At 45.7% G+C, this 57,671-nt stretch carries 38 protein-coding genes and 1 tRNA gene (2 of these 39 cut by a window edge); 15 read left to right on the plus strand and 24 right to left on the minus strand.

The features are described 5' to 3' along the window. Positions 1 to 486, plus strand: partial view of a formylglycine-generating enzyme family protein gene (locus AC23N5_RS25945; RefSeq protein ID WP_487757772.1) — the final stretch only. 528 nt of this gene lie to the left of the window's left edge; only the last 486 of its 1,014 coding nucleotides appear in the window; its start codon lies off the left edge, out of view; the stop codon is at positions 484 to 486. 11 nt (positions 487 to 497) lie between these two features. Here AC23N5_RS25945 and AC23N5_RS25950 read toward each other — a convergent pair whose 3' ends face one another. Beyond that, complete coding sequence (locus AC23N5_RS25950) at positions 498 to 1,601, minus strand: glycosyltransferase (protein WP_487757773.1); 1,104 nt, start codon at positions 1,599 to 1,601, stop codon at positions 498 to 500. A gap of 159 nt (positions 1,602 to 1,760) precedes the next feature. Between AC23N5_RS25950 and AC23N5_RS25955 the strand changes: the two genes are divergently transcribed. Beyond that, positions 1,761 to 3,482: an alpha-amylase family protein gene (locus AC23N5_RS25955; RefSeq protein WP_487757809.1), complete on the plus strand. Its 1,722-nt coding sequence runs from the start codon at positions 1,761 to 1,763 to the stop codon at positions 3,480 to 3,482. Positions 3,483 to 3,544: 62 nt separating this feature from the next. On the opposite strand, the gene treF is transcribed toward AC23N5_RS25955, so the two are convergent. Next, the gene (gene treF / locus AC23N5_RS25960) at positions 3,545 to 5,056 is read right to left on the minus strand and encodes an alpha,alpha-trehalase TreF (RefSeq protein ID WP_487757774.1); all 1,512 of its coding nucleotides are present in this window, start codon (positions 5,054 to 5,056) and stop codon (positions 3,545 to 3,547) included. Between the two features lie 74 nt (positions 5,057 to 5,130). Then, positions 5,131 to 6,390, minus strand: a complete 1,260-nt coding sequence (locus AC23N5_RS25965) for an MFS transporter (RefSeq protein ID WP_183978662.1) — start codon at positions 6,388 to 6,390, stop codon at positions 5,131 to 5,133. 250 nt (positions 6,391 to 6,640) lie between these two features. On the opposite strand from AC23N5_RS25965, the gene AC23N5_RS25970 reads away from it, so the two are divergent. Next, on the plus strand, positions 6,641 to 7,492 hold the full coding sequence (locus AC23N5_RS25970; RefSeq protein WP_487757775.1) for a helix-turn-helix domain-containing protein: 852 nt from the start codon (positions 6,641 to 6,643) through the stop codon (positions 7,490 to 7,492). 108 nt (positions 7,493 to 7,600) lie between these two features. Next, the gene (gene amaB / locus AC23N5_RS25975; RefSeq protein ID WP_487757776.1) at positions 7,601 to 9,127 is read left to right on the plus strand and encodes an L-piperidine-6-carboxylate dehydrogenase; all 1,527 of its coding nucleotides are present in this window, start codon (positions 7,601 to 7,603) and stop codon (positions 9,125 to 9,127) included. A 216-nt stretch (positions 9,128 to 9,343) separates the two neighbouring features. On the opposite strand, the gene AC23N5_RS25980 is transcribed toward amaB, so the two are convergent. The 3 genes from AC23N5_RS25980 to AC23N5_RS25990 all read right to left on the minus strand — a co-directional run bounded on the left by AC23N5_RS25980 (position 9,344) and on the right by AC23N5_RS25990 (position 11,100). Beyond that, positions 9,344 to 9,601, minus strand: coding sequence for a Txe/YoeB family addiction module toxin (locus AC23N5_RS25980; protein ID WP_487757777.1), 258 nt, complete (start codon positions 9,599 to 9,601; stop codon positions 9,344 to 9,346). Next, positions 9,598 to 9,852, minus strand: coding sequence for a type II toxin-antitoxin system Phd/YefM family antitoxin (locus tag AC23N5_RS25985; protein ID WP_183978654.1), 255 nt, complete (start codon positions 9,850 to 9,852; stop codon positions 9,598 to 9,600). Before AC23N5_RS25985 ends, AC23N5_RS25980 begins: the two co-directional genes overlap by 4 nt. Positions 9,853 to 10,398: 546 nt before the next feature. Next, complete coding sequence (locus tag AC23N5_RS25990) at positions 10,399 to 11,100, minus strand: hypothetical protein (protein WP_487757778.1); 702 nt, start codon at positions 11,098 to 11,100, stop codon at positions 10,399 to 10,401. A 312-nt stretch (positions 11,101 to 11,412) separates the two neighbouring features. On the opposite strand from AC23N5_RS25990, the gene AC23N5_RS25995 reads away from it, so the two are divergent. From AC23N5_RS25995 to AC23N5_RS26010, 4 genes are all read left to right on the plus strand, one after another. Then, on the plus strand, positions 11,413 to 13,338 hold the full coding sequence (locus tag AC23N5_RS25995; protein ID WP_487757779.1) for a PfkB family carbohydrate kinase: 1,926 nt from the start codon (positions 11,413 to 11,415) through the stop codon (positions 13,336 to 13,338). 58 nt (positions 13,339 to 13,396) lie between these two features. Next, complete coding sequence (locus AC23N5_RS26000; RefSeq protein ID WP_487757780.1) at positions 13,397 to 15,766, plus strand: GH92 family glycosyl hydrolase; 2,370 nt, start codon at positions 13,397 to 13,399, stop codon at positions 15,764 to 15,766. 92 nt (positions 15,767 to 15,858) lie between these two features. Next, positions 15,859 to 16,914, plus strand: coding sequence for a polysaccharide deacetylase family protein (locus tag AC23N5_RS26005; protein WP_487757781.1), 1,056 nt, complete (start codon positions 15,859 to 15,861; stop codon positions 16,912 to 16,914). Between the two features lie 80 nt (positions 16,915 to 16,994). Beyond that, a complete protein-coding gene (locus AC23N5_RS26010; protein WP_487757782.1) occupies positions 16,995 to 18,173 on the plus strand; it encodes a sialidase family protein in 1,179 nt (392 codons plus the stop codon). Positions 18,174 to 18,231: 58 nt separating this feature from the next. On the opposite strand, the gene AC23N5_RS26015 is transcribed toward AC23N5_RS26010, so the two are convergent. From AC23N5_RS26015 to AC23N5_RS26025, 3 genes are all read right to left on the minus strand, one after another. Then, on the minus strand, positions 18,232 to 19,125 hold the full coding sequence (locus tag AC23N5_RS26015) for an NAD-dependent epimerase/dehydratase family protein (RefSeq protein ID WP_183978642.1): 894 nt from the start codon (positions 19,123 to 19,125) through the stop codon (positions 18,232 to 18,234). A 154-nt stretch (positions 19,126 to 19,279) separates the two neighbouring features. Continuing rightward, positions 19,280 to 20,104: an SGNH/GDSL hydrolase family protein gene (locus AC23N5_RS26020; RefSeq protein ID WP_487757783.1), complete on the minus strand. Its 825-nt coding sequence runs from the start codon at positions 20,102 to 20,104 to the stop codon at positions 19,280 to 19,282. Positions 20,105 to 20,240: 136 nt separating this feature from the next. Then, positions 20,241 to 21,041: an RpnC/YadD family protein gene (locus tag AC23N5_RS26025; RefSeq protein ID WP_487757784.1), complete on the minus strand. Its 801-nt coding sequence runs from the start codon at positions 21,039 to 21,041 to the stop codon at positions 20,241 to 20,243. Positions 21,042 to 21,169: 128 nt separating this feature from the next. Between AC23N5_RS26025 and AC23N5_RS26030 the strand changes: the two genes are divergently transcribed. After that, positions 21,170 to 23,380: a hypothetical protein gene (locus AC23N5_RS26030; RefSeq protein WP_487757785.1), complete on the plus strand. Its 2,211-nt coding sequence runs from the start codon at positions 21,170 to 21,172 to the stop codon at positions 23,378 to 23,380. Positions 23,381 to 23,733: 353 nt separating this feature from the next. Then, complete coding sequence (locus tag AC23N5_RS26035) at positions 23,734 to 24,030, plus strand: HU family DNA-binding protein (protein WP_028527200.1); 297 nt, start codon at positions 23,734 to 23,736, stop codon at positions 24,028 to 24,030. Between the two features lie 50 nt (positions 24,031 to 24,080). On the opposite strand, the gene AC23N5_RS26040 is transcribed toward AC23N5_RS26035, so the two are convergent. Together AC23N5_RS26040 and AC23N5_RS26045 are read right to left on the minus strand one after the other, a co-directional pair. After that, positions 24,081 to 24,797, minus strand: a complete 717-nt coding sequence (locus AC23N5_RS26040; protein ID WP_183978636.1) for a LytR/AlgR family response regulator transcription factor — start codon at positions 24,795 to 24,797, stop codon at positions 24,081 to 24,083. Between the two features lie 20 nt (positions 24,798 to 24,817). Continuing rightward, positions 24,818 to 26,287, minus strand: coding sequence for a sodium:solute symporter (locus AC23N5_RS26045; RefSeq protein WP_487757786.1), 1,470 nt, complete (start codon positions 26,285 to 26,287; stop codon positions 24,818 to 24,820). A 104-nt stretch (positions 26,288 to 26,391) separates the two neighbouring features. Between AC23N5_RS26045 and AC23N5_RS26050 the strand changes: the two genes are divergently transcribed. After that, on the plus strand, positions 26,392 to 26,679 hold the full coding sequence (locus AC23N5_RS26050; protein WP_028527197.1) for an ATP-dependent Clp protease adaptor ClpS: 288 nt from the start codon (positions 26,392 to 26,394) through the stop codon (positions 26,677 to 26,679). Positions 26,680 to 26,702: 23 nt separating this feature from the next. Here the strand turns inward: AC23N5_RS26050 and AC23N5_RS26055 are convergent, their stop codons facing one another. Continuing rightward, positions 26,703 to 27,230: an acyl-CoA thioesterase gene (locus tag AC23N5_RS26055; RefSeq protein ID WP_028527196.1), complete on the minus strand. Its 528-nt coding sequence runs from the start codon at positions 27,228 to 27,230 to the stop codon at positions 26,703 to 26,705. Positions 27,231 to 27,368: 138 nt separating this feature from the next. On the opposite strand from AC23N5_RS26055, the gene AC23N5_RS26060 reads away from it, so the two are divergent. Together AC23N5_RS26060 and AC23N5_RS26065 are read left to right on the plus strand one after the other, a co-directional pair. Further along, the gene (locus AC23N5_RS26060; RefSeq protein ID WP_487757787.1) at positions 27,369 to 27,668 is read left to right on the plus strand and encodes a muconolactone Delta-isomerase family protein; all 300 of its coding nucleotides are present in this window, start codon (positions 27,369 to 27,371) and stop codon (positions 27,666 to 27,668) included. A 35-nt stretch (positions 27,669 to 27,703) separates the two neighbouring features. Then, positions 27,704 to 29,488 carry a MutS-related protein gene (locus tag AC23N5_RS26065; RefSeq protein WP_487757788.1) on the plus strand — a complete coding sequence of 595 codons (1,785 nt, stop codon included), beginning with the start codon at positions 27,704 to 27,706 and terminating at the stop codon, positions 29,486 to 29,488. A 61-nt stretch (positions 29,489 to 29,549) separates the two neighbouring features. Here AC23N5_RS26065 and AC23N5_RS26070 read toward each other — a convergent pair whose 3' ends face one another. The 8 genes from AC23N5_RS26070 to AC23N5_RS26105 all read right to left on the minus strand — a co-directional run bounded on the left by AC23N5_RS26070 (position 29,550) and on the right by AC23N5_RS26105 (position 44,580). After that, positions 29,550 to 35,207, minus strand: coding sequence for a tail fiber domain-containing protein (locus tag AC23N5_RS26070; protein ID WP_487757789.1), 5,658 nt, complete (start codon positions 35,205 to 35,207; stop codon positions 29,550 to 29,552). Positions 35,208 to 35,259: 52 nt separating this feature from the next. Next, positions 35,260 to 36,609: an FAD-binding oxidoreductase gene (locus tag AC23N5_RS26075; protein WP_487757790.1), complete on the minus strand. Its 1,350-nt coding sequence runs from the start codon at positions 36,607 to 36,609 to the stop codon at positions 35,260 to 35,262. A 1-nt stretch (position 36,610) separates the two neighbouring features. Further along, the gene (locus tag AC23N5_RS26080; protein ID WP_487757791.1) at positions 36,611 to 37,432 is read right to left on the minus strand and encodes a DAPG hydrolase family protein; all 822 of its coding nucleotides are present in this window, start codon (positions 37,430 to 37,432) and stop codon (positions 36,611 to 36,613) included. A gap of 100 nt (positions 37,433 to 37,532) precedes the next feature. Then, the gene (locus tag AC23N5_RS26085) at positions 37,533 to 38,153 is read right to left on the minus strand and encodes a TetR/AcrR family transcriptional regulator (protein ID WP_487757792.1); all 621 of its coding nucleotides are present in this window, start codon (positions 38,151 to 38,153) and stop codon (positions 37,533 to 37,535) included. 237 nt (positions 38,154 to 38,390) lie between these two features. Next, positions 38,391 to 40,724, minus strand: a complete 2,334-nt coding sequence (locus AC23N5_RS26090; protein WP_487757793.1) for a TonB-dependent receptor — start codon at positions 40,722 to 40,724, stop codon at positions 38,391 to 38,393. Positions 40,725 to 40,734: 10 nt separating this feature from the next. Beyond that, positions 40,735 to 41,418 (minus strand): HAD family hydrolase, encoded by a 684-nt coding sequence (locus AC23N5_RS26095; RefSeq protein WP_472486967.1) that lies wholly within the window; start codon positions 41,416 to 41,418, stop codon positions 40,735 to 40,737. Between the two features lie 31 nt (positions 41,419 to 41,449). Further along, complete coding sequence (locus tag AC23N5_RS26100; RefSeq protein ID WP_487757794.1) at positions 41,450 to 43,615, minus strand: DUF5916 domain-containing protein; 2,166 nt, start codon at positions 43,613 to 43,615, stop codon at positions 41,450 to 41,452. Between the two features lie 110 nt (positions 43,616 to 43,725). Then, positions 43,726 to 44,580, minus strand: coding sequence for a fumarylacetoacetate hydrolase family protein (locus tag AC23N5_RS26105; RefSeq protein ID WP_183978619.1), 855 nt, complete (start codon positions 44,578 to 44,580; stop codon positions 43,726 to 43,728). A gap of 281 nt (positions 44,581 to 44,861) precedes the next feature. Between AC23N5_RS26105 and AC23N5_RS26110 the strand changes: the two genes are divergently transcribed. Then, a tRNA-Lys gene (locus AC23N5_RS26110) sits at positions 44,862 to 44,934 on the plus strand. A gap of 57 nt (positions 44,935 to 44,991) precedes the next feature. On the opposite strand, the gene AC23N5_RS26115 is transcribed toward AC23N5_RS26110, so the two are convergent. Then, complete coding sequence (locus tag AC23N5_RS26115; protein ID WP_487757795.1) at positions 44,992 to 45,450, minus strand: hypothetical protein; 459 nt, start codon at positions 45,448 to 45,450, stop codon at positions 44,992 to 44,994. 151 nt (positions 45,451 to 45,601) lie between these two features. Here AC23N5_RS26115 and AC23N5_RS26120 point away from each other — a divergent pair, with 151 nt between their 5' ends. Next, positions 45,602 to 47,143: an alpha-N-arabinofuranosidase gene (locus AC23N5_RS26120; RefSeq protein WP_487757796.1), complete on the plus strand. Its 1,542-nt coding sequence runs from the start codon at positions 45,602 to 45,604 to the stop codon at positions 47,141 to 47,143. Between the two features lie 134 nt (positions 47,144 to 47,277). Here the strand turns inward: AC23N5_RS26120 and AC23N5_RS26125 are convergent, their stop codons facing one another. The 3 genes from AC23N5_RS26125 to AC23N5_RS26135 all read right to left on the minus strand — a co-directional run. After that, on the minus strand, positions 47,278 to 49,080 hold the full coding sequence (locus AC23N5_RS26125) for an Ig-like domain-containing protein (protein ID WP_487757797.1): 1,803 nt from the start codon (positions 49,078 to 49,080) through the stop codon (positions 47,278 to 47,280). Between the two features lie 71 nt (positions 49,081 to 49,151). Continuing rightward, complete coding sequence (locus AC23N5_RS26130) at positions 49,152 to 53,843, minus strand: DUF7507 domain-containing protein (protein WP_487757798.1); 4,692 nt, start codon at positions 53,841 to 53,843, stop codon at positions 49,152 to 49,154. A gap of 76 nt (positions 53,844 to 53,919) precedes the next feature. Beyond that, a protein-coding gene (locus AC23N5_RS26135; protein ID WP_487757799.1) for an Ig-like domain-containing protein crosses the window boundary here: on the minus strand, positions 53,920 to 57,671 show its final stretch. Its footprint extends 5,875 nt past the window's final position; the window shows 3,752 of its 9,627 coding nt (coding positions 5,876-9,627); the start codon falls outside the window, past its right edge; the stop codon is at positions 53,920 to 53,922.

Here is a 57,671-nt window from a genome sequence, read left to right on the forward strand (position 1 = left end):
TCTTGGAACGATGCTAACGCCTACGCCCAATGGGCAGGCAAACGCCTTCCTTGCGAAATGGAATGGGAACACGCCGCCCGCAACGCCAACAATAGCCGTACATTTTACCCTTGGGGCAACGATATTCAGACGGGAGGCAAGTACAATGCCAACATTTGGCAAGGCAAATTTCCCGTCAAAAACTTCAACGAAGACGGTTTCTTTTATACTTCGCCCGTAGGGAAATTTGGTAAAACTCCCCTCGGCCTCACCGACATGAGCGGGAACGTTTGGGAATGGCAATCAAACTTAAAATTTAACTACGAAGCATTATTTAGAGTGCCCGTTCGCGAGGATGATATTTCGGCCGAACGTGCCCAACGCGGTGGTTCGTTTTTGTGCGAACCCACTTGGTGTCACGGGTATCGGGTATCGGGGCGCTCCTCCTCCACTCCCGAAACTAGCCTTTTTCACGTCGGTTTTCGTTGCGTGAAAGATGTGAAATAATAGTGCAGTGTCTATTTTCGGTACAATTCAACCAGCTTTTTGGCTTCATTGTCCCAATTGTATTTTTCCATTATTGCATTACGGCCATTCGCCCCCATTTTTTTTAAATTTTGGGGATTTTCGATGCACCAAATCAGCTGTTCTGCCAACGCATCTGCATCATACGGATTGACGCAAAACCCGCATTGGCTTTCATTGACGACATTTGTTAACAACGGCAAATCGGACGTGATGACGGGCAACGCTAACGCCATGTAATCAAACAATTTGGTAGGATAAGAATCGATATAATCGCCAACGGGCTTGAGCAATGCGATGCCCGCCAATGCCTCACGGGCATATACAAACGCCTCTGATTGAGTTCGGTAACCGTAAAAAATCAGATTCTCATTTACTTCTTGATGCCCTTCTAGTTGGGTCACGTTAGGGATACGTACGGGGCCAAACAGCTGAACACGAACCGAAGGGTATTTCTTTTTGACAACAACAATTGCTTTTACAAGCGTATCATACGCCCGTTCAACACTTATAACTCCTGCGTAAAAAAAAGTAGGTTGGTTAAGATTTGGAACGGGCGGAGGTACCGAAAGCCACTCCGAAGCAGCAAAATTGTGAACTACCGCATAGGCTTTCTTCAGGTTCTGGTATTCGCTGAGGTAAGCGTCTTCGGTAAAAACAAACTTGAAGCGCTTTCGGGCACGTTGGTCAAAAAACTGAAAAAGACGCACCCAAAGCCAACCGCGGTTATAGGTTTTGAGAGGAATCTTTTTGTATAAATTTTCCTGTACTTCATAAATCACTTCTGCGCCAAGCCACTGAAAAACAAAGGCTAATGGCAGCAACTCGGCCACAAAAATATGAACAAATTGCGGGCGGGTTCTCAGAAAATGAAGCAATATCACGGGTTGAGCCACCAATACCCTTTGCCAAATCCGTTTGAAAAAGGGAAACCGAACTTTCAAAAACGCACCCGAAACAGGTTGCTCGGGCAAAAGTACCTGCACTTCAAAGTGCTGCTGTAAACTTGACGCAATTTTCCCCACAATCCGAGGGTCGGTGGCAGGATGAACCGTACTTACTAAAAGAACACGCGGAGGAGAAGTGACGTCTTGCATCTTGCAAATATGCGCTAATCCGCCTATTTTTGAAAAAAGAACCTTTTTTTAACTAACCTATGATCAATGAAAGCACTCACCAAAACCATCTTGGGAGTGGTTGCTGTAGCATCAACTTTTCAATCACTTGCCCAGCCTTCACCTAAATTTTCACCGCGTATGTCTTTACCCACCTCTGACAAAATTGTAGTTTACCAAATTTACACCCGCCTCTTTGGCAACCTAAAAACCACCAACAAATTTTACGGAAGTCGCGACGAAAACGGCGTTGGAAAATTCAACGACATTAACGACAAAGCCCTCACTTCGCTCAAAAAATTCGGCATTTCACACGTTTGGTTCACGGGTGTTATTGAGCATGCTACCATGACCGATTATTCGGTTTTTGGCATCCCAAAAGACAACCCGTACGTGGTCAAAGGAATTGCGGGTTCGCCCTACGCCATCAAGGATTACTACGACGTCAATCCTGATTTGGCCGTTGATGTCCCAAATCGTATGAAGGAATTTGAAGCCCTCGTAGAACGGTCACACAAAGCCAACTTGAAGGTAATTATCGATTGCGTCCCCAACCACGTTGCGCGGCAGTATCATTCGGATATGAAGCCCCAAGGTGTCAAAGATTTTGGGGAAGATGACAACAAAAACGTTCCTTTTGACCCTCAAAACAACTTTTATTACCTCCCCAATCAAGCGTTTCAAGTACCCGACAACGTTCCAATTCCACCAGGGGTTGAAGCATTTCCCTATGCCGAAAATCCCGCCAAAGCGACTGGAAACGACGTTTTTGCAGCAAAACCTAGCATCAACGACTGGTTTGAAACCATTAAATTGAACTATGGGGTTGATTACCTCAACGGCCGCCAAAAGCACTTTGACCCGATTCCGAGCACTTGGCTCAAAATGCGAGATATTTTGCTGTATTGGGCGCAAAAGGGCGTCGATGGTTTTCGGTGCGACATGGCCGAAATGGTGCCTTTTGAGTTTTGGGGATGGGTGATTCCTGAAGTAAAAAAGGTGTATCCAAATCAAATCTTCATTGCCGAAATCTACAATCCTGCCGAATACCACAATTACCTTTTCAACGGAAAATTTGACTATCTCTACGACAAAGTAGGTCTGTACGATTCCCTCCGCCGTTTGATGGAAGGTCACGGACATACGGGCGACATCACGCGCGTTTGGCAAAACGAATCAGGGAATTTTAGCAATCGAATGCTTCGTTTCCTCGAAAACCACGACGAACACCGCATTGCTTCCACCTATTTTGCTAAAAATCCATTATACGCCATTCCTGCCATGGTTGTTTCGGCTACGCTCCACACGGGGCCGTTGATGCTTTATTTTGGCCAAGAAGTAGGTGTTACCCCAACGGTAGCCGAAGGTTTTTCGGGGGAAGATGGACGCACAACGATGTTTGACTATTGGGGCGTACCCGAATACCAAGCGTGGGTCAACGGTGGAAAATTTGACGGAGGAAAACTTTCGCCCGACCAAAAAACACTGCGCAAGTTTTACCAAGATTTACTAAAACTGACCAACACTTCGGACGCGATTCAAAACGGTGCGTTTTATGATTTGCAATACGCTAACGGTCAAACTGCGGGTTACAACAGCGCCAAAATGTACACCTACTTGCGCCATACCGACAAACAAAAACTCTTGATTGTCTGCAACTTTGATTTACAACAAGGCGCAAAAGCAACCATTCAACTACCCGCCCACGCCTGGGAAACGATGGGACTTTCGGCGACGGGGAATTATACATTAAAAGAAATCTTTATGCACCCCGAAACGCTCACAATAGAAGCTCAAAAAGGTGTTTCGGTAGAGATGGAGGCCAACAGCGTGCGGATTTTTGAAATCAAAAAAGCGAAATAAAAGTCCCTCGGCTTTATAAATGCTGACGATTAGACTATCCAAGTTTTGAAAACTTGGATAGTCTAACCTAGCTCCTGCTTCATTTTTAGATACACCCCATTGGTCCATCCGAATCCGTCTTGGTTGGGGTACTCACCTCCTTGGGCCGATAGCTCGTCCGTTTGAACGTTGTATTTTTCCATGAGTTTGCCCGTTTTTTGGTAGTATGACTCACAGTTTTTTGTCCAATTTTGCGCAATCTTATCGGCGACATCGGTAAGGCCGTAGCGTTTTGCTCCAGCGTATGCCATCCATTGCAAAGGTGCCCAGCCGTTGGGCGCATCCCACTGCTGAGGAGTGGTTTGTAAAGTGGTGATTAAACCTCCTGTTTTTAAGAATTTTTCTTCTAATTGACTCGCGACCCATTTCGCCTGTTCGGGAGTAGCCACCCCAAAAAACAACGGAAAGGTAGCGGCCAAGGTCAAATTTGGGGAAGGGACTTGTTCTACCCAATTATAATCCACATAAAACGCCTGCGAAGCATCCCAACAATACGTTTGGATGGCCGCTGCTCGTTGCGATGCCAATCCCGCTAGTTCCTCCGCTTTGACAAGGTTATTTTGCAACCGATAAGCCCGTTCAAGCGATTGTTCTAAAAATAAAAGAAGGCAATTCAGGTCAACGGGGAGCAAATCAGTGGTATGAATAGTCGTCATGGATTGGCCTTCTGTAAACCAACGGCTGCTAAAATCCCAACCCGATTCGGCCGCCGCGCGAACGTGCCGATACACTGTTTCGGGCGACGAATGAGACGCTTCATGCGCCAATTCAACATCCTCTTTGTAAGCTTCGGGGCGGGGCAGGGCATTGTCGTCCCAATAACGATTCAGCACGGCACCGTTTGGTAAGATTATTCGCCGAAAACTAGCTTCCAACTCCCCATTTTCTTCCTTCATCCAAAACGAATATTCTTTCTCCAGTTGTGGCAAATAACGTTTCCACACTTCCTCCCCTATTTCTTCGGCCAGCAACGAAACCATCAACGCAAAAAACGGCGGCTGCGAACGCCCAAGGTAATACGTTCGGTTACCGTTGGGAATAAAACCCACGTGATCAATCAGATACGCAAAATTATTGACCATCGCCTCAATCAAATCTGTCCGCTTTGAGACTTGCAAGCCCAACATGGTAAAGTACGAATCCCAATAATATACCTCTCGAAAGCGTCCGCCAGGCACAACATACGAATAAGGCAACGGAATTAAGGTTCCGCCCGTATCTTGCGGCTGTCGTGTCAAAACCGTCCACAGGTCTTCGATGTGCTGTTTGATGGGTTTGGAAGCGTCGTTATAATACCCCGTTGGCTGCTCAGTAGGAAGCAAAAAATGCGCCGTTACAAAACTGGCTAAATCGAACGAAGGCGTCTGTTTTTGAACCAAATACGCCTCAACAATCTGTTCGATAGGTTGTTGAGCTACGGCATCCATAAACGTTTTAGAGTCCGAAAATAGCGCACTTTGTTGGACATCTTCGTATAAGTCGCCCAATGATTCGGCCAACAAAAAACCTGATTTTTGTGCTTCTGAAATAGTCATCTTACAACGTTATTTTGGTATATTCTGAAACTTCCGCCCTAAAACTTCCCGAAAGTTTAAAACTTTCGGGAAGTTCAATGTCCTGCTCCCGCACCGCTAATATCAACGGAGCTATTTGAGCCTTGTAGGCGGCTAAAGAAAAACAGCGCGACGGTCAAAATGCTGATGGGTAAAAGTGAAAAATAGAAAGCCGTTTGTCCCCCATAATGTTCAAATACATAACCCGTTATGAGTGAGCCCGTTGTTCCACCCAATGCCGAAAAAATCACAATCAGTCCTGACATAATTCCGTGCTGTTTGACGGGTAATGAGCTCAGAATAAGCGAATTAATGGCAGGGTAAATAGGTGCTAAAAATAACCCAATCATTGGAAAAATGAATGCCGCCACGGGCGCATTTCCCCAGCCTGTCACGGCTGACGTATCTACACCTTCTGCCAGCGGTAGGGCAATCAGTACCAAGCCCGCCGAAATCACCAAGCAGCCAACCAGCACCACCATCCAGTTGAGTCTTTTTAACACAACACCCGCCAAAAAACGACCCAATGCCGTCGCAATCGCCAATAAACTAGCCATTTGAATGCTCAAAGTTGCGGGCAGTTTTAGCACTTTATTATTAAAAGTCGGTAGCCAACTCATGATGCTTTGCTCAATCAAAACGTAGGTAAACGCGCATATCACAAACACCAACACCAAAGGCAAGATGACCAAGCGGAGCATTTCCGCAAAATCTTCAAAAACGGGCTTACTGCTATCGACCTTTAACGATGACTCATCCAGAGGAGTCGTTAGGAGAAGCAAGAAAGCCACCAACGCAATGCCTCCGAGCATATAATACACATTGAGCCAAGCCGTGGGAGTGGATTCGTCCATAAAACTGGTAAAAATAAAGTAGCCAGTTAATATCCCAATCATAAAGAAAGACTCAATGAAATTCATGAGACTGATATGCTCTTTTTTATCCGCCGTCACCAAGCCAATCGTACCATAGACCGACACTTTGATGAGCGCAAAACCCGCACCTGCAACGGCAAAAAGGAGTTTGGTCATTCCAAACGAATGAATGGTAGGCATTAAAAAACAAATCAACGCATTGCCACCCAAGGCAATCAACATAGCACGTTTGTATCCCAATCGGTTGATATAAGAAGCAACTATAAATGATACGGCCGCAATGGTCAAATCTTTGAAAGCTTCGAGCACCGAGGCAGAAGTTTCGGAGACGCCGTAGGTGCGTTGAACTTGCAAAATCACCGTTCCTACGCTATTGAGCAAAATGGCAAAAACGAAATAATTTAGAAAAATCGACAGCTTAACTTTCCAGTACGATTGCATTTAGAGAATTGGTTATGGTTAGACGTTTAAGGGTCGAGCGACAATAGAACGAAAATCGGTGGGAAAAAGGAAGGGGAGCGGTTGAAAGCGCTCCCCTTTCATCATAGGTGAGTGAGATAAAGCCAAGTCCAATTTTTTCACAACAAAATTCAACTTTTTTTTGGTAAAAAAATAAACTTGTATTGTTCAGTTTTTATCCTGTATTAAGAATCTTTTCCTTATTTTTACCAAAAATAGCTTAACACAGGGTATGAAAACTGAATACGAAATTGTCCAACCCGACGAGGGCAGCTCTTTCCGAATCATTCACAACGTTGTTTTGCCTGAGCTTTTTCGTTGGCAATACCACTATCATCCCGAGTACGAAATCGTCAGTGTTTTTGGCGGTTCGGGACGGCGGCACGTGGGGACGCACGTCAGCCAATACGACGACGGCGACTTGGTGTTCATCGGCCCCAACCTCCCGCACTCAGGTTTTGGTCAAGAAGCCATCGGGCCACACGAAGAAATCGTGGTGCAGTTGAAAGAAAATTTTTGGGGCGAACAGTTTTTAGAAATGCCCGAAATGACGCCCATTCGTCAGTTGTTTGCTCGGTCGAAGCAAGGCGTATGTTTTCACGGAGAGACAAAAATCAAAATCCAAAAACGGCTCAAAAAACTCCTTACGTTATCCCCTTTTGAGCGGTTGATGGAGCTTATTCAAATCTTGCACTTGCTGGCGCATACGCAAGACTACTCGCTTCTAAACATGGAAGGACTGAAACTCGAAATTAATTCCAAAGACGAAGCACGGCTGAATCGTATTCTCAAATACGTAGAAGAAAATTACCAAAAACCCGTTGATATTCAAGAAGTAGCCTCGGTAGCTCACTTGGCCGTTCCTTCGTTTTGTCATTATTTCAAAAAAATGATGAACCTTACTTTTACCGATTTTATGAACCAATACCGTGTCAATCAAGCCTGTCGTTTGTTGGCTACTGATAAAAGCATTACCGACGTGAGTTTTGAATGTGGTTTTGGCAACATTGCGTATTTTAATCGCGTCTTCAAAGCCCACAAAAATCAGAGTCCTTCGGTGTATCGAAAGACGCTTACAAATTAGCCGCTACAAAGCTGATTTTGCGCAGAATAAGGTCTTTTTTATTGTACATTTGCTTCAGAAACTTCATCAATCATCCAAAAATCAACCGTTTCGACGGCCTTAACTTACATGCAAGACATTCTTAACGCACTCCGCATCGCGGAATCAAATCATGGTATCAGTACGGGATTAGCCACGTGGGCGGGACAAGGCGAAGAAATCGCTTCGTACTCACCCGTAGATGGTAAACTTATTGGAAAAGTACAATCTGCAAATCGCCAAGACTACGACACCGTCGTAGGACAAGCCCAAGAAGCTTTTAAAACGTGGCGGCTTGTTCCCGCGCCAAAACGCGGCGAAATTGTGCGCCAAATGGGCGAACAGTTTAGAAAATACAAAACCGAATTAGGAACGCTCGTCAGCTACGAAATGGGCAAAAGCCTCCAAGAAGGACTTGGCGAAGTACAAGAGATTATCGACATCTGCGACTTTGCCGTGGGGCTTTCACGCCAATTATACGGCCTGACGATGCACAGCGAACGCCCTTCGCACCGCATGTATGAGCAATGGCATCCCATCGGCATTGTCGGCATTATTTCAGCCTTCAATTTTCCCGTAGCCGTTTGGTCGTGGAATACCATGCTGGCCTGGGTCTGCGGCGATGTCTGCGTGTGGAAACCGTCTGAAAAAACGCCTTTGACGGCCATTGCTTGTCAGCATATTATTCAGGAGGTATTGAAATCCAATGACGTACCCGAAGGAGTTTCGGGGCTGATTGTGGGTGGTCGCGAAGTGGGCGAATGGCTCTCGCATGACGAGCGCATTCCGCTCGTATCCGCCACAGGTAGCACGCGTATGGGGAAAGCCGTCGGGCAAGCAGTAGGTGGGCGTTTGGGACGAAGTTTGTTAGAATTGGGTGGCAACAACGCCATCATCGTTTCGCAACATGCCGATCTCCCCTTGGCCATTCCCGCCATTGTTTTTGGGGCAGTGGGCACGGCAGGGCAGCGTTGCACCACCACTCGCCGCCTAATTATTCACGAAAGTATCTACGAAGATGTCAAGAATCAGTTGGTCAAAGCTTACGGACAGCTTCGCATTGGCAATCCGTTGGACGCTCATAACCACGTTGGCCCTTTGATTGATGAAGCCGCGGTGCAAAGTTACCAATCGGCCGTAGCGCAAGTGGGGGCCTTGGGCGGGACGTTTGCCGTAGAACCCCGCGTCTTATCGGGCGACGACTTTGGGTCGGGTTGTTACGTAAAGCCTTGCATTGCGGAAGTCGAAAATCATTGGCCCGTCGTCCAACACGAAACCTTTGCGCCGATTCTTTATTTAATCAAATACAAAACACTTGACGAAGCCATTGCCTTGCAAAACGGTGTTCCTCAAGGACTCTCGTCGGCCATCTTCACCTTGCATCTGCGCGAAGCGGAGCAATTTTTGAGCCAAACAGGTTCGGATTGCGGCATTGCGAATGTTAATATCGGAACTTCGGGCGCAGAAATTGGGGGAGCTTTTGGGGGAGAAAAAGAAACGGGCGGTGGCCGCGAGTCAGGTTCGGATGCGTGGAAAGCTTACATGCGCCGCCAAACCAATACCATCAATTACGGCACTACGCTACCGCTGGCACAAGGGATAAAGTTTGAGCTTTAGTTTGGAACAAACCACAAGGGTTTGAGAACCCTTGCACACACTTTACGCACATACGCGGGATTTGAGAATCCCGCTCACGCGCGTGCGTTGGGATTCTCAAATCACAACGAAAGGGTTGCTCACAACCCCGATGAAACTATCGGTTTACTATTGCATCCGTCGGCTGGAAGTCTTCCAATCCTGAGCACGAGGCGGAGCCTCGCGCTATTCGTGTTTTTAATCGTAATGAAATCTACATTTTAGAATATGTATCTCTTCATTTTCGTACCTGTAAATTAAGCGATGCTCTTCATCAATTCTTCTTGACCAGAAACCAGAATACTTGTGTTTTAATGGTTCAGGTTTACCAATACCATCAAAAGGATTTCTTGCAATATCTTTCAAGAGTTCATTGATTCTTTTTAACTTCTTTTTATCTGTATTTTGCCAATAAACATAATCTTCCCAAGATTCATCTACAAAGACATATTTCATAGCTCAGTTAAGTCTTTGGCAAATGATTTACCATTTTTAAATTTTTCTATGGCAGAATCTAACCTACGTTCATTTTTTCGAGAAGATAATTCGTGACTAGTAGCCATCAGCGAATTGTATTCTTCTAAAGACATAATGACAATTCCCTCGTCTTTACCTCGATTAATGATTAATGTTTCAAAATTCTGGACTACCTTATCAAGGTAAGATTTGATATCTTTTCTAAAGTCGGAAATAGTTGCCGTTATCATACTTTGTACCATTTGTTGTACAATATTATGTACATATTTTGTGTAATACAAGCAAAATATGAAAAAATCAGGCTATCTTTTTTCGCTTGTCTAGCGGCGGGATTTGAGAATCCCGCTCACACACGGGCGTCGCGTGCGTTGGGATTCTCAAATCCCAACGAGGGGTTGCTCACAACCCCGATGAAACTAGCAGTTTACTGTTGCATCAGTCGGCTGGAAGCCTTTCAATCCTCAGCACGAGGGGGAGCCTCGCGCTATCTTTGCAAAACACTTAAACCAATCCTAAGGCACATATTTAACAGCAACAAGGGTTTGAGAACCCTTGCACACACCTTACGCACATACGTGGGATTTGAGAATCCCGCTCTCTCACGTGCGTTGGGATTCTCAAATCCCAACGAAAGGGTTGCTCACAACCTCATTAACGATAAAGGCTTTTCTTCAAAAACCGCAAGGGTTTGAGAACCCTTGCACACCTTACGCACATACGCGGGATTTGAGAATCCCGCTCACGCGCGTGCATTGGGATTCTCAAATCCCAGTGCATCAATCTTTTGCCAGCTCTTCATCCACTTTTTTCAAAAGGGCGTTGGTTGACTTTTTGGTTATGTTTAAAAACTGTATAGTCACTTTTTTGTAGGTAGAGTTCGCTAGAAGCAAGTTCCTAAGTTTTTTCCCCTTCAAAGCCGTCGCTTTTTCAAATGACGATACTTTATTTAGAGAATCGGCCACCACAGGAAAATAAATGGTCATTTCTGGAATAAGCTGGGTCATCGTATGGGTTTCATCCACTTCACACCACTCTAAACAATTCTGGATGGTGGAAGTATAGTGGTATAAAAAAAGCGTTTTTAAGGAATCGTTTTCAATTAAATTTGTATGTGCCGACTGCTTAATCTCTTCATAAGCAATCAGATTTGGTTTAAACACCAAGTAACTTGCCGCATTGTCAATATATATATCAATACTATCGGTGATTTCTGAGTCCTGTCTAAAATAGGCTAGTTTGTCTATGTTCCGCACAATACCATTACCAAAATTTATCATAAATGTGAGTTGGGTCGTATCTTGAACAAGATTAGCTCTCAAGACAACTAGGTGCTTTTTCATCGTTTCTTTGTCTTGTCTATTTTCTCGCCATTCATCAAAGAAAAAAGAGATTGAAATACCGATAAAAATGACAAGTACTTCTGAGATGTATTTTTCAAGCACACTTTTGAAAAATTGTTTTATTTTTTCGCCTTCCATTTTACAAAAAGTCAATGTTGGATTACTTAGGTTATAAGGTTCACGGTCATTTCCGAAAGTAAGTAACGAAAAATTCTGTTGATTCACCAAGAAACGGGAAAGAATCCTCGCCTTCGCGGGATTTGAGAATCCCGCTCACACACGCGTGCGTTGGGATTCTCAAATCCCAACGAAAGGGTTGCTCACAACCCCCAATCACATAGCACCAAACGAAGATAAACTTTGAATTTAATCAGTAAAACAATAGCCTTGATTTCTCTGGTAGGAGTATTTACCAATAAAATTAAACGGTAGATATTCCCATCTGTTTTTATGAACACCTTGCACATCAATGCTATTCTTGAAAAAATAAAATCGGCCAACGTTGCTGTCTATGGCGACTATTGCCTTGATTCTTACTGGATTATGGACACCCGCAACTCGGAGGTTTCCATCGAAACGGGGCTACAAGCCCAAGCCGTCGAACGTCACTATTATACCCCTGGTGGGGCGGGCAATGTGGTTGCCAATCTAGCCGCCCTTGGGCCTGCTTCTATCAAAGTAATTGGGGTTGTGGGCAATGACATTTTTGGTCGTGAATTAGCGATTCAACTGCAAGCCCTCGGAGCCGACACTAGCTCGCTTTTTGTCCAAAAAGAAGATTTCCAAACGTATTCGTACCTCAAACGCTACGTCGAAGGTGTAGAAGAACCTCGCATCGACTTCGGGGTGTATAATCAGCGTTCGCTCGAAACCGATGAATTGATTTTATCCAGTATTCAATCTGCTTTGGAAAGCTGTGATGCCCTGATTTTCAACCAACAAGTCGTAGGAAGTATCACCAACGATAGTTTTATCGAAAAAGCAAATGCTCTTTTTGACCAATACAGCCACAAAATTATTTTAGTCGATTCTCGTCACTTCAACGAGCGTTTTTCAAACGTTTACCGAAAACTAAACGACGTAGAAGCCGCCCACCTCAATGGCATAGAAGTAGAGCCTCGTACGGTTCTCCCCCGTGCCGATGTCATCAATTACGGGAAAGCCCTGCACAGTTCATCACAAAAACCCGTTTTTGTCACCTGCGGGGCACGAGGCATTACGTCTTTTGACACCACAGGATTCAACGAAGTCCCTGGCCTACAACTCACCAGCCGCCTCGACACCGTAGGCGCGGGCGATACCGTTATCAGCGCCATTACACTCTGCCTTTCGGTGGGGGTGAGTCCAGCCGAAGCCGCCGAGTTTGCCAATTTTGCGGCAGGGGTTACGGTACAAAAACTATTTACCACAGGTACTGCCAATGCACAAGAAATTTTGGCCATCAGCCAAGACCCACACTATGCCTACCAAGTTGACTTAGCCGAAAACCCTCGCCAAGCGGTGTTTTTACCAGAAACGGAAATTGAGCTTTGCGACGAGTCTATTTTAGACCGACTTGGCCACATCAAATACGCCGTTTTTGACCACGATGGCACCATCAGTACCCTCCGCCACGGCTGGGAGGAAATCATGGAACCCGTGATGATGAAGGCGATTTTGGGAAATCACTACGACTCAGTCGATCAAGCGACGTACAACAAAGTGTTACGACAAGTCAAAGAGTTTATCCACAAAACCACTGGTATTCAGACCATTTACCAAATGGAGGGGCTCGTTAACATGGTTCGGGAGGCGGGCTATGTGCCAGAAGAGCAGATTTTGGACAAGTTTGAATACAAACAAATTTACAACGACGCTCTCATGGAATTGGTGGACAAACGCGTTGCCAAACTTCAAGCGGGCGAACTGGATTGGCAGGATTATACCCTCAAAGGTGCGGTGTCATTTTTGCAAGAACTTAAAGCGCGCGGTGTCACCATGTACCTCGCCAGCGGCACCGACGTGGACGATGTTCGCAACGAAGCCACCGTGCTTGGCTATGCTGATTTGTTTGATGGAGGGATTTACGGCGCACTTCGTGAATACACTAAGTTCTCCAAAAAGATGATTATCGAACGCATCATCCGTGAAAACAACCTCAACGGAAACGAATTGGTGGTGTTGGGCGATGGTCCCGACGAAATCCGCGAAGGACGTCGTTCGGGGGGAATTTCGGTGGGGATTGCCAGCAATGAGGTGCAACGTTTTGGGTATAACCTCGATAAACGTCCTCGCCTCGTCAAAGCAGGTGCCCAACTCATTATTCCTGATTTCTCGCAGTATCAAAAGCTTGTCAGTTTGCTTTTTAAAGAAGAAGAAATAACTGAAACGGTGTAAAACTACCTCCTCAAACCTTATAGGTTCTTGAAACCTATAAGGTTTAGACAATTTGAAAATGAAGCACTTTTATACAACCTCTTTTTTGTTTTTAGCTACGTCCTTTCTTTGGTGGGGATGCGGTTCGTCTTCCAAAGACCCCGTCGATTACGTGGACCCGTTCAACGGAACCGATTTCTTTGGGCATACTTTCCCTGGCGCAACGCTCCCCTACGGCATGGTCCAGCTCAGTCCTGACCACGACGTAAAAGGATGGACGTACGCCTCGGGCTATACCTATGCCGACAGCTCAATTATTGGTTTTAGCCACACCCATTTCAGCGGTGTAGGCATGACGACGGGTGGTGACGTGCTCTTGATGCCGATTGTGGGTGACAAAGTACAAACCTCAGCAGGAACGAAAGAAAACCCTGACGCGGGCTATCGCTCCCGTTATGACAAAAAAGACGAAGTAGCCAACCCTGGTTACTATTCGGTTTTCCTCAAAGACCCCAAAGTAAAAGCCGAACTTACTGCTACGACCCGCGTTGGAGTGCATCGTTATACGTTCCCCAAAGCACGAAAAGCGACTATTTTGATGGACATTGGCCACGAAATCGGAGGAAATGCTACGAGTGGGGATTCGTTTGTAAAAATGGTAAACGATTCTACCCTTGAAGGGTACAAGGACGCCAACGGCACAATGGTTTATTTTGTGGCAAAATTTAGTCGCCCTTTTGAGTACTACGGTACGTGGGACAACGATTACATTACGCCCGAATCGGCCGAGGGATATTGGCCTTACAAAACCGAAGAAAAAGGGCTCAATATTGGCTATTTTGTGGGTTATTCTACCAAAAGAGGCGACCAAGTAACGGTCAAAGTGGCGATTTCACACGTGAGCGTGGAGGGTGCTCGCAAAAACTTACAAGCCGAAGTTCCTCATTGGGATTTTGACAAAGTTAAAAATGATGCCCGCGAGTCGTGGAACGAAGAGCTAAAAAAAGTCGCTGTCAAAACCAATGACGAGGCCCAAAAAGAGATTTTTTACACCGCTCTCTACCGCAGTTTATTATCCCAATATACGGGGCAAGACGTCGATGGACAATACATGGGCATGGATCATAAAATCCATAAAGCGGAGAATTACAGCTTTTTTACATCCTTTTCTTGTTGGGACACCTATCGTTCGCAGCATCCGTTGTTGGCCCTTGTTGCGCCTCAGCACGTCAATGATTTTGTCAAATCCATTGGTGCCAAAACCCAAGAATTTGGCTGGCTGCCCGCCCAACATTTCCGCAATACCTACCGCCCAAGCATGGTGGGCGACCACCTGATTCCTGTCGTGGTGGACGCCTATTTTAAAGGTTATCGTGACTGGGACATTGAGGCGCTTTATGCTGCCATGCGCCGCAAAGCCTTGGAGTCACCGCCCGCCACTATTCCTGCCAGCGCAGGCCGAGCTGGTTTAGCTGACTACATCCAACTTGGCTACGCTCCCTGCGACAGAACGACCGAATCGGTGCCTAACACCATGGAATTGGCCTACGACGACTGGTGCATTGCGCGTTTGGCCGAGGCATTGGGCAAAAAAGACGATGCCGCTTTGTTTTACCGTCGCGCCCAAAATTACCGCAATGTCTATGACGCTTCCACCCAATTTATGCGTCCACGCCGTGCCAACGGTGCTTGGTTAGAAGCTTTAGGAACCAATCAGCAAGCCATCGACTCCGTAGGTGAGCATCATTATTACCGCTATTTTGACCCGCTTTTGGTAGGTCGCCGTCCCAACCGCCATTATACCGAGTCAAACGCATGGCAATATTTGTGGTCGGTGCAGCACGATGCCTCTGGTCTGATAAAGCTACTGGGTGGAAATCAAGCTTTTGCCGACCGTTTGGATACATTTTTCAACATGGATGCGTCCATTACCCCGCCCAAATACGTCGGCGTCGTGGGCACCATTGGCCAATATGTTCACGGAAACCAGCCTTCGCACCACGTAGCCTATTTGTATAATTACGCAGCTCAGCCTTGGAAAACTCAGTACTGGGTGCGCGAAGTACTCAAGCGTTTCTACCGCACGGGGCCAGCGGGTTTGTGTGGAAACGAAGACATGGGTTCGCTTTCGTCCTGGTATCTAATGAGTAGCATGGGGCTGTATTCGGTAACGCCTGGAAGTTCGCAATACGTCATCGCCAGTCCGCTGTTTGACGAAGTAAGTTTTGGGGTGAAAGATGGAAAAACGTTCAAAATCATTACCCACAACAATTCTGACAAAAACCGCTACATCCAATCGGCAACCCTCAACGGCAAGCCTTTTGACCGTAGCTGGATTGACCACAGCGAAATCATGGCGGGAGGAGAATTGGTGTTTGAAATGGGTGACCAACCTAATAAAACATGGGCAACGGGTAAAACATCTGTGCCTTACTCTCAGAGTCTTTAGTTTCTTTTACCACATAGAAAACCTAGTTTACTAATGTGGTCTATGTGAAACTTACCTATGATAACTATGTGGTAAAACCAAAAACCAACACAATGAAAATCAACAAATTAGCCCTTCTTTTAGCCGCCTCTCTACTTGCTATTGGGGCACACGCCCAAGAGACCTACGCCGAAAAGCTTGGCTGGCCCAAAGGCGCCAAAGTCGTTATTTTTCACGTTGACGACCCAGGCATGTCCTATTCGTCCAATCAGGGTACCATCAAGTCGGTGGAGCAAGGCGTTGCCACTTCGTGCAGCATCATGTTTCCGTGTGCGTGGTCGGCGAGTTTTGTGAATTACATCAAAAAAAGCAATCCCAATTTGGACGCAGGGGTTCACCTTACCCTTACCTCTGAGTGGCGCGATTACCGCTGGACGCCGCTAGCTGGCTTTCAGAACGTGCCTAGTTTGGTCGATAACGAAGGCAATTTGTGGCACGAAGTAGCTCAAGTGGTGAAAAATGGCACGGCCGACGACGTTGAAAAAGAAATCCGCGCGCAAGTGGAGCGGGCGCTACGCATGGGGCTCAAACCTACGCACCTCGACTCGCACATGGGGACACTCTTTGCACACCAGCCTTTTTTAGAACGCTACATCAAAGTAGGAGCCGAGTACCAGATTCCTGTCATGTTTCCTGGAGGCAACAACAAACTGTTGAAAGAATGCCTCAATTTGCCTGTGGTCAAAAAACTCAAAGCCGAAGGAAAATGGCAAGACGGGATGAAACTTCCTGACCCTGAATTGACGAAATCATCGACGGCAGTGGGACAAAAAATCTGGCAATTGGGCTTACCTGTTTTGGACGATTTGCACACCGTCAGCGGCGACTGGAAACCAGCCACTCCGAACCCATCTCCCGAAGAATGGGGCAAATATAAAGCTCAACAATTCATCGAAACCCTCAATGCCATGCAGCCAGGCTTGGCCATGTTTATCGTCCACAGCAGCGACATCACCGACGCTTTCAAACACATCAGTGCTTCGGGCGGTTCGCGGTATGCCGATATGCTCTCGATGATGAGTCCCGAGTTGAAAGCTTACATTAAATCGAAAGGCATCATTCTCACCACTTGGCGGGAAGTAATGGAACGTCGTAAGAAAGTGAAATAAGCCCTAAACCTATGAGGTTTCGATAACGACGGAAAACAAACCTCATAGGTTTAGCAAGTTTTTAACATAAAAAAGCACCAATGAAATCCCATTTTTCTTTCTTCCTCTTTGCCTTTATTTGTCTCCTTCAAAGCACCTTTGCCCAATCCCCCATCGTTCAATCGACGCTGATTTTTCCACCCCAAGAAAAACACGTCCATGGAAGTAGTCTTGTGGCTTTGCCCAACGGCGATTTTCTTTCGGTATGGTTTTATGGCAGCGGAGAACGTACAGCCGACGATGTAAAAATCATGGGTTCGCGTCTCAAAAAAGGGCAAACGAAATGGAGCGAGCCGTTTGAAATGGCCGATACCCCACACCTCCCCGACTGCAATCCTGTCTTGTTTTTAAACCAAAAAGGCACCTTGTTTTTGGTATGGATTGCCGTACAAGCCAATCAATGGGAACAGTCGATTCTTCGGTTTAAAACATCAACGGATTACAACGGCAACGGTGCGCCCGTTTGGAATTGGCAAGACAATATTTTGCTCAAACCCGACGACCGTTTTGCCAAAGAAGTAGCCGAAAAATTCAAGAAACTACCCGAATACACCGCAGGGTGGGCGGGTTATGCCCCCAAATACGACAACATGGTCATCGAAGCTGCCAAAGATGCCACCAAAAGAAGCATCGGGTGGATGACGCGCATCAAACCGCTTCAATTTGAAAACGGACGCATTGTTTTGCCCCTTTATTCCGACGGCTACAATTTTTCGATGATGGCCATTTCGGACGATTTTGGCGCTACTTGGCGTCCTAGCCTTCCTTTGGTGGGGCGTGGACCGATTCAGCCTGCGTTGGCCGTACGTAAAAACGGCAACCTCATCGCTTACCTCCGCGACAGCGGCGACGCCCCTACGCGCGTTCACGTGAGCGAATCGTCCGACCAAGGGGAATCGTGGACGGCTTCGGTCAAGAGTGACATTCCGAACACCGCGAGTGTCGAATTATTGAATTTGCAAGATGGGCGGTTGGCCTTTCTTGGCAACGACATTGAAGACGGTCGCTACCGTGTCAGCCTGTATCTTTCTGACGACGAGGGCAAAACCTGGAAATGGAAAACCCGCTTAGAAGACCATCCCCGCGACAAAGGCGGTTATTCGTACCCCTGCCTCATCCAAACGACCGACGGGCTTTTGCACATCACTTATTCTGCCCACGCCGACAACAAAAATAAGTCCATCAAATACGTGGTGGTAAATCCAAAAAGAATCAACTAAAGCCGAAACAAAAAGGGTAATGTAAGAGTCAGTGTTCCTGATGAACGTTGGCCTTACATTAGTCCCATTTTACATAGTTTCGCCAGTTATGTTGTTCTTTGAACCCCAACACCTCACGAATTTTCCGATTGGAAAACAGCGCTTCGTGTTCTTCCAATTCGCGCGTGAGGGGCACATTTGAAAAAAACCGTTCGGCTAGTTCTTTGCTCGGGATAACCGCGCCATTATGATCATTTCCCGCATTAAACACTTGGTAACCAAGGCCGTCTTTTTTTAAACACAAATCCACAATTTGCCCCAAATCCCGAGCATCTATGTAACAAAAAGCATTTCGACGGCGTACTTCGGGCTGGTTGAAATAATGAGGGAATAATTCAGCGTATTCATGTGGTTCAATCACATTTCCGATACGAAGTGCGTAAATATCAAATCCTGAGCGACGCTGAAAACTTCGGGCGGTTTTTTCATTTACTACCTTCGACAACCCGTAGCTATCCATCGGGTCAACGTCGTAATCTTCTTCCAATGGCAACGAATGAGGATCAGTTGCACCATCCGAAAAACATATACCATACGTAGTCTCCGACGATGCAATGATAATCTTCTTAATACCTAATTTTACGGCCGCTTCAATCACGTTATAAGTTCCTACGGTATTGACCCGAAACGTTTCATTATCAGGCTTTAGCAAGATGCGTGGAACTGCCGCAAAATGCACCACTGCATCAAATTTTGGCACCCCAGTACCTGGTTCTAGCTCTTCAAACCCCGTGTAGGAAGTCATTGCATTAAACATTTGCCCCGAATCGGTAATATCGGCGGTTAGGTTAGCTACCCCTGGATGATGCAACGGCGTTAAATCTAGGTTCAACACTTTATGTCCTTGTTCGAGCAGGTACGGAATGACGTGTTTTCCAGCTTTTCCTGAGCCTCCCGTAAATAATATTCGCATTGTTGTGATTGATTTGTGTAATTTGAATAACAGTATTGATAACAACCCCTAGGCTAGTAAAGTTAGCTGCTTTATATTTAACCACTAAGGCACTAAGTGTCACTAAGAAGAGTAATATCTTAGTGACACTTAGTGCCTTAGTGGTTATAAAAATCTACAATTTCTTCAAAATCTTCACCAGTTTTTTCGTAATCACCTCATAACCAGCATCAGAGGGATGTAGGCCGTCGTAAGTCATGGCGATGGATTCGACGGGGTAAGGGTACTCATCTGTCTCGGGGTTAAACGGAATATTCACAAAATCGGGATACGAATAGTTTCTGTATTGTCCCGTCTGTGGGTCTTTGAGTCGCTTAAACTTCACCAATTTAGAATGTCCTAATTTTTTATCGTGGTACAAATCCACGACGGGTAGCTTCTCCCGCTCCCCAATGGCCTTGATGGCGTCCGCAAACTGCTCCAAGTATTGCCCTTTTTTGTCTTTGTACGACCCGTAAGCATTATTCTTGAAGTTGGCGATATACACAAAGTCCACGCGTTGAAGCGGCGTTATCAGAATGATTTTTGCGTCGGGATTGAGGCTCCGAAATTTGTTGATAATAATCCGAAACGAACCGTAGAGCGTCCCAAATCCCGTGTTGTTTTCGTAGTCAGCCATCGTACCCACGGGTCGGCCTCCCCACCAATCGTTCGTTCCTAAAAAGACGGAATAAACGTCGGCCTTGACCAAATTAAGGCTTTCGATTTTTTCCGCAATACGCGCGGCCGTCCAGCCATTATGACCTTGATTAATGTACTGAATATGAGGCAATTTCTCCGTCACCATCGTCATGTAGCCTTTGGTGATGCGGTTGCCCGTTTCATTTTGGTGTTCGTTGAGGTAAGTAATCGAATCTCCCAACGCCACCCACGTCATTTTTTCGGGGGCAAAGCAGCAAAAGAGAAAAATCAATACGGGAGCAATGAGCCATTTTTTCATGTGTAGTGCGTTTAGCTTTAAAAGCGCTTTGGGCCCGTTTTTTAACGGGGGCTTTGCTGTATTTACACTATATCACTGAATGTTAGCTTATTACAAAATTTCTAGTATTTTATTACACAGGGACTTTTCTAACAAATCACTTTTCAGGAGACAATTTTTGTTGAATATTAACGACAAAGTCAATAGTCACTCCTGCAATTTTGGCAATTTTATCCAAAGCCATATCAGTCTCTTTTAATAAATTTTCAACGATTTTTCTTTTGGCTTTGACTACAAAATAGTCGTTTTCTTCGTTTAAATATTTTGAGATACTTTCCATGATTTCGTCGATTTGCAAATCTAATTTACGCAGTTCCGCTAATATACGCAACTGATTTATGTATTTCTTTAACGTCAAATCCGTGTCAGTTGTTTCTTCAAGTCGGTCAACTATATTTTCAATCGCTGTTTCAGGTTTATCTGCACCAAAATTACTTAGTACGGCAAAAACAATTTCTTCAGGCTTCTCCGACCTCAAAAACAATTGATAATCAATAACTTTAATAGAACGAAGATGATATCTAAAACTCAAATCTTCCATTAAAAGTTCTGTTTCCATTTGAGGAATGGTTTTGCCCAGAAATATAACAAACTGACGAATTGGCAATTTATATTTACGGGCAAGCATAATATAATAATCTGCCATTCTGTAAACCATCTCTGGTTCATCAGCTACTTGAAACTCAATTTGTAACACAAAGGTATTACCCAAACTATCCGTTACTTTTTTAAGTACATCAGGTTTTCGTTCTTTGGTATGTTGAATATCGTCGGGCAGTTCTTCTAAAGAAATCGCAGTAATCCCAAGGACATTTTCCATCAAGCTTGGAATGACAACCTCTATATTTTCTTTAAAAATTTTGTCGTATTGATTGGCTTGCTTCCTTTTCTGATTCATTGTACAAAAATACACAGATTTAGAGTATTACGAGTAGCTTAGATTCCAAAAATTGAATCCCCAAAATAGCCCTTGGTGCTTAAATCTGCGTATTCTAAAAAGTTACTGTTACACCAATCACCTAAATAATGAGAGTATTCTTCCCCATTTTTTTATTCTCGGTACTATGTACTTTGAACCTAGTCGCCCAAAAACCCAAGCAACCTGTACACCGAGACACGCCTTTTACGCAAGACTACGCCATCAAGTATTATTTCAAAGACAGCGTTGAGCCGCTTCGTGTTTTCACTGACCGCAATGGAACCATCAAAATCAGTACAAAAACGGGTTTGTTCCAACCTCATGCGGGGCAGTTGCTCTATCCTGGCACGTTAGAAAAAGATGTTTCTTACCGCCCCATTGCCGATAAAAAAATCGCGAACTTATCGCTTTATCAGCAGCAGTTTGTTTTGATTGACAACAAATCGGTTTTGAGCGATGCTTGGGCAGGCAAGTTGTTTCTCAAACATTCACTCCCCGACGCCCACCTCTTCGCAGGCGGCAGTGACTTTAATTTCCTCATTGCCAACGGTTCACAGGTAGAATACCTTCCCAAACAAGGAACGGGTTGGAAGGAAACGGGGCTCGAAGGACGCGTTTTGGACATCAAATACTCCAACGGACAGTTTTATGTACTGACCGACAAAGCGGTGTATTCGGTTGCGGAAGGGGCCAAAGCAGTGAAAAAAGTCTATGCTGCCGATAACCTCACGGCCTTGGAAGTCACTGTTTCCAAACTCGTTGTAGGCACTAAAAATGGGTATTTGGAACTGGATAAAACGGGTAAAGTCACCACGCCACTCCAGCAAAAACTTCCCTCGGTCGACATCACTTGCATCACGGCCATTGGCAATCAGCTTTGGTTTGGTTCGAGCGAGGGAGCTTTTTACCAAAAACCTGACGGAAAATTTAGCTATTATGCTTCCGAACGTTGGCTTCCGTCCAACCAAGTGACGCATATCGCCCAAGGCGAAGATGGTTCCATTTTGGTATTGACCGACAAAGGGCTTGGAAAAATTATGTTCACCAAAATGACGCTCCAAGAAAAAGCTACGTTCTACGAAAAACAAGTGCGCACTCGCCACATTCGGGATGGCTTTAATGGCACGCTCGGGCGCATGAAAAACGGAAATTTGGCCACGGGGACATTGCAAGATTCCGACAACGACGGCCTTTGGACTTCCATGTATTTGGGCGGGCAAATCTTCCGCTACGCCGCCACCAAAGACCCACAAGCCCTCCAAAACTGCCGCGAATCGTTGGATGCCATGGAACGGCTGTACGACATCAATAAAATCCCTGGTTTTCCGTCGCGGTCGTATGAACGTACAGGCTACAAATACGAAGACAAACCGTGGCGCCGTACCGACGATCCCGAATGGGATTGGAAGTCCACGACAAGCAGCGACGAAGTGATTGGACACATTTTTGCGTTTGGTGCCATGGCCGAGTTGATTGACGACAAAGACCTTAAATCACGCTCTATTGCGTTGATTGACACGTTGATGAGCCACATCATCAAAAATGACATGTATTTGGTGGACTGGGACGGCAAACCTACCCTTTGGGGAAAATGGCACCCCGATTATGTCAACAACTTCCCCATCAACGTGGGTGACCGCAAGCTCAATTCATCCAACATCGTAGCCATGCTCCAAACGGCCTATCATTTTACCAAAAAAGAAAAATACAAGGCCAAGGCATTTGAGTTGATGAAAAAACATGGGTACTACGAAAACCTGATGCGTCCCATGAAAATCATCGGACAAGCTCCTGGTAATGCCAGCGATTGGAGCAAGATGCTTTCGGGCGACTGGAATCACTCCGACGATGAAATGTACTACATGGGTTATTGGGGCTTGTATCGCTACGCGTTTAATGACACATTGAAGGCCAATTACAAGAAAGCCATCGTGGACCACTGGCAATTTGAGCGCCCCGAAAAAGATGGTCTATGGAATATTTTGACGGCTATCACAGGCATTCAAGATTTTGATTTGGAAGAATCGGTCTGGTATTTACAGGAATATCCACTCGATATGATTGATTGGACGATAAAAAATAGCCACCGCAAAGACATTGAACTATTGCCCCCCAATTTTATCGAACAAACCACCAAAGAAGTACTTCCTCCCGACGAGCTGGGCATTATTCGCCACAACAACAGTCGGTTTATTTTAGACCGAAACGGGCGTGGTAGTTCAGAAATGAGCGCGGGAGATATTTGGCTGCTTCCTTACTGGGCTGGACGATATTTAGGCGTTATTAGTGGCGCTACGACCAATACCGTCAAGAAATAACATTTTTCAACTCTTACTCCAACGCAGGCTACGCTATGAAGTGGCCTGCGTTTTTTTTATATACCTAAATGGCATAAATATACGTATAGCAAGTTACGTTCCACTTTTCGTGTCCCACTATCTTCACCCCAATTTACCCCCTCCAATTTTCATGTACGAAATAAGGGGTTTTATGTACAAATGCACCCCTTTCATAAAAAAATTGGAATCGGACTTTAAAATACTATTTTTGGAATATAATTTTGTTGTACTGATAGTGCCGCCGATTTTCGGCAAGGGTACTTAGTTATCTCACATCGACGGTTATTGAAACTCTTATGCGAAATGATTTTTGTACCTAAAAACCCATTACAATGACTAAAGCAGAATTGGTAACGCGTATTTATCGACAAACCGACCGTACCAAAACCGAAGTAGAGACAACGCTCGATGCGATGTTTGACGTCATCAAAGACTCACTGAGCCAACACCAAATTATTTATGTGCGCGGTTTTGGCAATTTCCAAAACAAACACCGTGCAAAACGGACGGCGCGCAATGTAAAACGGAATACCCTTGTTGAGGTAGAAGCACACGAATACCCTACTTTTAAGCCTTCAAAAATTTTTATTGAAGAAGTTAAAAAAAGCCTCCTTGAGCCTAGCCTATAACAAATGAAGGGCGTTGGCAATTGCCAACACCCTTCTACTTTGTGCCGCAGTTATAGGATACGACTTATCAGGTTTCCCTCAATGTGTTTGCGCGTAATTTGGTTGCGGTATTGCTCCCCAATCGGTATTGAATCGCCAGAGGTTAAAACAATTTCGTTTTTTGTAATAACCTGAATCGCCGAACGATGGACCAAATAGGAACGATGCACCCGCATAAATACCTCGCTACGAAGTTGCTCCTCCATTTTTGAAATAGACACAATCGGAGAGTATGACGCCTGCTTTGTCACAATTTGCAGGTAATTTTCCTGTGCTTTCATGTAGAGCACCTCCTTGTAGGCGATTTGTATGTAACTAGAATTCTCTCTAACAAAGAAGTAAGGCTCAACGTGGCTGGCGTCTTCCACATTCACAAAACGTTCTTTTACCTTCTCAATCGCCTTCAAAAAGCGGTCTAATTCAAGCGGTTTTAGCAAAAAATCCACTGGCGATACCTCATAACAATCCAAGGCATAGTCACGATGTGCTGTTACAAATATAACAAATGGGCGGTGGCGGATGCTTTTTACAAAGCTTAAGCCTGACATTTCGGGCATTTCAATGTCACAAATCAGCAAATCGACTTCGACATCGCTCATTTTGCTGTAGCCTTCCATCGCAGACCCACACACGCCCACAAGCTCCAAATTGGGGTGCATTTGTACAAATTTCCCAATGATTTTTTGCCAGTTTATATCATCATCAACAACCAGTGTATTGATTTTCATGAACGAATTTTTCTTTAAAATTACGATTCTTTTGGTTTTGAAATCAATAGCATACCTAAAAATACAATTGCACCATTCAGCATAAGCCGTTCAAAACCAATTTTGTACCCATCAAACCATGCCTCCGAATTTTGATTGAGCACGTACGTAATTATCGGCCCCAAGACACAAACGATGGGCGTCAGGCGGTCTTTTACCGAACGTTTGGTGTATAGCCCAAATGCAAATAAGCCCAGCAACGGCCCATAGGTATAGCCAGCAATGTCAAAAATAGCCGTAATTACTTCTTTGCTGTTGAGTTGGTTGAAAAGTACAATGACCACATAAAACAACAACGAAAACCCAATGTGAACCCAGTGCTTGATGCGCGCGCGTTCTTTTTCGGGTTTGTTGGTTACGTTCATAAAATCAATGCAAAAAGACGTTGTCAGGGCCGTAAGTGCCGAATCCGAGCTTGCATAGGTAGCAGCCGTAATCCCAATCAAAAACGTAATTGCCACCACAACTCCCGCAGTCCCTTCATTTACACCAAAATGATTCAAAGCCAACATCGAATAAAGCTCATCGGTACGTTCTGGCAAGGGAATATTTTTGGCTTGGGCATAAAAATACAACAACACCCCAAGGCTCATAAACATCAGGTTGACGAAGGTCAATGTAATGGTAAACCAAAACATGTTTTTCTGGGCTTCACCGATGTTTTTACAAGTCAGGTTTTTTTGCATCAAATCTTGGTCCATGCCCGTCATGGTAATGGCAATAAACGCCCCCGACAAAAATTGTTTCCAGAAATATTTACTGTCATTTGGGTCATCGAAAAAGAAAATGCGTGCATATTCGCTATCAGCCACTGCAGATACCATTCCTCCAAAAGAAAAATTCAGCTCGCCCGAAACTAAGTAAATGGTGAGCGCGACCGCCGTAATCAGAAACGTCGTTTGGAGCGTATCAGTAATAATAATGGTTTTGACCCCACCCTTGAAAGTATAAACCCAAATAAGTGCAATTGTGATCAAAACGGATACTTCAAAGGGAATCCCAAGGCCGTTGTACATGGCCAATTGAAGAACTTGCGCCGCTACGTACAGCCGAACTGCCGAGCCGAGTGTGCGCGAAAGCAGGAAAAAAGCAGCCCCAGATTTGTACGCCCACTTGCCGAAACGTTGTTCGAGGTAAGTATATATAGAAACCAGATTCAGCCGATAATAGAGTGGCATAAGCACGGTTCCGATAAATATATATCCCAGAATATATCCAAGGACAACTTGAAAATAGGAAAATTGAATTTTTCCAACCGCCCCAGGAACAGAAATAAACGTGACCCCCGATAAAGAGGTACCAATCATCCCAAAAGCGACTAAATACCACGGTGACTGCTTATTAGCTGTAAAAAAAGTATTGGTGTCTGCCCCTTTGGAGGTATAAATGGAGATTGCAATGAGCATTGCAAAATAAATGACGAGAATGATAAGAGCTACATATGGACTCATAGAATGGAACAAATAAGGTTAGAATGTGTTTATACCTTTTGCAAACCTATACGATTTTTCGTAAATTTGTTATATCAGTTCATTAACTATACAAATCTTTGCACATGCAACTGTTTGAAATGCCCGAAGTCGATGTAGTCGAAGAAGTAGAGCAAAAAGTAGTGGAAACCGACCTTTATAGTCTAGTGGTTTTCAACGACGAGGTGAATACATTTGATTGGGTGATCGAAACCCTCATGGATGTTTGCGAACATACCCCCGAACAAGCAGAACAGTGTACCATTATCATTCATTACAAAGGCAAATGCCGCGTAAAAAATGGTTCTTGGGAAGAGCTGGTGCCCAAACGCCAAGAGATTTGTCGCCGTGGTATTTCGGCAGAAATACTTTAGTAATTCTGCCTTTTCTTTACTTCTTATTCGCCGCTTTCTCCAAACAGTGCTTTCAATTCGGTGGCATCACTGGGTTTCATTCGCCCTGCCAAAACCAACCGTAATTGCCGACGACGCAACGCGCTCTGAAAAAAGCTTTGCTCTTCTTCTGTTTCAGCAATCACGGGCGCAACTTCGATGGGTCGCCCGCTTTGGTCAACCGCTACAAAAGTGTAAAAAGCAGAGTTGGTATGCACAGCCGCCTCTCCCGCTGAAAGGTTTTGGGCGCTTACTTTGATGTGAACTTCCATCGACGACGTAAAGGCACGGGTAACTTGCGCCTCAAACGTTACGATGTTTCCTAACTTGATCGGCTCGGCAAAAGATACGTTGTCAACCGAAGCCGTCACTACTGTTCGATGCGCGTGTTTCTGGGCAGTGATTGCCGCACAAATGTCCATCCAATGAAGCAACCGCCCTCCCATGAGGTTGTTGAGGGTATTGGTATCGTTGGGCAATACCATTTCGGTCATGATGGTGTGTGACTCGCTGGCTTTTTTGGGAAGAGGCATAATTGGAATGTCGAATTTAGAATGTTGATTGTCGAATGTAATACAGGCAACAAAAGTAATTCTAAACTCTCAAACCACAACTTTCCGAACCATTTCAGTATATTGGCTGTTATTTCGGTAATCTAACATTCTAGGATTATGAGTCAATTCATGGTAGAATTTACCCTCCCTGACGAAATGACGAAGGAGTTTTTAGCGAAAATCCCGCGTCAACGTCAAAAAATCAATCATTTGATGGAGACGGGAAAAATTACGTCGTACGCCCTTTCGTCCGATCGGACCAAGCTTTGGTGCGTTATCAAAGCCGACACCGAATTGCACGTTTTGGAAATTCTTTCGCAGTTTCCGTTGATTGATTTTATGGAGCCCACGATTTCGGAATTGATGTTTAATAATACCGCAACGGCCGTAAAACTCCCGATGTTTTCGCTCAATTAGTCGAAAGATGTGTACCTTTGGGAAAAAATTCAGCCGTGAATCCTTCCGAAATCTACACCCAACGACAAGCCGTTTTTCAAGCACAAACCGAAGTAATCCAGCGCCGTTATAACCAACTTTCCACCGCTCGACTTGCTATTTTTATCTTGGCAGCCGCCGCTGTTTGGTGGTTTTCAAAAAGTGACCTTACGCTTGCCTTTTCCATCGGGTTTTTAGGGTTGGTTTTATTTGCGATTGTACTGCGCAAACACCAAAAAACCTCCCGACTTCTCCATCTTTATCGGATTTTAACTCAGCTCAACAAAGAAGAAACGGCAAGGTTGTCGCTTTCTTTTTTGAGAAAAGAAACGGGAGAAGAGTTTGCTCCGCCCAACCATCCGTATGCTTACGATTTGGATGTTTTTGGCAAACATTCACTTTTTAAACTCGTCAATCGGGCGCATACCAAAGTGGGGATGAAAACCTTGGCACATTGGTTACTTGCTCCCGCCGACCCCATCGAAATTACGGTTCGTCAGTTGGCCATTGCCGAGCTTACTCCCCTACTCGACTGGCGGCAAGAGTTTGAAGCTACCGCCGCCCTCGAAAAACAAATTTCTCAGTCCACCGAATTTTTATCACTTTGGCTCAAAGCAGGCGAAAATGAATCCATACTTCGCTGGAAGCGTTTTAGGTGGTTGCCCATCCTGACAATTTCGGGGATTATTGCGGCTTCTTTGGGGCTTATCCCTTGGTTGGTTATCGTCGCCGTATTGCTTTTTCACGGGTTTATTTTAAGCAAACTCAACGCTTCTGTCAAGGCGTATGCGGAGCAATCGGAGCAAATTGTCGGAACCTTGAAAGCTTACGCGGCTTTGTTTGAAAAAATTGAAAAACAGTCGTTTGAGTCCGCTAAACTACGACAACTCAAAAGTCAACTTACCACGGGCATCCCCGCCTCCAAAAGTATTCAGCAGCTTGCCAAAATGACCGAAAACCTCAACTTTCGGTTGAATCCGTACTTTATGCTGGCCATTGGCCTGCCTTCATTGTGGGATTTGCAATGGATGACCCAACTCGAAGTGTGGAAAAAGCGCCACCAAGACGACCTTGGACGGTGGTTTCACGTACTGGGTCAGTTTGAAGCTCTAAGTAGCTTCGCAGGCTTTGCTTATTCTAATCCGTCGTACCCGTTTGCAGAACTTTCTACCGAATCGTTTTACATCAAAACCAAGCACGTCGGCCATCCGCTGATTGCGGCTGACAAGCGCGTTTGTAACGACTTTGAACTACAAGGTTTGGGCCAAACGGCCATTATTACGGGTTCAAATATGTCAGGAAAAAGCACCTTTTTACGCACCATTGGCGTCAATACCATTTTGGCGCTGTCGGGCTCAGTCGTCTGTGCCGAACAGTTTTCGAGCGCTATTCTTCAGGTTTTTACCAGTATGCGAACGCAGGACTCGCTGGAAGAAAATACCTCTTCGTTTTATGCCGAGTTAAAGCGTTTACAGACTTTACTCAAACTTTCGGAAAGCTCGCCCATTCCTGTTTTTTACTTTTTGGACGAAATATTAAAGGGGACCAACTCCGTTGACCGTCACAAAGGCGCTGAGGCACTGATTCGCCAGCTTCATTTGCAAAAAGCCGCTGGGTTTATTTCTACCCACGACATTGAGCTAGGCGACATGGCCAACGAAGGGCAGTTTGCGCATAATTACAGTTTTTATTCTACCTTCACCGAAGGCAAATTACACTTCGACTATCAGTTGAAAGAAGGGGTTTGTCGTGAATTTAACGCGACAGCATTGATGCGACAAATTGGAATTGAAATTCCCTGAGGGACGCTGGGGACGTCGGGGTGTGAGCACCCCGACGCACATATGTGACCACCCCGACGCACTATTTTCCTTTAGTTTCGTTTGTTCCCGTCACGGCCGCTTTTAATTGCTCCAACTCCGTACGAAACGACTTAAATTCATTCTTATAGTGTGTGTTTTCGGATTCGAGTTGCTCAATGCGCTTCAATAACGCCTGCGTTGCCGACATGTTTAGCGTACTAAGCGCTTCATAGTCCACCGAACGAAAATCCGATACCTCTCGGCCATACACAAACACCGAAGTTGCGGCTACGAGCGATGTACCGTTATTTTTTATTTTAAACCCTTTTTCATTCACTGCCTCCACCTCAAATACTTCCTGCTTTTCTCCAAAAATGAGTTTCACTTTTTCCCCAACCGTAAGCTGGTGGTTGGACAACTCGACAAAGCTGTTTTGGATGTTGGCCAACCGATAAATGTCAGGAATGACATCGGTGGTTTTACTAACCGCCTGTGGGTAAACCGTTTCTACCTGTTGAGCAATCACTTTTTTGTGATGGCCGTTCCCTTTCCCAATTTTGTCTTTGAATTGGTAGTCCGTAATTTCGATTTTAGAAAGGGTTTCGAGGTCAGCAGTATTGTTTGTCTTTCCTTTGATGTCTTTGATACGGGCATCAGAGAAGGCATTGAATTCACTGGCCGCAATGCGATCTGACGTATAAAGCGAATAATAAGAAGTGCTGTTTGCCGAACCCGTCGAGCCATTGTTATTCAAGTAACCGTAGCTTAGATTGCTGAGTTGTGAACCAACGATGGAGAGCTTTGCCTTGCTTAAATCTGACGTTCCCATGCCAGCATTTCCTTTAATAGACATGTAGAATTTCTCGTCCTCGTTGTTATCTTTTATCGAAAACAGCCCTCCCGTTGTCATTTTACTTTTGATTGTAAATGTGACGTTTGAGTTAACTTCATTTATCCCTACATTCCCTTGATTAGTAACCGCTATCCCTTCATTGTCACCGTCTGAGGAAATCCACTTTCCAAATGTTTTTAGGTTGTTTGACAATTCGACCATTCCATTGGGAAGAACCGCGAATTTCGTTGCCTCGTTATAATCCACCGAAAAGTAGTTAAAAGCATTGATTCCTAGGTCAAAAAAGCTGGAAGGTGAATTTGTTTTATCGTAATATCGTGTTTTGGGATTGGCATTATTTCCTACATGAATTTGGGTCACAACGCTTTGATTTTTGATAGTTGCGTTGGGGAAATAGGAACCGGCATTGGGCATTTTCACCGACAAAAATTTAGCTTCTAAACTATCGTTAACCACCAATTTTTTCGTAGCAAAATCGCCATACAGAAGCGGTGGGGTATCCTTCCCATTCGCAATGTAAAGTTTATTGTTTCCTGCTTCGACAGCACCTGCATAATTGCCTATAAAAACATTCCCACTTCCTTTGTTGGCAAACCCTGCGGAAAAACCAACTGCAGTATTGTCTTCACCGGCCGGGTTACTTATCAAGGCATACGCCCCCAAAGCTACGCTGTTCGACCCCTGAATGTTGTTGAGTAAAGCATCAATTCCGACCGCCGTATTAGCGTTTCCAGTCGTGTTTTTTTGAAGTGCTTTTCGCCCAATACCGACATTACTATTACCTCCCGTATTGTATTGAAATGCGTTCGCTCCCAGTGCGGTGTTGTCTTGCGCAGTAGTATAAGTCGTATCAGCCCCTCCTACTTCTTCTCCCACATAGACATTTTTTCCCGAATCAAACGTCAGCAACCGTCCATGAACCACCAATAAATTACCCCTTATTTGAAGTTTTTGGGTAGGATTACTCACCCCTATCCCTACATTCCCCGTGAGATTGGCGTATTGATTCGTACCATTTTTAGTCCAAGTATTGCTTCCACTAAGCAACGTTGAGGGATTTACCCACGATGCTTTCCCGCTCGCATCGGATTGAAGCAGGTAGCCCACATTGGCTCCGTTGGTAAGCTGCAACGCCGTAGATTTGATGCTTTTTGCCTCAAGGCTGTCATTAATTACCAGTCTTTTTTTAGAAAAATCACCGTAAATCAACGGAGTAGAGGTGCTGGTGTTGGTAATATAGAGCTTATTACTGCCTGTTTCAGACGAGCCTGCGGAGTTTCCAAGGAAGACGTTTCCACTTCCTTTGTTGCTAAACCCAGCCCAGTTTCCTACCGCAACGTTTTCATTCCCGTCAACATTGTTTACCATAGAATAGGGTCCTATCGCAACGTTGAAGCCTCCTCCTACGAGCGAGTTCAGGGATTCGGTCCCTATTGATGTATTGAAGGTTCCTGTGGTATTACTCTGTAACGCTTTTCTACCTACTGCTACGTTGTTGTTCCCTGTTGTATTGTTCTGAAATGCGTTTGCTCCTATTGCTGTGTTGTGTTGGCCCTTCGTGTATGTTGTATCGCTGCCTCCAACTTCTTCTCCCACATAGACATTTTTTCCCGAATCATAGGTCAGAAGTCGGCCGTGCTCAACCAGTAAATTCCCTCTTAGGTGGATTTTTTGCGAAGGAGTCCCTACGCCAACGCCCACATTTCCAGTCACATTAGAGTATTGGTTATTTCCATTTTTAGTCCACGAAGTGCTTCCACCCGACAAGGCAGAAGGGTTTGCCCAACTTGCATTTCCATTGGCATCCGACTGAAGAATGTAGCCGTTTTGAGCACCATCACTCAATTGAATACTTTTTGCTTTTGCGTTTCCATTCACCTCCAACTTTGCCGTAGGTGAAGATGTACCAACCCCAACATTCCCTGAATAAGGGTTTAAAATCAAATCGCTATTTGTAATCAAAGAATTTCCAGCACGCCCCTGTATTTCGTTTCCACGCTCCCCAAGCAACAACCCTTTGTTATTGGCGGGAGTGGCTTTGTCAATGTTGGCAATCACCACGGGCTTATTTCCTGCGGTATTGATGTAAGTTATTGCATTTAAATTGGTTGTGTAACTTTCGCCAACCGAAAAAGGCGCTTGGGGGGCTGTATTCAAAATACCTACATTTCCGTAAACATCGCTATAAATACCTCCTTTGACCAATTGGGTTCCATTCCAAGTTGGGACAAAATAAGTCAACTGATTTCCCACTTTCGGATCCGTTTCTTTAAAACTAATCGACAAGCTCGACGGGTCTTTCCAAATCCCATTTCCAGTCGCATCTGATTGCAAAATATAACCGTTGGTTGCACCGTTGGTCAACTGAAAGTCCGTTGATTTTATTTTGCCCGCTACATCCAATTTACTGGTAGGAGTGGTTGTTCCAATACCGACATTTCCATCGTAAGCATTCAAAATCAAATCACCATTTGTGGTCAAATTATTACCTGAACGGCCTTGAATTTCGTTTCCCTGCTCTCCTATCATTATACCTTTATTATTGTCAGGAGTTGCGTTATCAATACTGGCAATGACTACTGGTTTGTTCTCGGAAGTGTTAAAATAAGTGATGGCATCTAAGTTGGTGGTGTAGCTTTTTCCTACCGACAGGGGGGCTTTAGGGTCATCGTTTAAAATTCCTATTTTTCCTCGGTGATCATCAAAAATCCCCCCTTTTACCAATTTGGTTCCATCCCAAGTTGGCACATAATCCATTAATTGGCTTCCTACTTTCGGGTCAGTTTCCGTAAAAGTTATTCCTAACGACGTTGGGTTTTTCCAAACCGCATTTCCCTGCGCATCCGATTGTAACACATATCCATTCGTCGCGCCGTTGGTGAGTTGAAAATTCGTCGTTTTTGTCGTGCCTGCTACTTCCAATTTATTCGTCGGCGACGTTACCCCGATCCCGATGTTACCGTTGTCAACCATTGTCCCGTCGGTCAGCTTCGTACCGTTCCATTTCGGTAACACATTGTTGGTCAACGTTCCCACTTTCGGGTCGGTTTCGCTGAAACTAATCGGTAAACTTGAAGGGTCTTTCCAAACCGCATTTCCGCTCGCGTCCGACTGCAAAATATAACCGTTCGTCGCGCCGTTGGTCAATTGTAAATTCGTCGTTTTTGTCGTACCTGCTACTTCCAATTTATTCGTCGGCGACGTTACCCCAATCCCAATGTTTCCGTTGTCAACCATTGTCCCGTCGGTCAGCTTCGTGCCGTTCCATTTCGGTAACACATTGTTGGTCAACGCCCCTACTTTTGGGTCAGTTTCGCTAAAAGTAATCGGCAGACTCGAAGGGTCTTTCCAAACCGCATTTCCGCTCGCGTCCGACTGCAAAATGTAACCGTTGGTCGCGCCGTTGGTCAATTGTAAATTCGTCGTTTTTGTCGTACCTGCGACTTCCAATTTATTCGTCGGCGACGTTACCCCAATCCCAATGTTGCCGTTGTCCACCATTGTCCCGTCGGTCAACTTCGTACCATTCCATTTCGGTAACGCATTGTTGGTCAACGCTCCCACCTTCGGGTCGGTTTCGCTGAAACTAATCGGTAAACTTGAAGGGTCTTTCCAAACCGCATTTCCGCTCGCGTCCGACTGCAAAATGTAACCGTTCGTCGCGCCATTGGTCAGTTGCAAATTCGTCGTTTTTGTCGTACCTGCTACTTCCAATTTATTCGTCGGCGACGTTACCCCAATCCCGATGTTACCGTTGTCCACCATTGTTCCGTCCGTCAGCTTTGTGCCATTCCACTTCGGCACACTATTCCTGCTCGATGAGCCCACTTTGGGGTCGCTCTCAGAAAAGCTAATTGGCAAACTTGACGGGCTTTTCCAGCTTGCATTTCCGTTGGCATCCGACTGCAAAATGTAGCCGTTCGTCGCGCCGTTGGTCAACTGGAAGTTCGTCGTTTTCGTCGTACCTGATGTTTCTATGGAAGCCGTTTTCAACGTTGAAGCAATTTCTACTTCTGTCGCTTTCAATTTCCCATTCACCTCTAGCTTTGAGCTAGGCGCTTCCGTTCCAATCCCCACGTTCACATTTTGATTCGGAAACATGGTCCCGTTGGCAACCGTCCAATAGTTAAAACCTGCCGCCGCTGGGTTTACCCACGTTCCGTTCCCTCCCGCATCCGATTGCAGAACAAACCCTGCTGTATTGGTGCCATTGTGCAACTGGAAACCATTCATTTTTACTTTTCCCGCCACGTCTAACTTTTCGCGAGGCGAACTGGTTCCAATCCCAATTTTATCCTCCTGAATATACAACATGTTATGAAACGCATTTTTTTCAATGATAAATGGGCGCGTTTGAAAAGTCGAGTCCACGATTTCAAATCGGTCTTGGGAGGTGCTTATGGCCCAATTACGGGTGTAGTTGGCAAAATTTATTTGTGAATTTGTCGCCAAGTTTGTTCCCAATTGAAAACGCGGTTTGGGCAATTGCAACAACAGCTGTTCGCGACCTACTTTTAAGCCTCGATCTAAACCATCGGGCGACAAGAAGTAATCTCCGACGTTGATATTTTGAGTCGCCGTATGGTTTCCCAAATTATCCGCCGACGGTTTGACCGTTATCAATTCTTTCCAATCTCCTCCCACACCTGTGTGGTACCAAATCGACTTCGTGTTGGTATCGAAAACCAATTGCCCCATCGTAACGGGCATTGTGATACGTTCGTTGGAAGTCATGCTTGGCAACCACACCCCATTAGGCGTAAAAGTAACCGACTGACTATAAACCGTTTTATTTCCAATAAGTAAAGACAAAATCAATGCAACCGCCAGCGCATAAGCGCGGCGCAAAATAACCTGTGAGTTCATAACAATGTGTAGTAAAGAGGTGGTGGAACAAAAAATAAAGGTGTGGAATTTGTTATAAAGTCAGCGTAGGGCGACTATGCCAAGGGTTAAATAATCCATTCGGATCACGTAGGGCACGTACTTCGTCGAGGCGTTTTAGATTATCCGCCGCCACAAAAGGAGCCATCCGCTGGTGAAGCCCTTCGTCGGCCAACTGAATTCCTGTGGACAAGTGATTGGCTTTTTCCATCCATCCTTTGGCCCAACTGCCGTAGTTTGGGATGTCGTTTGCGTCTTTCCATGTACCGTACAGGGCAATGTAAATGTTATCTTCCAGCGAATACGCCATGTCTTGTAGGCGCTTTGGCGGGTACCAATTAAGCCACAACATGTGCGAAGGCGCAGGTGGCAAGGTTTCAACCATACCTTTCAAATAAGGCATAAGCTCGTCGATGGAAGCTTTGGTCCACATATTATCGACTCCCCAATGGTGGTCGTCGGGGTAATGTGTCATCACAAAACGATACATCGACGACATATTGGCTTTCAAATAAGGCGTTTTGAAAAATGCTTTTTGCTTAATGGGACTATTCAACATAAACGCCTTGGCCTCATCGAGTTCGTCTTTGGTATCGGCAAAAATAGGCGCAACAGCCTCTATACCTGGCCCCAAAAACTTCAAAACTTTACGGCTTGTGAGCAACTGAAATTCGACGGCATCAGGCACACTCGGCCCAATTTCGTGCGCCCACCGAAACACATCTTCAAGGTGCTGAATATCAAAAACGTGGGTAATAGACCCGCAATAGGCAGGCTTCTTGAAAAGCCGTAAATGAAACGCCACTACTACGCCAAAAAATCCCCCGCCTGAACCCCGCGCTGCCCAATAAATATCCGAATTGTGGTGTTCGTTGGCATGAACATAGTCGCCATTGGCCGTAACCACGTCAATTCCAATGACATTTTCGCAGGCCATACCCAACTTTCGTCCGTTCCATCCAAAGCCTCCTTGAAGCAGATAACCGCCTACGCATACACCTTTGCAGTGCCCCGCAGGAAAAAACAAGTCTTGGTCAAACAAGGCCGTCAGCAACGTACTTCCTCCTACCCCTGGCCCTACTTTGGCCGTCATCGCCTCACGGTTTACCTCATACGCATCAAATTTTCGCATGTTAATCAACACGCTGTTGTTCCGAACGTGGTTGGCCGACCAACTGTGCCCTCCCGAACAAATACTAATGTGTTTTCCTTCTTTCCGAGCGTAATGAATGGTGTCAATAATGTCGTCGATGGTTTTGGGGGTTACCATCATATCGGGGCGGCGGCCTGGTTCCCATTGATTAAAAAGGGTATCCATAATGGCCCTATCAAAGCCTTTGTCTCCTTGTTGGATAATATCTCCTGAAATAGCAATTGGTTTCATGTTAAAATGGTTTTAAAGGGTTGGATTCGTGAAATTCGTGGTATAAGTCGGGCAAGATTTTGGCCAAATGATTCATTTCTTCGGAGCAATGCTGCAATAAGTCCTTCGCCTGACGTTCAGGCAGATGCGCAATTTTTGGCAAAACTGCTGACACCAGTTGAACCAACTTGTTTTCTCCCCTCAACTGAATGTGTTTTCCGCCCATCCAGAACCGCGAACGCATTTCGGCACCAACGGCAGTTTTGCGAACCTGGTGTACTAGCCAACCAAAATCAACGGGCAAATGCGGATACCCCAAACGTGCGCAGATATACACCACTTCATCCTTATCGGCAATCTGCTCCTCCGAAAATCCCAATGCAGTGGGATGAACAAACTGAATAGCTGCTTTTTCGAGGGAGGTTCCAATGTACTCTTCAATGATAGACGTACGACCGATGTACGCTTCATCGTCCCGCCCATCTTCCCAGCGAGCAGATTTGTGGGCAGCTGGATGCCATAATTTATAGCGATTATCTTGGCAACCGTGCCAGCCAAACCACCAGTCCCACATGGGAGGTGTTACGTGCAGCATAGGGGTTAGCACGGCCACGTGTAGCCCGCCGTCAGGCAGCATGAAGTACCCATTTTCAACCAAATCGTAGCCCTTGTTTGCCATTTTGGTCACCTCCTCAAAATCCAATGCTTCCGACGAGGGCAAGGCGTGTTCCAATGCCGCAGCTACATTGGCAGGAATTGAAGCAATCATATCGTTAAAAAACTTAGCAAAGGGATGTTCGAAATCGTCCGTTCGGTACCCCATGTAGGTAGCGTGGGTTGTCATGTTAAATTATTTTATACATTTTAGTTCAACAAAATTGTTTATATAAATCGCAAAAAATAAGGCGAAACGCCTTTTTCAATTCAACACCCTTCACAAGTGCTTACATTCCCTGATTACCAAGGGCATGCCACACAAAGCTTTTGATTTGTACCCTACGCTCCACCAAAAAAGCAGCCATTGCTTCGTCGCTACGTTTTTCTTTGGCTTTGATGTAATTATGCGCCAAGTAAGCCATTGAACATAAGCCATATATATGGAGCATTAGGTGTTCGCCCGTGATGTCCGCCTGTACCGTTCCTTGCTGTTTTGACTCCTCCAGCAACCGATCCAGCACTTTTGGAAGCTCATCCGACTGCCCCATCGCCATGAAATACGCAATTTCGGGCGATTCATTAAAAATATTGACCACGAAAGTCGGCAAGCCAGGCTTTAACGCACAAACATCGCACAACAAATCAATCAAACCGTTCACCATTTCTTTCAGGTCGCGGGGCTGGTTCAAAACTCCTTGGGCATGTTCGAGGACCACCCCAACCGACCGCTTTAGCACTTCCTGAAATAGTTCTTCTTTAGAATTGAAATAGTAGTGCATCATTGTCCGACTGATACCCGCTTCTTCCGCAATGAGCGAGGTTCGCGCCCCTTTAAATCCGTTGGCATGAAATACTTTTTCAGCAGCAGCTAAAATACGGTCTTTGGTATCGTGGTCGATTTTTGGCATTTACTCTTTCTTTTTCTCGACAAAATTGTTTATAAAAATATTTACTTCCAATTTTTTGCCCAAAAAATATTTTTTCACCCCGTGCAGCAGGTTGCTCACAACCTGCTTTCTCGTGCCAAGGGTTGCTCACAACCCGCTTTTTCCCGTACCAAGGGTTGCTCACAACCCGCTTTTTCCCGTACCAAGGGTTGCTCACAACCCAACCTGCACGCGCCAAAGGATGACCAGAAAAAGCCCCTAAAATTCAATTCGCCAATTCAGAATCGGCACTAGACCCAATTGTGTATCAAACTGCAAGCTTTTGGTGGCAGTATCGTAAAAAGGTTGGTATAAATTGAGCCGATTGAAGACATTTTGAACATCCAGTGAGAGTGTTGATGTGGTTTTTCGGCGGTTTTTGGTAAAGCTAACGCGGGTATCGAATCGAAAATAATTGGGCAGTTTCTCCTCGTAAGAGCGCTCATAGACCCTGACAGTCGCGTTACGTTTTTGGGATTGTGCTAAATCAATCGGAACGTAACGGTTGCCACCCGCCCACAGGCTTCGGATGTTGACGGCCAACGTATTGGTTTTCATTTTTCCCATTTTCCATTCTTTACCCAAAAGAATATTCTGCACAAAATTGCCATTAAAACGGCTATTGCGTTCAATGCCATCGCGGGCAGTGTATTTGGCTTGGTACACCGACGAGGTGAGAATAAAGTAAAAGCCATTTGTCAAAAACTTCTCTAGTGTGAAATCAATGCCATAATTCCGCCCTGTGCCTGTGCTTACCAACGAATCGGTGAGGTAGCCATCCATCAAATTGAGCATGGATTCCGTTTGTAAAAAAATGGTTTTAGCGTAGGCAGTTCCAATGGCAACGTCAAAATGACGCTGGTAATACGTTTCGACTTGCCAGCGCCAATCTTCACGCGGACGAAATTCATACCCCAACACAAAATGCGCTGATTTCATCAAATCCAAGTTTTTATTGGCTTGGGTAGTTGCCCCATTGGTGCTTTTAACTTCCGCAAAATAAGTCGATAGCGCTTCGATTCGGCTGTGTATGCCCAACCCCGCCGTCAAGGCATGGCGGGGCAAAACATTCCAACGAAATCCCGCCCGAGGTTCAACAGAAGTTTGGCCATTGACTCCCAGCCGAGTCGCGTGAAGCCCTGAAGTCAGCGTAAAAGTAGGTGAAGCACGAAATTTCCATTGACCGTACGCCTGTACAAGTGAGGTTTCACCGCGCTGGTTGACCGTCGTACTAAGGCGTGGCCCATCAATGGTCTGATTGAGCAAAACGAACCTCAAATCACTTACAATCAACCCCGTGCGAAGTGAATGCTGCGCGTTGATTTTATGATTCCATTGCAACGAAAGGCGGTAGGCTTGGTTCGTAAAATCTTCCTTTCGAACGTAAATTTGTTGCAAACGAGTCGCATCGTACGTTTGCCGATTAGCCGCCCAACTCAGCGTTGCATCTAGGTACGATTGGTTAGATAAAAAGTGCGTATAGTTCAACCCAACTACCGCACGGTCAGAATGAAACGCATCATTTTGGGTGGTACGGCGGCGAATTTGTCGGCTCAGTCCTCCCATTCCCCACAACGACAAAGTACTGTTTTTAGAAGTCGGGAAAAAGAATTTAAACGCCCCGTCTTGAAAATCTGGCGCTGCATCTCCAATGATTTCAATGCCCGCCCGCTTGATCATTTCGAGGGTCGAATAGCGGTAATTCACCAAATAAGAAGATTTCCCCGACGGCTTAAAAGGGCCTTCAGCGGCAATATCCGCTCCCAGTACCCCTACCTGCACCGAATATTCGCGTTTTTCGTGGTTTCCTTTGCGTAGTTTTAAATCAAAAACCCCCGAAGTAGCATTCCCGTATTCGGCTGGAAATGCCCCCGTAAAAAAGTCGGAGTTGCTCAACATATTGACACTCAAAGCACTAATTCCTCCTCCCGTTGCCCCTTCTTCGGCAAAATGATTTGGGTTCGGAATTTCCACACCTTCCATCCGCCACAATACACCTTTTGGGCTATTTCCTCTGATAATGAGCGCATTGCTTTGTTCATTATTGTTGGCCACTCCTGCGTAAGTAAGCGCCATACGCGCGGGGTCATTGATGGCTGCCGCGTATCGTTTGACCTGCTCTACCGAAAACGACCGTGCCGAAACTGTAGCCATTTCGTTCAGCGCAGTTCCGTTTTGCGGTGATGCTTTGACCGTAACCGTTTCCAATTGCTGAAGCGACTCCGTCAGCCGAATCGTAAGGTCAATCTCCTTTCCAGCCCCCACAACTAGCTCTTGAATGAGGCCATTTTCGTACCCCAAAAAAGATACTTTTAGCGTATGACGCCCCAGGGTGACGCCCGTAATTTTGAAAAAACCATTGACATCCGTTTGCGCCCCCAACAACGGCTGAACTGAGGCTACCACCACACTCGCTCCCACCAAAGGCTGCCTAGATTCTGCATCAATAACCTGACCTTTAATGGTTTGAGAAATATGTTGTCCCCAACCATTCATTGACCAGCATTGCAGTAGAAATAGACAACTTATGCCCAACCAGTATCTTTTAGCCATTGCTTTTACATTACAAATGCGCAAGCACTTCTTTCAATGAAGTAAACTCCTTGAAATTAGCATGTTCGATACGATGGTCGATTTGTTCAAAAGCCCAAGTCGTATGAAACGGAACGTGAAAACCGTGTCCTCCCATGGTCAAAACTGGCAATACGTCAGACTTGAGTGAATTACCAATCATGACAAATTCTTCGGGTGCTATGTCGAGGTGTTTGATGAGCTTGCGGTAATCGACCTCACGCTTTTCACTCATGATTTCGATGTGGTGAAAATAATGTTCCAAGCCCGATTTCTTCAATTTTCGTTCTTGGTCTAGCAAATCGCCTTTGGTGGCCACCACCAGCCGATACCGCCCCGAAAGCGAATGTAAAACATGTTCAACGTCGTCCAGAAGTTCAATCGGTTTTTCGAGCATTTCTTTGCCAAGTCCAATGATTTTTTCAACGACGTCTAAACTAATGGTTTTCTCCGACACCGACATGGCCATCTCTATCATACTCAGAATAAAGCTCTTCACCCCGTACCCATACAACGGAAGGTTCTGAATTTGCATTCGATACAACTCTTGAGAAACTGTATGGTGGGGTAAATAATCCTCCAATAAGGCACAGAGTTTTCTTTCTGTTTCGTAAAAAAAAGGCTCATTTACCCACAATGTATCATCCGCGTCAAACGCTACAACTTTTATGCTCATTTACGTATTTTTTTGCAAAAATACACAACCATTAGATATTCCACCAATACGTCAGCTTGAGCACCAAGGCTCGATTTTTAACCATGAGATTTTCGGGCAAATAATTATCGGTATAAACGATAAACAAATCAGACGCAGGCTGATAACGCCACTGCAAACGCGTGTTTAGGTTGACATTATCTGCTTGATTGTTGTATTGCACAAAAGTCGTCCAGAAAAGATTGTTGCGGAATGTCACATCCACCCGTGGCCCTAACAACAACAACTCCACAGGTTTTTGCAAATAAGGTACGTTGATGATGTTGTAATCCACCGAAAACTTGGTAGCGACGTACGGCTGAAAACGATAGCCCAGCGTGGTTCTTAAATTGAGGCGCGTTCCGTCGGCATAAAAGCCACCATAGCGCGTTGCAAACGAATACGTAAATCGGTTTCGAGGGCTTGACGTAAACTCTGTTCCAAAAGAATTCCAATAATGTTTAGTCCCTGCAGCCAATTTTTCACGGCCCGTGTTGGTTGGATCAAAAGGCGCCAGAAGTTGCACATAATTCGTAGCAACCCACGCCATTCCTATTGCACGGTTGCGAAAATTGAAATTATAGGCCATAAACGTCTCGTTATCTGTCAAACGGCCTGATTTGTTCCAAAACAACGTTGACTGTAATAAAGGCCCGTGGCTGATTAGTAGCGGGGAGTTTACAAAAAACAAATACCCCACGTTTGGTGCCATCATCTGATACCCACGACGGGCGGCATTGGGGACATAACCTACTTCGGCATTGTAATTTTCTCCCACATATTCCTGGCGCCATTGCCAAAAGAAATTGGCTTTGTTATAGTTCAAAATACTCGCAATAGCCACGTCATTACCCGAAACGTTTGGACTGAATGATTTCAAAACGGTGGCTTTCCCCGTCCAGATGTTATTGGCCGAGGCTAAGTTAAACTCGGCTCCTACGTTTCGATTAAACGCCGATGCGCCTTTATGTACACTTTCATCGAGGTTTAACGACTGTTTATTCACCATCAACAAGCCTACGTTCGAGCGAGCAAACACCTTGCGTTGCAAGGCCACCACCGCGAAGTTTTGGGCGGGTGTTGCCCCGTCCTCTTTGGTTTGCGTGTCCAACACACCAATTCGCCAATTTTTATCCAATTTCCCACTCAAACGTGCTCCAAATAACAACGGCACGCCAAGTCCAATCCGACGGGAAAAGAAAGGCCGCAACGTGGCAAAACCAAAGTTGGCGAACAAATCCGCATTTTCAAGGAAAAACTGACGCCGTTCGGGGAAAAATAACTCAAAACGATCGAGGTTGGTTTGCTGCACGTCCACTTCCACTTGAGAGAAATCAGGATTCACAGTTAAGTCTAAGTTGAGCGATGAGTTGAGGGCAATTTTAGCATCACCACCAATATTTGGCTTAAAGTCAGTTGGTGTTTTTGCTAATTGATTTTTAGAAATACTCATCAAAGCGTAAGGAATCAAAGAGATATTTTTTCCAGCAGGTGGCAAAGGCTTATCCCACACCAATACCCCAGCATATCCTAAATTGGCCGATTGAAACTGACGCGGAACGGGCGCCCACGCCGATTTTTCATTGGTCGCCAAGTCCAAACGACTGCCGTTAATACCCCAGCGTAAATTATCGGGGCGATAGCGAATGGTTTTAAACGGAATAGCCGCTTCCCACACGTAGCGATCTTCATAGTTGCGCGTTACACAATGCCATTTATTGTCCCAGTTAAGGTTTATCATCGTTCCATCAGCCTCTTGTCCGTCCCAAATCGCCCCTGCGGCACTTGCCCCAAACGAATAGCCATTGGTGAGGTCTTCAAACGTATCGAGCACCACAAAAAAATTATCGTTGAGCCCAAAATTAAAGTCCCGTTTTAACGATTCAACCACAAAAGAGCCTTTTACCGCCTTGTAGCAAACCGCAATGATGTATAAATTATGTTGGTCGTAGCAGAGGCGCATTTCGGTTTTGTTGCGCGCTAGGCTTGTGTCCATGGGAGTCACCATGTGAAAATCTTTCGCCAGCTCTGTCTGTTGCCAAGCGGCATCATTTTCTAGGCCATCGATTTTAATAGCCCCTTTGGCTTCAAAAATGTGGTATTGAAATTTTTCGTTTTTCTTTTGGGCAAACGTAAGAAGAGAAGTGCAACAAAGCAGTAAGCACAAAAACCGATACATGGTCTGAAGTTTGGATAGATAGGTTGAAATCAATGAAAAAGCGTGCGGCTTAATGGAGACCATCAAGCCGCACAAAATGAAAAAATAAAATGCTGCGTTTTTTACTCGGCTTACTGATACGCTTCTGCCACTTGGCGTTGCGTTCCAAGTCCCTCGATGCCTAATTCAACAACATCGCCCGCTTTGAGGTATCTTGGCGGCTTAAAGCCCAATCCGACTCCAAACGGCGTTCCTGTTGAGATAACATCGCCAGGAAGCAAGGTCATAAATTGACTTAGGTAACTTACCAACGTTGGGATTTTAAACACCATGTCATCGGTATTTGAGTCTTGCAACATCTCCTCATTTACTTTCAACCAAAGGCGAAGTGTATGAGGGTCAGCGATTTCATCTTTGGTTGCCATGAAAGGCCCAAGCGGGGCAAAAGTATCGTTGCTTTTACCTTTTACCCATTGACCACTGCGTTCGAGTTGAAACTCACGCTCCGAGTAGTCGTTGTGTAAGATATAACCCGCTACATAGTCCATGGCATTGGCTTCATCCACGTAGCTGGCTTTTTTACCAATCACGAAAGCCAACTCTACTTCCCAGTCTGTTTTGACAGAATTACGCGGGATAATGACGTTATCGTTCGGGCCGCACAAAGCGGAAGTTGATTTAAAGAAAATAACGGGTTCTTTTGGCACATCCATCCCCGACTCTGCCGCGTGTTTGGCATAGTTCAAGCCGATGCAAACAATTTTTGAAGGGCGCGCGATGGCCGAACCAAGACGAACATCCTCCGAAACCTCAGGGCAAGTATCTGCGTGAATGGTGAGCCAATCAGCCAAGCGAGCAAGGCCATCGGTGGCAAAAAATGCCTCGTTAAAATCTTCGCCAAACGCTGCTACGTTTACTTTACGGCCATCCGACAAAATAACTCCCGGTTGTTCTTGTTCAAATGCGCCAAAACGAAATAGTTTCATTATGGAAGTGGAAATAAATGAGTGATGATTGATTAACTTTCAATACTACGAATTTATAAGCATTTCGTACCAAAAATCTAACTGGAAATCGGAGTCGCAAAAAAAAGTTAAAAATATTTTCAACTTTAACTCACTCACTGTCTGCCATTTAAAAAATATTTTAAAAATATTTTCACATCAGCACTTGCGTCGTATTGTCAAACCACGTACTTTTGCACCACGATTTCAGAACAACGCAGACAACGAAACGAAAAAAGTTGAAAGCAGTAATGAAAAAGTAGGATTCCGTAGCTCAGTTGGTAGAGCAATACACTTTTAATGTATGGGTCCTGGGTTCGAGTCCCAGCGGGATCACAAAAGAAAGAAAAAGCCTCAAAACGCACTGTTTTGAGGCTTTTTTGTTGGGTTATTTCAGCGCCCGCCTTGGTACAAGACCTTCTTTTTTTCTTCCAAAGTATATACACCTTTCCATTGCGTTAGAAGATAATTTCCATTGCCCCAAGTTCCTGCACCGTTATCTTGGAGTGGCGACAAAATAATGGAACTGTCTGCCAGTGTTGGCAAAAACAATTCCACCTCTCCCGCATTTTCTTTGGCATCATCGGCAAAAATCACAAAGGCCGAAACCGTCTGATTTAAGGTCGTATCTTGAGGGTTAAGGCGAACACCCTGCTCAAATAATCGCACACAATTATTTTTTACCGACGACCAAGTATAGCCTGCCGAGCCTTTGCAACCGTGTTTGTCGAGATCACCGCCAACAATCGGCACCTCCGCTACTTTGGTGGTATCATTTTGGGTACTTTCACCTTGCTGCGTTTGGCACGCACCTAAACCCATGAGTAGCGCCCAACAAATTGTGTTCTTCATTTTATTTTTTGTTTTGATAAGCAAATTAGGTTCTCCCTAGAGAAGTGGTAAAAAAAATAAATCTTCTTGAATTCAGGGTATAGAATCGAGAAAATATCATTTTTACTTAGTAATAGTAAAAATAACCATATTCTAACTACTCAGTAAATCAATGAAGAAAGTACTACTATCGTTGGTCGCCTGTTGGCTGGTACTTGACGTAATAGCCCAGACAAAAATTACGCTCAATAGTGACTTAGCCAAAACTCAAATCAACAAGCACATTTACGGGCATTTTGCTGAACACCTTGGGCGTTGCATTTATGGTGGCATTTATGTAGGCGAAGGGAACACAAAAATCCCTAACACGGCAGGGGTTCGTAACGACGTCATTCAAGCCTTAAAAGACCTCAAAATCCCCAACCTTCGCTGGCCTGGGGGATGTTTTGCAGATACATACCAATGGAAAGATGGAATTGGTCCAAAAGACAAACGCCCTAAAATGGTAAACGTTTGGTGGGGAGGCGTAACGGAGGACAATAGCTTTGGTACGCACGATTTCCTCGACCTCTGTGAGCGTATCGGAGCTGAGCCATATTTGGCTGGCAACGTTGGGAGCGGAACAGTCAAAGATTTGGTTGATTGGGTTTCCTACGTTAATCATCCAGGGGGTAGCCCAATGGCCGAGCTTCGTAAACAAAATGGCCGTGAAAAACCGTGGAATGTTCAACTTTGGGGAGTCGGAAATGAAGCCTGGGGCTGCGGTGGAAATATGACCGCTGAGTATTACGCGAATATTTACCGCCAATACGCCACATTTATGGCCGACTGGAACAACACTGGCAAGCTCTATCGAATTGCCTCAGGAGCAAGTGACGGCGATTACCAATGGACAGAGACATTGATGAAAAACATTCCTCATAACATGCTTTCGGGGGTTGCATTGCACCACTATTCTGTCATTAGTTGGACTGACAAAGGCCCTTCTGTTAATTTCAACGAGCAGGAATATTTTAAAATCATGGATGAGGCTTGGAAAATGGAAGAGTTTGTGACACGACATAGCACCATCATGGACAAATACGACCCTGAGAAAAAAGTGGCCTTGATTGTCGATGAATGGGGCGGCTGGTACAGCGTAGAACCTGGCACCAATCCTGGGTTTTTGTACCAACAAAATACCATGCGTGACGCGATGATTGCAGGTCTAACGCTTAACATCTTCAACAATCACGCTGATCGTGTTCGGGGAGCTAACCTCGCCCAAATCGTCAACGTGCTTCAATCGGTTATTTTAACCAATGAAGAGAAAATGTTGCTCACCCCAACGTACCACGTGATGAAAATGTACAACGTTCACCAAGATGCACTGTTGGTCCCTATCAGCATTGAATCGCCATCTTACGAGTTTCAAGGAAAAAAATTGACGGCAGTTTCTGCTTCTGCTTCAAAGAATGCCGCTGGCGCCCTGACAATCTCGCTGACGAATATTGATTACAGCAAGCCACACGAAATAACCATCAACTTACGAGGTGATGAGTTTTCAAAAGTGTCAGGTCAGATACTCGCTTCTGCTAAAATCAATGATTTCAATAGTTTTGAACAACCCAACAAAATCACAGTAAAGGAATTTGCAGGTGCGAAGCTCGACAAAGGAGTGTTAAAACTTACGATTCCTGCCTATAGTGTCATTACGCTAACACTCAAGAAGTAATTTTTGTCGTTAAATCAAGTTAAAGTCCCCATCAGCATCGCTCATGGGGACTTTTGTGTTATATAACAGGGCATCTTATGATCCCCTGTTATGATATATTACTTACCCTTATCTATTACATGTTGTCAACAACCTTACTTCTTTACTTTTTTTATCGTGAAAGGCACACATATTGCTTTGGTAGGACAACAGTCGCCTTCAAAGAAAATAAATGAACAACACCCCGCCGTTGGACAAGCAACATTGGTCGCTGTGAAGCGATAAGTACCTGCTTGGGTCACTTGCAAAACGGAGGTAGTTGCATTCGGAATCGGTTGGTTGTCTCTGTACCATTGAATGTTGGTATAGCCATTCGGGATTGAAAGCTCAAAGATTTGTCCAGCACAAATTGGAGCGGGTACTGTCACGCAAGTTCGATCAAAGTCGTCTTCGGTTTCGACGCCATTATTGGGAGTAGAGTCGACATCCCCTTGATCTGCTTTAGAAATTTCTGCGGTGAAATACTGCACTCCAGTCTGCGTTACTTGGACTCCGATAGACAATGTTACTATTTGACCTACTGCGATGTTCCCAATAGTCCACGTACCCGTACCTGAATTATACGTACCTGTAGCGGTTGCAAATGTCTGGAAACTCATACCCGCTGGTAAAATGTTCTTTACTTCTACTCCTGAAGCAGGATTTTGGCCTTCGTTTGTGACAGTTACGGTCAAAGTAATAGTTCCATTCAAGCCTGGTTGTTGGTTGTTGGTCGCAACTGTAAGAGATAAGTCTATGTTACAATCTTGTACAGTTACAATCACAGGAGTACGAGGCACCGCAAGGCAGTTAGTACTTACCCCCGTTAAGGCTACATAAAACGTATCTGTCACGGTGGCTATGCCAGTAGGTGTATAGCTTAAACCAGTGGCTAAAGCAGAACCACCTGTAGCATTGGCAAACCATTCCGCACCTACACCTTGGGTATTACTTCCACTAACCGCTACGTTCAACGCTGAAAATGCTCTACCTCTACATGCTGTGGCATTGGGAGTTAGGATATTTACTTGGGGACAAACACAATTAGGTATTATTACCGAAACCGTGTCGCGGCAAGTCAAAGAGTCTGACTGAACTTGCAACACAAATCGATACTCACCCGAGGCTGTCATGCCGCTCACCAATCCTTCTGGTGTGGTTATGCTTACTGTCGTGTTGGGCTGCACACTCAATACTTTCCATTTTTGACCCACGGTTGCATCAACCAAATTGGCTGTAGTGGGAGGAGTGGTGGCGCATATTAAGGTCTGATCAGGGCCAGCGTTGGGTTTCACACAGGGAGTGGTACAAGCAGCATCAGGCCCCAATTTATCCACAAACTGCTCTAAAGGAATGACGTTTCCACTAATAGCCTGCCCAGAGCGTGAGTAAAAACTACAAGCGGTATTGAGTGATGCAAGTGTTTTTGCGACGGTTACAAATGGGTCTGTTTTAGCTAAAATTCCTACTGGTCCCTGACAAGAATTTCCCCTGAAGGTAAAAAGTGAAACGGGCGTGCCACTGACAAAAGAACCATAATTTACTTCAGTAGGTGTTTTGCCAATCACATAGTAAAGGTAGTTCGGATCTAAATTGCCCGAAGCAAACACGGCTTGATTCCCGAGCTTCAAAGGATTTTTTTCCCAAGTCCCCCGTATATCTGTAATGTTCTGAATCACAAAATCTTTAGGAACTTTCAACGAGACTTGTGCTGTCGCGCCAAACTCATTGGCATCGCTATTGTTGGTATTTGGTGTAGCGTACCTAGGCACTACCCAGGCCGTATAAGTCTGACTAGAAGCATCATAAGTCAATTGGTAGTTGACTTGATTTGTCGAGAGTTGTTGCGCTACTACGGGAACAAAGCAATGAACCCAAATAAGCCCAACCCAAGCGAGTGTAAATAATCCGTTTTTCATTGTAGTCTGTGTTTATTGCGTTGAATTTTTTAGACGTCCCAGGGGCATTACGCCCCTGGATGTATCCATGCTTATTTAGGTAACTGTTCCTGAATGATGAAGAAGTTCTGTTTGAGCATGTTCCCATTATGGTTATTGATGACGTTTTGATAGATGTACTCTACGTCATTGGTTGTCCCTTGGAAAATCACTTCTCCGTCCATGTTGATATCACCCGTGTAGTATCCTGTCAAAATGTAGAAAGGCAGCAATAACGGATTCCCCATTGCGGCAATCACCTGCTGATAAATGACATTGACGTCGTTGTCTGTGCCTTGATATATAACTTGACCGTCATAAAGGGCGTTTCCTGCCCAAAGGGCTTTTCCCTGAGCGACATCCACTTGTGATTGGTGAATCGGAGAGTTAGCCAACACATAGGTAGGAGTGGCTGCCGAACGAAAATCAACCATAGAAACGACCTGCGTTAATGGCAGGGCAGTTTGTGACATAACTCCCAAGTGGTTTCGGTGACGAACCGCTACGAAATAGTCGGCTGATGTAAATGTGTTGAAAGTAATTGGCGACGTTCCGTCAACTTCTACAATGTCCCCGTCGCGTTGCAGTAAAGCCGAACGACTATCGACCACAATTGTTGAGTCATCGGCGTCGCGCAGTTCAACAAACACCCAATCCACAATGGCATCTGCTCCAGTGACGGTAAGTACGGTATTGGACGTAATGGTATCGGCGGCAGTAATTGGATTCCAGGCTACGTAAGGCGATTTTCTGGGAATCAAGTTTTTAACCCGTAAATCATCGCGCATCAACGGCCCAGAGAACACACCAAATAACGAACCTTGCAGATATACTTTAGGCAACAACCTTAACGAGCAATCTTGGGCATTAACAGTTGCCATCACCCTGCCTGTACTGATAGCCGTTGGACAAGTAGGGTCGGTACTACGAGCTTGGGCGTAGAAGACCGTATTGGCCGAAACATTACCCGAGGGTTTGAAATTGAGGCCAGTAAATACTGGCGTACCTCCTGTTGCCTGCGTGTACCATTCTACCGTAGCTAGTCCGAATACTGTCGCTTTGAGCGTTGAGAAAGTATCTCTAATACAAGATATTATACTTGTCGTAAGCAATATTGGTAAAGCTGGAGTACAGTTACAATTCGGCCCTGTAATTAGGGTATCAAATTTACAAACCGCACTTAGGCTATCGGTAATCTTAATCGTCGCTCCCGAAGGAATGCCCACCACTGTGTAAGGATTACTGCCAGTCAAAACTCCTCTATTGGCTTTTATGGCTCCAACTTGGCCAGTAACACTGAACGTGATGCTATAAGTCTGAATATCTGCCGAACAAATCGCTGCACCTGTTAAGGTTACTTTTGATTTTATGCAAGGAATCAACAACACCGTCGGATCATTGGTGGGGTCGGTATCGGTCGTTCCGTCTAACTTCGGTGATTCAGTCACGTCTGGGTCGGTAATTGGAGTGGCGTTGCCGTCCGTACCCGCATCAGAGACATCCGTTACTGGGGTTGCTGGGTTGCCATTCGGCAAATTCGGTGGCGTGCCACTGGCCGTAGCCGTGTTTTGTACTCCCCCCGCGACGATGTCGGCTTGCGTTATCGTGTAGGTACCCTTGAAAGTAGTGGCATCCGATGCGCCAATGGCCAAACTGATTGGGCCGCCTGTGAGGTTAGTTCCCAACAATAAATCGCTGATGCTTACCGCCGTCAACGGCACGTTCCCTGTGTTGGAAACGGTGAAAGTATAATTAATGATATCACCCAATACGCCCACGGGTCCAGCGGAAGTCACCGAAGCAATGCTTTTGATTACTTTAATCGAAGGCGAAGGCGCTATCAACAACACCGTTGGGTCATTGGTCGGATCGGTATCAGTCGTACCGTTCAACTTGGGTGATTCTGTCACCTCGGGGTTGGTAATTGGTTGACCCGTATTGTTTGTTCCCGCATCAGAAACATCCGTTACTGGGGTTGCTGGGTTGCCGTTGGGTAAATTCGGTGGCGTGCCACTGGCCGTGGCCGTGTTTTGTACTCCACCCGCGTTGATGTCGGCTTGCGTTATCGTGTAAGTACCCTTGAAGGTGGTGGCATCCGATGCACCCACTGCCAAACTGACTGGTCCTCCCGTGAGGTTAGTTCCCAACAATGGATCGCTGATGCTTACCGCTGTCAATGGAACATTCCCCGTGTTGGAAACGGTGAAAGTATAGTTAATGACATCGCCCAATACGCCCGCTGGTCCAGCAGAAGTCACTGATGCAACGCTCTTGACAACTTTAATCGAAGGCGAAGGCGCAATCAACAACACCGTTGGGTCATTGGTCGGATCGGTATCAGTCGTACCGTTCAACTTCGGTGATTCCGTCACGTCAGGGTTGGTAATTGGAGTGGCGTTGCCGTCCGTTCCCGCATCTGATACGTCAGTGACAGGCGTGGCTGCATTGCCGTTAGGCAAATTCGGTGGTGTACCCGTGACAGTCGCCGTATTCTCAATTCCCCCCGCATTGACATCCGCTTGCGTAATGGTGTAAGTCGCAGTCGCTGTGCCTGTTCCGCCTGGCAATAACGTCGCAGGACTTACCGCTGCATTGCTCAAACTGAGTTTGGCATCCGTCAAAGACACCCCTGTGAGCGTCACGTTGCCCGTATTGGTAACAGTAAACGTATAGTTGATAACATCCCCTACGCCGCGACCTGTAGGAGCATTATCCGTAATGGAGGCAATGCTTTTGATTAACTTTATCGAAGGCGCTGGCGCAATCAACAACACCGTTGGGTCATTGGTCGGATTGGTATCGGTCGTGCCGTTGAGCTTGGGCGATTCAGTCACCTCGGGATTGGTAATTGGAGTGGCGTTGCCATCCGTTCCCGCATCTGATACGTCAGTGACAGGCGTGGCGGCATTGCCGTTGGGTAAATTCGGTGGTGTACCCGTAACCGTCGCCGTATTCTCAATTCCTCCCGCGTTGACATCCGCTTGCGTGATGGTGTAAGTCGCAGTCGCTGTGCCTGTTCCGCCTGGCAATAACGTGGCAGGACTCACCGCTGCGTTGCTCAAACTCAGCTTAGTATCGGTCAATGACACTCCTGTGAGCGTCACGTTGCCCGTATTGGTAACGGTAAAGGTATAGTTAATGACATCACCTACGCCGCGACCTGTTGGTGCATTATCCGTAATGGAGGCAATGCTTTTAATTAACTTAATCGAAGGGGCTGGCGCAATCAACAACACCGTTGGATCATTGGTCGGATTGGTATCGGTCGTGCCGTTGAGCTTGGGCGATTCTGTCACGTCAGGGTTGGTAATGGCCACCGCGTTGTTGTCTGTTCCTGCGTCTGAAACATCCGTGACGGGCGTGGCTGCATTGCCGTTGGGCAAATTCGGTGGCGTACCCGTCACAGTCGCCGTATTCTCAATTCCTCCCGCGTTGACATCCGCTTGCGTGATGGTGTAAGTCGCAGTCGCTGTGCCTGTTCCGCCTGGCAATAACGTGGCAGGACTTACCGCTACGTTGCTCAAACTGAGTTTGGCATCCGTCAAAGACACCCCTGTGAGCGTCACATTACCTGTGTTGCTAACGGTAAAGGTATAGTTAATGACATCACCTACGCCGCGACCTGTTGGTGCATTATCCGTAATGGAGGCAATGCTTTTAATTAACTTAATCGAAGGGGCTGGCGCAATCAACAACACCGTTGGGTCATTGGTCGGATTGGTATCGGTCGTGCCGTTCAACTTAGGCGATTCTGTCACGTCAGGGTTGGTAATGGCCACCGCGTTGTTGTCTGTTCCTGCGTCTGAAACGTCCGTGACAGTTGCAAGAGGCCCACTTGAAGGTGTACCCGTGACAGTCGCCGTATTTTCAATTCCGCCCGCGTTAACATCTGCTTGCGTGATGGTATAAGTGGCCGTAGCTGTGCCTGTTCCACCTGGTGCAAGTGTACTGGGGCTCACCGCTACGTTGCTCAAACTGAGTTTGGCATCGGTCAAAGTAACCGCCGAGAGTGACACGTTACCCGTGTTGGTAACGGTGAACGTATAGTTGATGACATCCCCTACGCCGCGACCTGTGGGAGCGTTGTCAGTTACTGAACTGATGCTTTTGATTAACTTAATTGAAGGCGCACTACAATCAGGGTCAGGGCCTAACTTATCCACAAACTGTTCTAACGGTATTACGTTCCCACTTGTAGCTTGTCCCGAACGTGAATAAAAACTACAAGCTGTATTGAGCGATGCCAACGTTTTGGCTGCCGCCACAAAAGGGTCAGTTTTCGCTAAAACTCCTACCGCTCCATAACACGCATTGCCTTGAAAGGTAAAAAGAGAAACGGGCGTACCGCTGCTGAAAGGGCCATAGTTGACTTCCGTTGAGGTTTTTCCAATCACGTAATAGAGATAATTGGGATCTAACCCTGAAGTTGAAAATGCTGGCTGAGTTCCTAATTTTACTGGGCTTTTTTCCCAAGTCCCCCTTATGTCAGTAATATTTTGAATGACAAAGTCTTTGGGAACTTTCAGAGATACCTGCGCTGTTGCCCCAAGCTCATTGGCTTCGGGATTGTTCGAGTTGGGCGTGTTATACTGTGGTACAACCCAAACCGTATAAACCTGCGTGGAGGAATTGTAAGTCAATTGGTAATTGACTTGGTTTGTTGAGAGATCTTGCGCTATTGCAGGAATAGTTCCTAAAATCAACGCAAGCCCAAACCAAAAGAGATGATGTAATTGTTTTTTCATGGGGTAAGACTATTAAGTAGTTCTTTTTTGGTTTTATGTGGGGGAAAATATTTCCCCCACACAATTGCTTTTGTATTTACTTAGGCAACTGTTCCTGAATAATGAAGAAGTTTTGTTTGAGTGAGTTACCACCGTGGTTGTTTATGACGTTCTGGTAGATATACTCTACGTCATTGGTTGTTCCTTGGAAAATCACCTCCCCGTCCATGTTGATGTCACCAGTGTGGTAGCCTGCCAAAATGAAGAAAGGTAACCCAATCACATTGGCTGCTGCCCCGATAACTTGCTGATAGACAACATTGACGTCGTTGGCAGTACCTTGGTAAATCACTTGGCCATCATAAAGTGCATTCCCTGCCCAAAGTGCTTTCCCTTGTACCACATTCACCTGCGATTGATGAATGGGGGAATTAGCTAAAACATAGGTTGGGGTTGCTGGTAATCTGAAATCGACAACTGTAGCAACATGCGTTAATGGCAGTTCATTCTGGGTCATAACCCCCAAGTGATTACGGTGTTTGACAGCCACAAAGTAGCTTGCTGGAATGGCACTGGTGAACACAATAGCGGAAGTACCATCTACATCTACAATATCTCCATCTCGTTGTACAAGCGCCGAACGGCTGTCGATAACCTTAGTAGAGTCTGTTGCACTTCGAAGTTCCACAAATACCCAATCCACGATGGCATTTTGTCCAGTAACTGTCAACACTGTGTTTGAGGTAATGGTATCGGCAGGCGTAATCGGATTCCAAGCTAGGTAAGGTGATTTTCTTGGAATCAAGTTTTTCCCCCGCAAATCATCACGCATCAAATTACCCGAGAATACCCCAAACAACGAACCTTGTAAATACACTTTTGGCAAGAGTGCCACCTTCGTGACTTGCAAAATCGTGATGTAAACCGTGGCAGTATCGCACAGATTCGGCGTTCCGTTGTCGCAAACCTTATAAATGAATCGGTCAGGACCTACATAGTTAGGATTTGGCGTATAAGTATAAGTACCATTAGGGTTGAACACCACCGTACCATTCGCTGGATTGGTCAGTTTGGTAAACACCAGCGGGTCATTGTTAGGGTCGCTGTCATTCGTCGCTACGGTGCCACTTACTGGTACATTGACTTGGGTAACGTTGGCGTCATCCACGGCTACTGGAGGATCGTTGCCAGGAATCAATGGCAGTACATCAATTGTCACCGTTGCCGTGTCACAAGCACCTTTGACGTCACAGAGCACATACTTGAAGCGGTCTTTACCCACAAACAAGCCCGTTGGCGTATATGTAAAACTGCTGTCGGCTGGGTTATAAACCACCGTACCGTTGGTCGGGTTAGTGATTCTAGTCACCGAAGCAAACTTGTCGCCTTGCGGGTCAAAGTCATTAGCCAACACCCGTACTTTTACAGGTACGCCTACTTGCGTTTGCGTAGCATCGTCGTTAGCCACTACACTGTTGATGGTGATGATTGGTAAGATGTCAATGGTCACCGTTGCTGTATCACACAAACCTGCGCTGTTGCAAACCACGTAGCAGAAATTGTCTGTACCTACAAAATTGTTGGTTGGCGTGTAAGTATAATTACCGTTGGCTTGCATCACCACTGTGCCGTGTTTCGGTGGACAAATGGTCGGTATCGACGTGTTAACTGTCAATGGCAAGCCTTGCGGGTCATCGTCGTTGGTCAACACATTGCCAGATACTGGGATGTTGATTGGCGTATTGTTAATATCATCAGTAGCTATTGGTGGTGATACCAATACCGTGATGTAAACCGTGGCAGTATCACACAGATTCGGTGTTCCGTTGTCGCAAACCTTATAAATGAATCGGTCGGGGCCTGCGTAGTTGGTATTTGGCGTGTAGGTATAGGTTCCGTTAGGGTTGAACACCACCGTACCATTCGTTGGATTGGTCAGTTTGGTGAACACCAGCGGATCGTTGTTAGGGTCGCTGTCATTCGTCGCTACTGTGCCACTTACTGGTACATTGACCCTTGTGACGTTGGCGTCGTCAACCGCTACTGGTGGATCATTACCAGGAATCAATGGCAACACATCTATCGTTACGGTGGCCGTATCACAAGCGCCTTTCACGTCACAGAGCACATACTTGAAGCGGTCTTTCCCCACAAACAAGCCCGTTGGCGTGTACGTGAAACTGCTGTCAGCTGGGTTATAAACCACCGTACCGTTGGTTGGGTTAGTGATTCTAGTCACCGAAGCAAACTTGTCGCCTTGCGGGTCAAAGTCATTGGCCAACACCCGTACTTTTACAGGTACACCCACTTGCGTTTGAGAGGCATCGTCATTGGCCACTACACTGTTTTTCGTCACCAATGGAATAATGTCAATGGTCACCGTTGCTGTATCACACAAACCTGCACTGTTGCACACCACGTAGCAGAAGTTGTCTGTGCCTACGAAGTTGTTGGTTGGCGTGTAGGTATAGTTACCGTTGGCTTGCATCACCACTGTACCGTGTTTCGGCGGACAGATGGTCGGTATCGACGTGTTAACTGTCAATGGCAATCCTTGTGGGTCATCGTCATTGGTCAAGACATTGCCAGATACAGGCGTATTGATTGGCGTATTGTTAATGTCATCAGTCGCTATTGGAGGAAGAGCCAATACCGTGATGTAAACCGTGGCAGTATCGCATAGATTCGGTGTTCCGTTGTCGCAAACCTTATAAATGAATCGGTCGGGACCTACATAGTTGGTATTCGGTGTATAAGTATAAGTTCCGTTAGGGTTGAACACTACCGTTCCATTTACTGGATTGGTCAGTTTGGTAAACACCAGCGGGTCATTGTTAGGGTCGCTGTCGTTCGTCGCTACGGTGCCACTCACTGGTACATTGACCCTTGTGACGTTGGCATCATCCACGGCTACTGGTGGATCGTTGCCAGGAATCAATGGCAACACATCTATCGTTACGGTGGCCGTGTCACAAGCACCTTTCACGTCACAAAGCACATACTTGAAGTTGTTCTTACCTACAAATCCAGCAGTTGGTGTGTAAGTAAAACTGCTGTCGGCTGGGTTATAAACCACCGTTCCGTTGGTCGGGTTTGTGATTCTGGTCACTGAAGCAAACTTGTCGCCTTGTGGGTCAAAGTCATTGCCCAACACCCGTACTTTCACAGGAACACCCACTTGCGTTTGAGAGGCATCGTCATTGGCGACCACACTGTTTTTGGTCACCAACGGAATAATGTCAATGGTCACCGTTGCTGTATCACACAAACCTGCACTGTTGCAAACCACGTAGCAGAAGTTGTCTGTGCCTACGAAGTTGTTGGTTGGCGTATAAGTATAATTGCCGTTGGCTTGCATCACCACTGTACCGTGTTTCGGCGGACAGATAGTCGGTATCGACGTGTTAACTGTCAATGGCAATCCTTGCGGGTCATCGTCGTTGGTCAACACATTGCCCGATACTGGGATGTTGATTGGCGTATTGTTAATATCATCAGTAGCTATTGGTGGTGATACCAATACCGTGATATAAACCGTGGCAGTATCACACAGATTCGGTGTTCCGTTATCGCAAACCTTGTAAATGAATCGATCGGGACCTGCGTAGTTGGTATTCGGTGTATAAGTATAAGTACCGTTAGGATTGAAAGTCACCGTACCATTCACTGGATTAGTCAGTTTGGTAAACACCAGCGGGTCATTGTTAGGGTCGCTGTCGTTCGTCGCTACGGTACCACTAACTGGTACATTGACCCTTGTGACGTTGGCGTCGTCAACCGCTACTGGTGGATCATTACCAGGAATCAATGGCAACACATCTATCGTTACGGTGGCCGTGTCACAAGCCC

Source organism: Runella sp. R5_40 (genome assembly GCF_057652295.1).

Bases quoted from the DNA above. Each gene is read 5' to 3' on its own strand.
- AC23N5_RS25950 (WP_487757773.1), bottom strand. From the start codon at position 1,601: ATGCAAGACGTCACTTCTCCTCCGCGTGTTCTTTTAGTAAGTACGGTT.
- AC23N5_RS25955 (WP_487757809.1), top strand. From the start codon at position 1,761: ATGTCTTTACCCACCTCTGACAAAATTGTAGTTTACCAAATTTACACC.
- treF (WP_487757774.1), bottom strand. From the start codon at position 5,056: ATGACTATTTCAGAAGCACAAAAATCAGGTTTTTTGTTGGCCGAATCA.
- AC23N5_RS25965 (WP_183978662.1), bottom strand. From the start codon at position 6,390: ATGCAATCGTACTGGAAAGTTAAGCTGTCGATTTTTCTAAATTATTTC.
- AC23N5_RS25970 (WP_487757775.1), top strand. From the start codon at position 6,641: ATGAAAACTGAATACGAAATTGTCCAACCCGACGAGGGCAGCTCTTTC.
- amaB (WP_487757776.1), top strand. From the start codon at position 7,601: ATGCAAGACATTCTTAACGCACTCCGCATCGCGGAATCAAATCATGGT.
- AC23N5_RS25980 (WP_487757777.1), bottom strand. From the start codon at position 9,601: ATGAAATATGTCTTTGTAGATGAATCTTGGGAAGATTATGTTTATTGG.
- AC23N5_RS25985 (WP_183978654.1), bottom strand. From the start codon at position 9,852: ATGATAACGGCAACTATTTCCGACTTTAGAAAAGATATCAAATCTTAC.
- AC23N5_RS25990 (WP_487757778.1), bottom strand. From the start codon at position 11,100: ATGGAAGGCGAAAAAATAAAACAATTTTTCAAAAGTGTGCTTGAAAAA.
- AC23N5_RS25995 (WP_487757779.1), top strand. From the start codon at position 11,413: ATGAACACCTTGCACATCAATGCTATTCTTGAAAAAATAAAATCGGCC.
- AC23N5_RS26000 (WP_487757780.1), top strand. From the start codon at position 13,397: ATGAAGCACTTTTATACAACCTCTTTTTTGTTTTTAGCTACGTCCTTT.
- AC23N5_RS26005 (WP_487757781.1), top strand. From the start codon at position 15,859: ATGAAAATCAACAAATTAGCCCTTCTTTTAGCCGCCTCTCTACTTGCT.
- AC23N5_RS26010 (WP_487757782.1), top strand. From the start codon at position 16,995: ATGAAATCCCATTTTTCTTTCTTCCTCTTTGCCTTTATTTGTCTCCTT.
- AC23N5_RS26015 (WP_183978642.1), bottom strand. From the start codon at position 19,125: ATGCGAATATTATTTACGGGAGGCTCAGGAAAAGCTGGAAAACACGTC.
- AC23N5_RS26020 (WP_487757783.1), bottom strand. From the start codon at position 20,104: ATGAAAAAATGGCTCATTGCTCCCGTATTGATTTTTCTCTTTTGCTGC.
- AC23N5_RS26025 (WP_487757784.1), bottom strand. From the start codon at position 21,041: ATGAATCAGAAAAGGAAGCAAGCCAATCAATACGACAAAATTTTTAAA.
- AC23N5_RS26030 (WP_487757785.1), top strand. From the start codon at position 21,170: ATGAGAGTATTCTTCCCCATTTTTTTATTCTCGGTACTATGTACTTTG.
- AC23N5_RS26035 (WP_028527200.1), top strand. From the start codon at position 23,734: ATGACTAAAGCAGAATTGGTAACGCGTATTTATCGACAAACCGACCGT.
- AC23N5_RS26040 (WP_183978636.1), bottom strand. From the start codon at position 24,797: ATGAAAATCAATACACTGGTTGTTGATGATGATATAAACTGGCAAAAA.
- AC23N5_RS26045 (WP_487757786.1), bottom strand. From the start codon at position 26,287: ATGAGTCCATATGTAGCTCTTATCATTCTCGTCATTTATTTTGCAATG.
- AC23N5_RS26050 (WP_028527197.1), top strand. From the start codon at position 26,392: ATGCAACTGTTTGAAATGCCCGAAGTCGATGTAGTCGAAGAAGTAGAG.
- AC23N5_RS26055 (WP_028527196.1), bottom strand. From the start codon at position 27,230: ATGCCTCTTCCCAAAAAAGCCAGCGAGTCACACACCATCATGACCGAA.
- AC23N5_RS26060 (WP_487757787.1), top strand. From the start codon at position 27,369: ATGAGTCAATTCATGGTAGAATTTACCCTCCCTGACGAAATGACGAAG.
- AC23N5_RS26070 (WP_487757789.1), bottom strand. From the start codon at position 35,207: ATGAACTCACAGGTTATTTTGCGCCGCGCTTATGCGCTGGCGGTTGCA.
- AC23N5_RS26075 (WP_487757790.1), bottom strand. From the start codon at position 36,609: ATGAAACCAATTGCTATTTCAGGAGATATTATCCAACAAGGAGACAAA.
- AC23N5_RS26080 (WP_487757791.1), bottom strand. From the start codon at position 37,432: ATGACAACCCACGCTACCTACATGGGGTACCGAACGGACGATTTCGAA.
- AC23N5_RS26085 (WP_487757792.1), bottom strand. From the start codon at position 38,153: ATGCCAAAAATCGACCACGATACCAAAGACCGTATTTTAGCTGCTGCT.
- AC23N5_RS26090 (WP_487757793.1), bottom strand. From the start codon at position 40,724: ATGGCTAAAAGATACTGGTTGGGCATAAGTTGTCTATTTCTACTGCAA.
- AC23N5_RS26095 (WP_472486967.1), bottom strand. From the start codon at position 41,418: ATGAGCATAAAAGTTGTAGCGTTTGACGCGGATGATACATTGTGGGTA.
- AC23N5_RS26100 (WP_487757794.1), bottom strand. From the start codon at position 43,615: ATGTATCGGTTTTTGTGCTTACTGCTTTGTTGCACTTCTCTTCTTACG.
- AC23N5_RS26105 (WP_183978619.1), bottom strand. From the start codon at position 44,580: ATGAAACTATTTCGTTTTGGCGCATTTGAACAAGAACAACCGGGAGTT.
- AC23N5_RS26115 (WP_487757795.1), bottom strand. From the start codon at position 45,450: ATGAAGAACACAATTTGTTGGGCGCTACTCATGGGTTTAGGTGCGTGC.
- AC23N5_RS26120 (WP_487757796.1), top strand. From the start codon at position 45,602: ATGAAGAAAGTACTACTATCGTTGGTCGCCTGTTGGCTGGTACTTGAC.
- AC23N5_RS26125 (WP_487757797.1), bottom strand. From the start codon at position 49,080: ATGAAAAACGGATTATTTACACTCGCTTGGGTTGGGCTTATTTGGGTT.
- AC23N5_RS26130 (WP_487757798.1), bottom strand. From the start codon at position 53,843: ATGAAAAAACAATTACATCATCTCTTTTGGTTTGGGCTTGCGTTGATT.